Origin of the sequence: Lentisphaera araneosa HTCC2155 (genome assembly GCF_000170755.1) — a bacterium.
GTDB lineage: Bacteria > Verrucomicrobiota > Lentisphaeria > Lentisphaerales > Lentisphaeraceae > Lentisphaera > Lentisphaera araneosa.
In genome coordinates this window covers 115,343-173,013 of the sequence record NZ_ABCK01000011.1, presented here as the reverse complement: position 1 = coordinate 173,013, position 57,671 = coordinate 115,343, and the positions used below count along the sequence as shown (strand labels likewise).

The 57,671-nt window shown below is 40.4% G+C and carries 52 protein-coding genes, 6 tRNA genes and 1 pseudogene (2 of these 59 running past the window's edge); 32 read left to right on the top strand and 27 right to left on the bottom strand.

The window, feature by feature from the left end; translation table 11 throughout:
* A protein-coding gene (locus LNTAR_RS12850) for a c-type cytochrome (RefSeq protein WP_007279140.1) crosses the window boundary here: on the bottom strand, nt 1-102 show its 5' end (the start). Its footprint begins 708 nt before the window's first position; only the first 102 of its 810 coding nucleotides appear in the window; it begins with the start codon at nt 100-102; its stop codon lies off the left edge, out of view.
* Nucleotides 103-353: 251 nt separating this feature from the next.
* Here LNTAR_RS12850 and LNTAR_RS12845 point away from each other — a divergent pair, with 251 nt between their 5' ends.
* From LNTAR_RS12845 to LNTAR_RS12790, 12 genes are all read left to right on the top strand, one after another.
* Nucleotides 354-1,238, top strand: coding sequence for a PSP1 domain-containing protein (locus LNTAR_RS12845; RefSeq protein WP_007279139.1), 885 nt, complete (start codon nt 354-356; stop codon nt 1,236-1,238).
* 2 nt (nt 1,239-1,240) lie between these two features.
* A complete protein-coding gene (locus LNTAR_RS12840) occupies nt 1,241-3,418 on the top strand; it encodes an O-antigen ligase family protein (RefSeq protein ID WP_040914849.1) in 2,178 nt (725 codons plus the stop codon).
* Nucleotides 3,415-5,592 (top strand): DUF7408 domain-containing protein, encoded by a 2,178-nt coding sequence (locus LNTAR_RS12835; protein WP_157473545.1) that lies wholly within the window; start codon nt 3,415-3,417, stop codon nt 5,590-5,592. The genes LNTAR_RS12840 and LNTAR_RS12835 overlap by 4 nt, the downstream gene beginning before the upstream one ends.
* Nucleotides 5,589-6,512 (top strand): ABC transporter ATP-binding protein, encoded by a 924-nt coding sequence (locus LNTAR_RS12830; RefSeq protein ID WP_007279136.1) that lies wholly within the window; start codon nt 5,589-5,591, stop codon nt 6,510-6,512. The genes LNTAR_RS12835 and LNTAR_RS12830 overlap by 4 nt, the downstream gene beginning before the upstream one ends.
* A 6-nt stretch (nt 6,513-6,518) precedes the next feature.
* Entirely contained in the window at nt 6,519-7,157 is a 639-nt protein-coding gene (locus LNTAR_RS12825; protein WP_007279135.1) for a hypothetical protein, read from the top strand.
* Between the two features lie 185 nt (nt 7,158-7,342).
* Nucleotides 7,343-8,158, top strand: a complete 816-nt coding sequence (locus LNTAR_RS12820; RefSeq protein ID WP_007279134.1) for an ABC transporter permease — start codon at nt 7,343-7,345, stop codon at nt 8,156-8,158.
* Nucleotides 8,158-9,885, top strand: coding sequence for a hypothetical protein (locus tag LNTAR_RS12815; RefSeq protein WP_007279133.1), 1,728 nt, complete (start codon nt 8,158-8,160; stop codon nt 9,883-9,885). The genes LNTAR_RS12820 and LNTAR_RS12815 overlap by 1 nt, the downstream gene beginning before the upstream one ends.
* Nucleotides 9,886-9,994: 109 nt before the next feature.
* Entirely contained in the window at nt 9,995-10,585 is a 591-nt protein-coding gene (locus LNTAR_RS12810; protein WP_007279132.1) for an ATP-dependent Clp protease proteolytic subunit, read from the top strand.
* A gap of 108 nt (nt 10,586-10,693) precedes the next feature.
* On the top strand, nt 10,694-12,403 hold the full coding sequence (locus LNTAR_RS12805) for a histidine kinase N-terminal 7TM domain-containing protein (protein WP_007279131.1): 1,710 nt from the start codon (nt 10,694-10,696) through the stop codon (nt 12,401-12,403).
* 121 nt (nt 12,404-12,524) lie between these two features.
* Nucleotides 12,525-12,600, top strand: a tRNA-Asn gene (locus LNTAR_RS12800).
* Between the two features lie 15 nt (nt 12,601-12,615).
* Nucleotides 12,616-12,691, top strand: a tRNA-Asn gene (locus LNTAR_RS12795).
* 160 nt (nt 12,692-12,851) lie between these two features.
* Nucleotides 12,852-13,241, top strand: coding sequence for an RHS repeat-associated core domain-containing protein (locus LNTAR_RS12790; protein ID WP_274377944.1), 390 nt, complete (start codon nt 12,852-12,854; stop codon nt 13,239-13,241).
* A 203-nt stretch (nt 13,242-13,444) separates the two neighbouring features.
* On the opposite strand, the pseudogene LNTAR_RS26660 reads toward LNTAR_RS12790, so the two are convergent.
* Nucleotides 13,445-14,922 (bottom strand): annotated as a pseudogene (locus LNTAR_RS26660) (ISNCY-like element ISLar7 family transposase).
* Between the two features lie 216 nt (nt 14,923-15,138).
* On the opposite strand from LNTAR_RS26660, the gene LNTAR_RS12770 reads away from it, so the two are divergent.
* The 15 genes from LNTAR_RS12770 (at nt 15,139) to LNTAR_RS12700 (ending at nt 30,287) form a co-directional block, all read left to right on the top strand.
* On the top strand, nt 15,139-15,624 hold the full coding sequence (locus tag LNTAR_RS12770; RefSeq protein ID WP_007279127.1) for a hypothetical protein: 486 nt from the start codon (nt 15,139-15,141) through the stop codon (nt 15,622-15,624).
* 177 nt (nt 15,625-15,801) lie between these two features.
* The gene (locus LNTAR_RS12765) at nt 15,802-16,968 is read left to right on the top strand and encodes an IS256 family transposase (protein WP_007279126.1); all 1,167 of its coding nucleotides are present in this window, start codon (nt 15,802-15,804) and stop codon (nt 16,966-16,968) included.
* Between the two features lie 70 nt (nt 16,969-17,038).
* The gene (locus LNTAR_RS12760) at nt 17,039-17,218 is read left to right on the top strand and encodes a hypothetical protein (protein WP_007279125.1); all 180 of its coding nucleotides are present in this window, start codon (nt 17,039-17,041) and stop codon (nt 17,216-17,218) included.
* Nucleotides 17,219-17,220: 2 nt separating this feature from the next.
* Nucleotides 17,221-17,721 (top strand): hypothetical protein, encoded by a 501-nt coding sequence (locus LNTAR_RS12755; RefSeq protein ID WP_007279124.1) that lies wholly within the window; start codon nt 17,221-17,223, stop codon nt 17,719-17,721.
* Nucleotides 17,722-18,490: 769 nt separating this feature from the next.
* Nucleotides 18,491-19,303, top strand: coding sequence for a hypothetical protein (locus LNTAR_RS12750; protein WP_007279123.1), 813 nt, complete (start codon nt 18,491-18,493; stop codon nt 19,301-19,303).
* 868 nt (nt 19,304-20,171) lie between these two features.
* The gene (locus LNTAR_RS12745) at nt 20,172-20,648 is read left to right on the top strand and encodes a division/cell wall cluster transcriptional repressor MraZ (RefSeq protein ID WP_007279122.1); all 477 of its coding nucleotides are present in this window, start codon (nt 20,172-20,174) and stop codon (nt 20,646-20,648) included.
* Nucleotides 20,648-21,583, top strand: a complete 936-nt coding sequence (rsmH, locus tag LNTAR_RS12740) for a 16S rRNA (cytosine(1402)-N(4))-methyltransferase RsmH (protein ID WP_007279121.1) — start codon at nt 20,648-20,650, stop codon at nt 21,581-21,583. Before LNTAR_RS12745 ends, rsmH begins: the two co-directional genes overlap by 1 nt.
* A 15-nt stretch (nt 21,584-21,598) precedes the next feature.
* Nucleotides 21,599-21,967 (top strand): hypothetical protein, encoded by a 369-nt coding sequence (locus tag LNTAR_RS12735; protein WP_007279120.1) that lies wholly within the window; start codon nt 21,599-21,601, stop codon nt 21,965-21,967.
* Between the two features lie 33 nt (nt 21,968-22,000).
* Nucleotides 22,001-23,701 carry a peptidoglycan D,D-transpeptidase FtsI family protein gene (locus LNTAR_RS12730; protein WP_040914848.1) on the top strand — a complete coding sequence of 567 codons (1,701 nt, stop codon included), beginning with the start codon at nt 22,001-22,003 and terminating at the stop codon, nt 23,699-23,701.
* Complete coding sequence (locus LNTAR_RS12725) at nt 23,688-25,106, top strand: UDP-N-acetylmuramoyl-L-alanyl-D-glutamate--2,6-diaminopimelate ligase (protein WP_007279118.1); 1,419 nt, start codon at nt 23,688-23,690, stop codon at nt 25,104-25,106. The genes LNTAR_RS12730 and LNTAR_RS12725 overlap by 14 nt, the downstream gene beginning before the upstream one ends.
* The gene (locus LNTAR_RS12720; protein ID WP_007279117.1) at nt 25,100-26,467 is read left to right on the top strand and encodes a UDP-N-acetylmuramoyl-tripeptide--D-alanyl-D-alanine ligase; all 1,368 of its coding nucleotides are present in this window, start codon (nt 25,100-25,102) and stop codon (nt 26,465-26,467) included. The genes LNTAR_RS12725 and LNTAR_RS12720 overlap by 7 nt, the downstream gene beginning before the upstream one ends.
* A gap of 2 nt (nt 26,468-26,469) precedes the next feature.
* Nucleotides 26,470-27,573, top strand: coding sequence for a phospho-N-acetylmuramoyl-pentapeptide-transferase (mraY, locus tag LNTAR_RS12715; RefSeq protein ID WP_007279116.1), 1,104 nt, complete (start codon nt 26,470-26,472; stop codon nt 27,571-27,573).
* A gap of 4 nt (nt 27,574-27,577) precedes the next feature.
* Nucleotides 27,578-27,928, top strand: a complete 351-nt coding sequence (locus LNTAR_RS12710; protein ID WP_007279115.1) for a hypothetical protein — start codon at nt 27,578-27,580, stop codon at nt 27,926-27,928.
* A gap of 171 nt (nt 27,929-28,099) precedes the next feature.
* Nucleotides 28,100-29,716: a DEAD/DEAH box helicase gene (locus LNTAR_RS12705; protein ID WP_157473543.1), complete on the top strand. Its 1,617-nt coding sequence runs from the start codon at nt 28,100-28,102 to the stop codon at nt 29,714-29,716.
* A 178-nt stretch (nt 29,717-29,894) separates the two neighbouring features.
* Nucleotides 29,895-30,287 (top strand): L-rhamnose mutarotase, encoded by a 393-nt coding sequence (locus tag LNTAR_RS12700; protein ID WP_007279113.1) that lies wholly within the window; start codon nt 29,895-29,897, stop codon nt 30,285-30,287.
* A gap of 3 nt (nt 30,288-30,290) precedes the next feature.
* On the opposite strand, the gene LNTAR_RS12695 is transcribed toward LNTAR_RS12700, so the two are convergent.
* The 16 genes from LNTAR_RS12695 to LNTAR_RS12615 all read right to left on the bottom strand — a co-directional run bounded on the left by LNTAR_RS12695 (nt 30,291) and on the right by LNTAR_RS12615 (nt 44,788).
* Complete coding sequence (locus LNTAR_RS12695) at nt 30,291-30,827, bottom strand: phytanoyl-CoA dioxygenase family protein (RefSeq protein ID WP_007279112.1); 537 nt, start codon at nt 30,825-30,827, stop codon at nt 30,291-30,293.
* An 18-nt stretch (nt 30,828-30,845) separates the two neighbouring features.
* Nucleotides 30,846-33,956 carry a DNA polymerase I gene (gene polA, locus LNTAR_RS25730; RefSeq protein ID WP_007279111.1) on the bottom strand — a complete coding sequence of 1,037 codons (3,111 nt, stop codon included), beginning with the start codon at nt 33,954-33,956 and terminating at the stop codon, nt 30,846-30,848.
* 8 nt (nt 33,957-33,964) lie between these two features.
* Nucleotides 33,965-35,770 carry a fused Na/H antiporter/PTS fructose transporter subunit IIA gene (locus LNTAR_RS12680; RefSeq protein WP_007279110.1) on the bottom strand — a complete coding sequence of 602 codons (1,806 nt, stop codon included), beginning with the start codon at nt 35,768-35,770 and terminating at the stop codon, nt 33,965-33,967.
* Nucleotides 35,771-35,867: 97 nt separating this feature from the next.
* The gene (locus LNTAR_RS12675; protein WP_007279109.1) at nt 35,868-37,775 is read right to left on the bottom strand and encodes a TonB-dependent receptor plug domain-containing protein; all 1,908 of its coding nucleotides are present in this window, start codon (nt 37,773-37,775) and stop codon (nt 35,868-35,870) included.
* Nucleotides 37,776-37,914: 139 nt separating this feature from the next.
* On the bottom strand, nt 37,915-39,822 hold the full coding sequence (locus LNTAR_RS12670) for a TonB-dependent receptor plug domain-containing protein (protein ID WP_007279108.1): 1,908 nt from the start codon (nt 39,820-39,822) through the stop codon (nt 37,915-37,917).
* Nucleotides 39,823-40,006: 184 nt separating this feature from the next.
* Nucleotides 40,007-40,079, bottom strand: a tRNA-Thr gene (locus LNTAR_RS12665).
* A 146-nt stretch (nt 40,080-40,225) separates the two neighbouring features.
* Nucleotides 40,226-40,298: transfer RNA gene (locus LNTAR_RS12660), tRNA-Thr, on the bottom strand.
* A 44-nt stretch (nt 40,299-40,342) separates the two neighbouring features.
* Nucleotides 40,343-40,762, bottom strand: a complete 420-nt coding sequence (locus LNTAR_RS12655) for a Minf_1886 family protein (RefSeq protein ID WP_007279107.1) — start codon at nt 40,760-40,762, stop codon at nt 40,343-40,345.
* A complete protein-coding gene (locus tag LNTAR_RS12650) occupies nt 40,762-41,178 on the bottom strand; it encodes an HIT family protein (protein ID WP_007279106.1) in 417 nt (138 codons plus the stop codon). The genes LNTAR_RS12655 and LNTAR_RS12650 overlap by 1 nt, the downstream gene beginning before the upstream one ends.
* Nucleotides 41,179-41,257: 79 nt before the next feature.
* Nucleotides 41,258-41,590 (bottom strand): hypothetical protein, encoded by a 333-nt coding sequence (locus LNTAR_RS26655; protein WP_162026394.1) that lies wholly within the window; start codon nt 41,588-41,590, stop codon nt 41,258-41,260.
* 88 nt (nt 41,591-41,678) lie between these two features.
* Nucleotides 41,679-41,752 (bottom strand) — tRNA-Pro (locus LNTAR_RS12640).
* A 66-nt stretch (nt 41,753-41,818) separates the two neighbouring features.
* Nucleotides 41,819-41,892 (bottom strand) — tRNA-Pro (locus tag LNTAR_RS12635).
* Between the two features lie 198 nt (nt 41,893-42,090).
* A complete protein-coding gene (locus LNTAR_RS12630) occupies nt 42,091-43,131 on the bottom strand; it encodes a transporter (protein WP_007279104.1) in 1,041 nt (346 codons plus the stop codon).
* Between the two features lie 145 nt (nt 43,132-43,276).
* Nucleotides 43,277-43,768, bottom strand: a complete 492-nt coding sequence (locus LNTAR_RS12625) for a hypothetical protein (RefSeq protein ID WP_040914846.1) — start codon at nt 43,766-43,768, stop codon at nt 43,277-43,279.
* 60 nt (nt 43,769-43,828) lie between these two features.
* The gene (locus tag LNTAR_RS12620; protein ID WP_007279102.1) at nt 43,829-44,473 is read right to left on the bottom strand and encodes a nitroreductase; all 645 of its coding nucleotides are present in this window, start codon (nt 44,471-44,473) and stop codon (nt 43,829-43,831) included.
* Complete coding sequence (locus tag LNTAR_RS12615; protein ID WP_007279101.1) at nt 44,474-44,788, bottom strand: TFIIB-type zinc ribbon-containing protein; 315 nt, start codon at nt 44,786-44,788, stop codon at nt 44,474-44,476.
* 106 nt (nt 44,789-44,894) lie between these two features.
* On the opposite strand from LNTAR_RS12615, the gene LNTAR_RS25725 reads away from it, so the two are divergent.
* The gene (locus LNTAR_RS25725; protein WP_007279100.1) at nt 44,895-45,962 is read left to right on the top strand and encodes a serine/threonine-protein kinase; all 1,068 of its coding nucleotides are present in this window, start codon (nt 44,895-44,897) and stop codon (nt 45,960-45,962) included.
* On the opposite strand, the gene LNTAR_RS12605 is transcribed toward LNTAR_RS25725, so the two are convergent.
* Both LNTAR_RS12605 and larB read right to left on the bottom strand, forming a co-directional pair.
* Nucleotides 45,939-47,210 (bottom strand): bifunctional folylpolyglutamate synthase/dihydrofolate synthase, encoded by a 1,272-nt coding sequence (locus LNTAR_RS12605; protein ID WP_007279099.1) that lies wholly within the window; start codon nt 47,208-47,210, stop codon nt 45,939-45,941. The two genes, LNTAR_RS25725 and LNTAR_RS12605, sit on opposite strands and share 24 nt — an antisense overlap.
* Nucleotides 47,207-47,965, bottom strand: coding sequence for a nickel pincer cofactor biosynthesis protein LarB (larB, locus tag LNTAR_RS12600; protein WP_007279098.1), 759 nt, complete (start codon nt 47,963-47,965; stop codon nt 47,207-47,209). Before larB ends, LNTAR_RS12605 begins: the two co-directional genes overlap by 4 nt.
* A 106-nt stretch (nt 47,966-48,071) precedes the next feature.
* On the opposite strand from larB, the gene LNTAR_RS12595 reads away from it, so the two are divergent.
* Together LNTAR_RS12595 and fbaA are read left to right on the top strand one after the other, a co-directional pair.
* Complete coding sequence (locus tag LNTAR_RS12595) at nt 48,072-49,400, top strand: tetratricopeptide repeat protein (RefSeq protein WP_083800033.1); 1,329 nt, start codon at nt 48,072-48,074, stop codon at nt 49,398-49,400.
* A gap of 148 nt (nt 49,401-49,548) precedes the next feature.
* Nucleotides 49,549-50,628 (top strand): class II fructose-bisphosphate aldolase, encoded by a 1,080-nt coding sequence (gene fbaA / locus LNTAR_RS12590; RefSeq protein WP_007279096.1) that lies wholly within the window; start codon nt 49,549-49,551, stop codon nt 50,626-50,628.
* Between the two features lie 105 nt (nt 50,629-50,733).
* On the opposite strand, the gene LNTAR_RS12585 is transcribed toward fbaA, so the two are convergent.
* Nucleotides 50,734-51,249 (bottom strand): DUF1016 N-terminal domain-containing protein, encoded by a 516-nt coding sequence (locus tag LNTAR_RS12585; protein WP_007279095.1) that lies wholly within the window; start codon nt 51,247-51,249, stop codon nt 50,734-50,736.
* A gap of 154 nt (nt 51,250-51,403) precedes the next feature.
* Between LNTAR_RS12585 and LNTAR_RS12580 the strand changes: the two genes are divergently transcribed.
* Nucleotides 51,404-52,123 carry a pseudouridine synthase gene (locus LNTAR_RS12580; protein ID WP_007279094.1) on the top strand — a complete coding sequence of 240 codons (720 nt, stop codon included), beginning with the start codon at nt 51,404-51,406 and terminating at the stop codon, nt 52,121-52,123.
* 2 nt (nt 52,124-52,125) lie between these two features.
* Here the strand turns inward: LNTAR_RS12580 and LNTAR_RS12575 are convergent, their stop codons facing one another.
* The 5 genes from LNTAR_RS12575 to LNTAR_RS12555 form a co-directional block, all read right to left on the bottom strand.
* On the bottom strand, nt 52,126-52,449 hold the full coding sequence (locus tag LNTAR_RS12575) for a hypothetical protein (protein ID WP_007279093.1): 324 nt from the start codon (nt 52,447-52,449) through the stop codon (nt 52,126-52,128).
* A gap of 3 nt (nt 52,450-52,452) precedes the next feature.
* Nucleotides 52,453-52,998 (bottom strand): glutathione peroxidase, encoded by a 546-nt coding sequence (locus LNTAR_RS12570; protein ID WP_007279092.1) that lies wholly within the window; start codon nt 52,996-52,998, stop codon nt 52,453-52,455.
* Between the two features lie 100 nt (nt 52,999-53,098).
* Nucleotides 53,099-55,237, bottom strand: a complete 2,139-nt coding sequence (gene metG / locus LNTAR_RS12565) for a methionine--tRNA ligase (protein ID WP_007279091.1) — start codon at nt 55,235-55,237, stop codon at nt 53,099-53,101.
* An 81-nt stretch (nt 55,238-55,318) separates the two neighbouring features.
* Entirely contained in the window at nt 55,319-55,513 is a 195-nt protein-coding gene (gene rpsU / locus LNTAR_RS12560; protein ID WP_007279090.1) for a 30S ribosomal protein S21, read from the bottom strand.
* A 183-nt stretch (nt 55,514-55,696) separates the two neighbouring features.
* A complete protein-coding gene (locus LNTAR_RS12555; protein WP_007279089.1) occupies nt 55,697-56,056 on the bottom strand; it encodes a hypothetical protein in 360 nt (119 codons plus the stop codon).
* A gap of 144 nt (nt 56,057-56,200) precedes the next feature.
* On the opposite strand from LNTAR_RS12555, the gene LNTAR_RS12550 reads away from it, so the two are divergent.
* A complete protein-coding gene (locus LNTAR_RS12550; RefSeq protein WP_007279088.1) occupies nt 56,201-57,082 on the top strand; it encodes a universal stress protein in 882 nt (293 codons plus the stop codon).
* A 42-nt stretch (nt 57,083-57,124) separates the two neighbouring features.
* On the opposite strand, the gene LNTAR_RS12545 is transcribed toward LNTAR_RS12550, so the two are convergent.
* On the bottom strand, nt 57,125-57,671 hold the 3' portion of the coding sequence (locus tag LNTAR_RS12545) for a LamG domain-containing protein (RefSeq protein ID WP_007279087.1). 422 nt of this gene lie beyond the right edge of the window; only the last 547 of its 969 coding nucleotides appear in the window; the start codon falls outside the window, past its right edge; its stop codon occupies nt 57,125-57,127.

The window sequence follows — 57,671 nt, the reverse complement described above, 5'->3', positions numbered from 1 at the left end:
AGTTTTTGCGAGGCCTTTAAAGCCTACAAAAAGCATGACGGCTAGTACTGCGGAGAATGCGATGACTAATGGTCCACCAGTGTTTTTTGGTTTGCTAGACATGATGTGATATCCTTAGGTTTGTAATATATTGGTGTTAAAATTCTGTGGATGAAATTAAATCGGAACTTAAGCTTGTCAATAAAAAATTAAATTAAAAACTAAGCTTAAATTAAAATGAATAATTAATTATGTTCTGAAACTTTGAAAATCACAACTTATTTTACTTATTCACCTAGCTAATTGTGAGCTCAAGTATTGCTTTTCACATTAAAAGTTTTAGACTAACATTCGACGTCAAATTAGGGAATTTAATGAAGTTAGTTTATGAAGTCTGGCAAGAGTCCGGTCTGAGAACAGATTGTCTCGGTATAGATAATCAGAAGTTAAAGAAAAATGATGCCGTTATTTTGGATTTTGGAGCCTATAAAGAATATGCTCGTGTGGTGAATTGTCGCGGTGAATTACCAATTGAAGCGGATTCGGAAAGTCTCCCTCAGATTCTTCGTCGGGCCACACTTCAAGATCAAAATAAAGCTAATGAGAATCATCGTTTCAATCGAACGTCCTCGCAAAAAGCTGAAAAAATTATCGGCAAATCAAATTTAGACATTTCAATGGTGGACGCGCATATATCCTTTGATAGGCGACGTGCAGTTATTCGTTTTTTATCTCCCAAAAGAGTAGATTTTCGTCAGTTAGTTCGAGAATTGGCTTCGAGTTTAGGGATGAAAATAGAAATGCGACAAGTGGGTGTTCGCGATGTTGCAAAAATGCGTGGAGGGATTGGGACTTGTGGTCGGGTTCTCTGTTGTACGTCATGGATACATGAGTTTCAAAGTGTCAATGTTAGGATGGCAAAAGAACAGCACCTTTCATTAAATAATAATATCATCTCTGGCCAATGTGGTCGTCTCAAATGTTGTTTGGCTTTTGAGTATGAGGGCTATCAATTAATTTCTGAGGATATGCCACTTCATGGTAGTAAAATAATGGTGAGAGGGCAAGAGGCACGTGTACTAGATACAACGCTCTTGAATCGTTCTTTACTTGTAAGAGTGAAGCAAGATGGGCGTGTGATGAATGTGTCTCGAGAACAACTCGATGATTTAGTAGATTCAAAGGATAGTGCATGTGGCGATGACTGTGGGGCGGATACATCCTGCTCCACAGATGACTGTGGTAGTTGTGGGGATTAAGAGTGCTTGACCATTATCAAAAATTAAAGTTCGCCGAAAGAGGCTTAATACTTTGCATCTCAGTTTTATTATTCTTTTGTCCTTTGTATTTTGGTTTAAACTTTGGTCAAAATGCCGTTGAGCTTAGTCCTCTTGATTTATTTTCATGGATTTATACCTCTGCGTGGCCTCTTCAGGTTCTAACCATCGCATCCTTATGTTGCTTGTTATTTACCATTGTTGTCTATCCTCAGCGCTTAGCGAAAGAAGTTCAAAATATCTACATTTTTGTTCCTTGGTTTGCCCTACTTTTAGCGCTGTTTCCTGGAGGGGTGAGTACGACAGAAAAGGCATTTTTAAACCAATATGTGACTCATGTAGTTATGGTTTTTTCATTGTCACTCTCTGTGTGGATTGTGGTGAATCAGCACTCGAAAGTTCGTATACTCTTTGTAGGTGCAATTTTTTGCGGGGCCTGCAAATCTATATTTAATGGTGTGTATCAATATTTTTATGGTTTTCAACAGAATGTACAGAGCATTCAACAATCTTCCTTGGTTGATCTAGGAGATTTTAAAGGTCGAGCACAAGAAACTTTACTCTATGCCGATTTTGTCTTGTCAAATAGCTATGCGGCGCACTTGGTTTTGGTTTTTGGGATATTTCTCTATATGCTGACGCATATCCTCAAGTCATTTGTAGTGGATAATAAAAGGATTTTGATGTGGACTATTACTCTAGCTCTTCCTTTGGTCTTTTGTCTATTGATTACTCGGAGTCGGGGGGCGTTTGTAGCGTTTTTTATAGCGAGTGTGATTACTTTTTCACTTAAATTCAAAGCTTCTAAACGCTACAGCGTTTGGGGAGCTCTAGTCCTGCTCATGTTAGTTTCTTATCCGAGTTTATCAAAAATTGGTTCGGTGATTGTAAGGGGAGAGTATGCAAGGGTAAGTCTGGAGATGTTTCAAGAGAAGCCTTTGGGTGCAGGGATGGGCGAGTTTAGAAATGATTATCTCTTACATAAAATTCCAGGAGCGGAAGGAACAGTTTTACCGCATAACATGTCTATGTCAATTATTGGGCAAAATGGCATTTCGGGACTTATCGCATTTGCTCTTTTTGTAGGTATATTTATTTATTTGTCTAAGGTCTTGGCGGATGAAGAATGGGGCTTGAATCATTTTATTTACTGGGGCTTGTTGGCGTGGTTTATTCATGCACAATTAGACTTCAACTTTTTCATTCCTGGTACCTTAGCGACTTTTGCAGTGATGTTGGCTTTGATAAAGCGTCCAAATGAAATGGAGGGTGCTTTAGGTAAAAGGTGGAGTTCGGGCATTAATATTTTACTTCTTTGTTTGTCGGCCTGTGTGATTTTGTTTGTTAAAGACCTCTATTCACTGCATCGTTTTTCACTCACCCACGATAAATTTTTTGGTGCAGCAGTTATTGATTATCGCTTTGCAAAAGTAGGAAACACTTCATTAAATCATTGCGATTATTGTATTGAAGAAATCGAGCAAGATAATCTTGGTTATTGCCTTTCATGTGGCGTATTAGGTGACTCTAAGTATATGTCTGCAGAAAGTATTGTTGAAGAATGCCAAGTTCTTGATGCCTTAATGGAGCGTCCTGATATTTGGAAAATGGCCAGTAAGAAATTTTTAATCATGTATTTCAGGCAAAAGAATATTCAGTCTCAGGGTGGAATTGTCGATGAAGTCGCTATGGAGCAATATTTATTGGAGTCTGAGCGCTCGATGGAGAAGGCCGTTAGTGCTGAACCACGCTATGGAGTAAATTATATGACTCTTGCAGAATTACAGTTTCAAAGAAAAAAATCACCAGAACTTGTAATGGAGACTCTGCAGAAGGGGCTGAACTTAGCACCAGATAGCAGGAGAGGGCATAATTTGGTTCTCAGCTATGGTGACTATTATCGTCGTTTAGGCGTTGACTTTAAAAAAGAAGTTTTATCAAGTCATTTGAAGTTGGAGGAGATTTCTTTGGCGGGCCCAAGATTTAATAGACTCAGGGGTCGAGAATTGACGGTTGAGGAAATGCAAAAAATAGATATTTCAAGTAATAAAATGAAGCAAATAAACCTGCTTTTGTTACGAGAATTCAAAAATGAAAAAGAGCTGTTGATTCAGTATGAAAAAGTCGTGAAGTTGCTAGAGCAGCTCAAGGAGAGAGTGTGAAGTATTTATTATATATATTATTAATGTCGACGGTCTTGGCTCAAGACCTGAGGATGACAAATGCCTTCGTCAAGCAAAATGACTCAATGAAAGTAGCTTCGCAGTCCTCGGCGGTGATGAGTGTTAATTTTGAAAACAAGACTAATAAGCGAGAAGATGTTGAGTTAATATTCTTTAATTCTTCTTACCCTTTAAACACATGGAGCTATAAATTTTCCTTAGCACCAAAAACGCATTCTTCGAGAGAATTCCCCTTTAAATTAGATGCGAACTCTAGAGAGATGAAGTTGCAGTTTAAAAAGGGTGATCGAATAATTAATCAAATTACCTCTAAGGTTTTCACCAACAATATTGAAACGATTTTAGTTATAGATGACCTGCTAAATACAAAATATCTAAAAGCATCTTTCTTTAAATCTTCTCAGAGATTAGTGAATACTGTAGCTACAATTCCAGTCACTTGGGTGGAGTTAAAGAATGTTGATATACTCATTATTAACAAGCCACCTCAATCACAGTTAACAAATGAATCATTAAAGGTTATCTCTCAGTATGTCAATAATGGAGGTAGTTTATTAGTCACACATCCTAAAACTATGGCGCACATTTATGACTTAGGTTTTGGTGAGTTGTTACCTGCACAATTTCTATCTCTAGTGAAAAAAAGTGACTCCCGTGTCATGTTAAAGAAATCTTATACAAACTTGACGAGTTCCCAGGGTTTTGATTTTATGAAGGTGAAATTACTCGATGGTAGTCATGTCATGCTAAGAGATTCGAAAGATATCTTGGTGGCCGCGAAACCAGTGGGTTTGGGTTTGAGCTTCTTTTATGCATTGCCTCTGGCTCAAGATGCTTTGGGTAAAGAATCAAAAAACATAGCTGAATTCATGAAGTTTTTTATTAGTTACAGCCGTCGATTGGTTATGCCTTCTGATAAGGGAGATTCGAGTTTGGAGCGCTATACATCGAGTATGAGTGGGATGGTTGCTCCACGCAGTAGTGGCTTGTTTATGATCCTTTTAATTTATGGTTCATGTGTTTTTGTCATTTTCCTTTTGGCTAGAATCCTTAAAAAGGTTCAGTACTCTTGGGCTCTAGTCGCGAGTGTATCTGTTTTGTTTAGTTTTTATTTGATTTCTGGGCGAGACAAAATGATCAAAGTGCCCACAGAGTCGAAGCAGTTACAGTTATCTTTTTCTCATGATGTAAAGGATGGTTTAACAGAAAATGTATTCAGTGTATATGAGATAGGCGCGGGGAATTTAAGTTTTGATTCAGCAATGGGGAATACTAAAGTTTTAAACTTAAGTACTTTTGAAAAACCTAAAGCCGCTGGCTCTCGCGTAATGAGCGTTGTCTCATCAAATGAGGGTCAAAAAACTGAAGTGGACATTGAAGGCTTAAGTGTAAATTTCCTAAAGATCAGCTCTGATAAGCAAAATATTAGCTTAGGAGAAACTGAAGTGGAAGCTGAGACTTGGCGTAATTTTGCTCAGTGGAAAGAGGGCGGGGTGAGCCAGGCGAAAGAAGCCCTGAAACTTGGTATTAATGAACAAGGCCTAGTTTTGGATTCAAATGAAATCAAAGGAATTTTCTTAGGTAATAATGGGGTGATATCTTTGAATAAAGATGAGCTCAGTAAAGAAATTTTAGAGCCATTATGTGAGGGTTTGGGTCGCACGCAAGTGGCCTTTTGTAAGAGTGAAACAGTCGAAGCCGATTCGGCACGACTTAGCTTGCAGCCAGTTGTCTTAATCCCAAAATCTAAAAAGGTAAAAGTTCCAAGTGAATTTGTCGGACTTTTCTTTACAGATTTTCAAAATCTGTGGGATATCAATAGAAATAAGCTGACTAAGACCGCTACTGGGGGGATGAATCGCTGTGGATTTAGAGTGCAGGTGCCTGTTGAACTTTCAGGTTTAAAGGTAAAAGAGATTGAATTACATGTTAAGGTTGATTCCACTTTTCCTCACAAGTTGGTTTTAATCGATAAGAAAAAACGTCATAATTTCAAAGGCAGTAAGTTGACTTACGTGATGCCCAAAACGAGACATGTTAATGAATTGTATTTTGATTTAGAAATAGCCTTTGCAACGGGTTCTGGATTGCAGACCATAAAAGAATTTACATTAAAAGAATTTAATATTAGCCTAAAGGGAGAACTACCATGATAGAATTAAACTCATTAAGTAAATCGTTTGGTAATGGACGTGGTATTCATCAGGTTTCATTTACCGTTCCTGAGGGTTCAATAATGGGCTTTGTTGGTCACAATGGAGCAGGGAAAACCACGACATTTAAGATTTTAACGGGGCTAATGGACCCTGACTCGGGTAGTGCCACGATAGATGGGATTCCTGTAAAGCCGCGAAATCTAAAGAAGTTAAAACAGAGTGTGGGTTACATGCCAGATATTTTTGGTGTTTATGAGCGCATGACTGTATGGCAGTATTTAGACTTTTTTGGAGCGGCTTATAGAATCCCACGCAAACTAAGGAAAGAGCGTATTCTCAAAGCCTTAGATCTGACGCGCTCTGGCGATATGGTGGATTACCAAGTGGCCTCATTGTCGCGTGGTATGCGTCAACGTGTCGGATTAGCAAAGACAATTTTGCCAGACCCCAAAGTTTTGATTTTGGATGAACCTGCAGGTGGTTTAGACCCCCAAGCTCGAATAGAGATGCGTGAAGTTGTCTGCGAATTGAGAGATGTTGGTAAAACTATTATTCTCTCATCTCATATTTTGCCTGATTTGGGGAATATGTGTGATCTTGTTGGTATCATCAATAAAGGTAATATGGAAGCCTTTGGTAAATTAGATGATATCACGGAGTCATTGACAGATAAAAAAACTTACGTTATCGAAGTTCACAAAGATGATCTAGGTAATGCGCAACAGTTTTTATCGAATATGGGATCAATAAAAGATATTCAGCTTAGGGAGCAGCAGATTTCGTTTTCTTGTGACAAAGAAGAAGATCTTGGAGCTAAAGTCTTGGCGTACTTGATTGAGAATAATATTCGAGTCAACTCATTTAAATTACAAGAGCTCGAGTTGGAAGAAATGTTTATGCAGTTAGCTGCTAAGTAGGTTAGTATGTTTACAATTTTCCTACATGAATTAAAGCAATACTTGCGAGATGTACGCTTGCAGAGTTTTGTTTTCTTTGCCTTCCTAGTGATGGCAGGTTTTCTCTGTTTGCTGTGGCCAGAGAGTGACGTTTTTTCGGTGATTCGAGCTTCTGGGCGTCATATTTTCTCGATCATCTTATTGTTGAACTTAGCGATTATTTTAGCATTTGTACCGGCACTTTGTGCTTGTTCCGTTTCGGATGAAAAAGAAAAGAATCGTTTTGTGATGTTGATCACGACCATGCTGAAGCCTGGTGACATTATGTTTGGTAAACTTTTTGCCGTGATTACTATGCAGGTGCTGATGGTTTTGTTTTTTCTTCCCATTAGTTCTCTCTGCCTCTTATCTGGAGGTGTTAATGCCGGAGTCTTGCTCCAAGGTCAAATCATTATTTTGATCTCTGCAATTTGTTATGGTGGAGTTTGTTTGGCTGTTTCTGCCAGTGCGACAACCAGTAACTCTGCTTTAATTCGGGCCTACTTATTGGTGGCGCTTATGAGTGGCGCGGTATTTCTACCCGACCTACTGTTAAGTCAACAGAGCTTAAAGCCTATGTTGGAATTGATTCGTCCTTCAGCCCCTTTGATGCTCTTTATCAATTAGTTTACAGCGAACACCGAACTCTTTTAGGTGGTGGTACGGGTGATAATGCGATTAAATTTTTTGGTTTTAATGCCTTTATTTTTCTCATTTCCTGTTTTGTCTTCCGTGTGAAGTTATTGTCACGAAGTACCTCAAAAGCAAAACAGAGTCGTGTTAAAGAAGGGAAGAGTTGGTTTTATAAGCTCATGTTTATTTTTGATACATCAGCAACCAAGCGTTTGATTCCGATGTTGATTAATCCTGTTTTTATGGCCGAACTAAGAAGTAAGACGCTAGGTAATCCACGTTTTCTTTTGTGGACCTTCTCAACCTGTAATGCCATTAGTATTGTTTTGTTGATTGTTCTCTCGAGTGGTTATGCGACTCATTTGGGGCAGAATTCTGTTGAGTATGGCGCGGTTATTTATCAATTGGGCCTGACGGTGTTAATAGCGCCAGGAGTTTGTGCGAGTTCAATTTCGGAGGATGTGAATTCGGGAAACTTATTATTTATTCGTATGAGTCGTATTGGGGCTTTTCGTTATGTTATGGGTAAGCTTTACGCAGGCTTTATTTATATTTTCTTTATTATGGCCTGCAGCATTCCGGTTATTTTTAGTCTGAACTTCTTACAAGATGGACGAGGAGGCAACTTATTGCCGATGATATGGTTGCTAGCCAGTACTTCACTTTGCTTTATTTGCGCGAGTTTATTCTTTTCGTCAATTTCAAAGACGAGTGCAGGTGCCACTGCTGCTTCCTATATTTTTGCCTTTACGATCACGCTCGGAACTTTGTCTGTACTTCTTTTTGCCGACAAATTGGGTGAAGAGTTAATGAGAAATATTCTTATGATCAACCCAGTAGCGGGTGGATTACGTAATACAGACCGAATGTTCACAGATTTCTTAGAAGGTTCATTTTGGCAAATTAATGTGGTGTTTTTAATTGCTACTTCAGCTTTGTTATCAATTTTAGGTGCCATGAAAGTTGGACGGCTCATGAGTAGGAGGAAGGCATAATGATTGCGATTTTATTAGCGGGAGTTCAAATTCCAGTAGCCGATTATCAAGAGATTGTTATCGATCGTCCATTAATGGCTCAGGATTACCCCAAGCATTACACTCATTACGAGTTGCGAGACAAGTTACTAGATGTGGCCATGAAGCAATGGTCTCATTATAATGTAAATGAAAAAAAATCTCTTTTAAATGAGATGAGTAAAGTGACGGAAAGTGAGAAGCTTTCATCGGCTTTGTTGAAGTTGTTTAAATCTGAATCGAATGAGCTTATTCAGTACCAAATATTATCGACTTTAACTTATATGAAGCAAAGTGCTTCCAGTCTCAATCAGTTAAAGGAAATTGCTAAAGATGAAAAGTTTTCAATGGGTGCTTTTGCGGTTCTCGCAAGAAACCTTAAAGCAGATGAACTTAAGTCTTATTTAAAGCGTTCCGATGCATATATAGTTACGGCGTGCTTGGCTGAGAATGTTAATGATCCACAAGTTTTAATAAATGCATTATCCCAAGCGAAAGAGGATTATCAAAAATCATTGATTTTACGTCAATTAGCTAGGATTTCGCAGGATTCCGCGTATGCAAAATGTGAAACGGATTTCCATAGAAGTCAGTTCACAGCAGTAAGTCGTTCAAAGTCTTTTTTGGTCAAGCAAGCGAAAACAAAAAAATTCGCTAACCAAGCCTTGATGCGTATGAAGGAGCTTGGTTGGAACTCGGATTTTAATCAAGTCGCTAAAGATATTTTACTGAGTTCAAGTGTGGAAGTACAAGTGTCTGCTTGTGCTTTATTAGCAGAGAATAAAGTGAATATGCCATTCTTGCTTTCTAAGCTTAATACTTTACCGGAAGTGGCGGGTATCGTTGCCTTGGATGTGTTTGTAAATCATTCAGTGCCTCCCGCGCTACAGAAGCAATTCTGTCAATTAAAGAAAAATGCTGATGGAGTGAACATCAAGAAATTAGGTGTTATGGAAGATCAGGCGCTTGTGCAGGGTCAAAAAAATACCTTTCAGTTGATTCGTCAGAGTCAAAATTCTGCCTTAGTAGAAGCTGGCTTGCGTTATTTGGGTGTGATGAAAACCTCAGTGGATAAAAGCTTTATTGCTAAACAGTTAAAGCATAGAGATATGCCTCGCCGTCATGGTGCCGTTTTTTACCTTGCGTCATCCGCAAAAAGCACTCAGCTTTCGGGTTTAGTTAAATACACTCAAGGGAGTGATATGGCTATTCGAAAAGCCTTCTATGATGGGGCAGCTCATAATCCTACGGTTAATTTTAGTAAGCTTATTACGCCAGGTTTAAAAAATCGGAAAGATGCGAAGCATAATCCTCAGCCAAGTTCTGAAGTTCGATCCTACATAATTTGGGCAATGACTAACAGTAATCATGTTCACAACCAAAACTTATTTGAGTTGAAAAAACTATTGACTGAAAAGTTGGTTAAAGTTCCAATGAGTGAAAATGTCTTTGACCCTTCTTATGTTCGAGAAAATGCTTATCTCTGTCTCGCGCATTGGGCAAGCAAGGGTTCAAAAGAAGGCAAGCGCATGTTTAGTGAGGTTCAAGAGTTCGTGGAATGGCAGAAAGAAGAGGGTCTAGAGTATAGTGAGAGTTTTGATCAAGTTCTCGATATGACTGAAGCACTTCTGCAGGGAAAGAAAATTAATAAGAAATATTTTTATACAAAGGCCTTATCAATCAGGTTGATTGATAGCCCGATTAGGTAATAAGAGTGGGGCTTGAAAGCGTGTTTTCCACTTCCAAGCTAGCTTGGAACTATTGGAAAAAATGAAACTGAGCCTATTGTTGCCTATATTTAAAATTTAAGGAGTTAAAATGTATTTTCGTTTAGAAGATGAAGAAAAGAAAAAAGAGCAAGATCCTGGTGGAATGATGAAGGAAATGCTTGATACGAGAACGATTATTATTGCGGAAGAGATTTCGCCAGAATTATCACGTCGTGTTTTAAGTCAATTGATCCTGTTGAATAAGAGATCCGAGAAAGAGCCTATTTATGTTTACATCAATTCTGGTGGTGGTTGTGCGGACTCTGGTTTCACAATTTACGATATGCTTCAATTCTTTAAAGCGCCAGTTTTTACTGTTTGTAGTGGGATGTGTGCAAGTGCCGCAATTTTAATTTTCTTGGCGGCTAAAAAAGGCAAAAACTTCTCTCTTCCTAACTCACGTTTTATGCTGCATCAGCCAAGTACTGGAGTAAGAGGTACAGCTTCTGATATTGAGATTACAGCGGAAGAAATTAACAAGACTCGCGTAAGATATAATCAGATTGTTGCCGATGTTTGTAATAAACCTTTGGAAGAAGTTAGTAAAGATGCGGATCGTGACTTCTGGATGAGTCCTGCAGAAGCGAAGAAGTACGGCATGGTGTCAAAAGTTATCACTTCTTTTGCAATGCTTAAATAGCTGACTTTAATATCTATTTATAAGAGCCTTCCATTGTGAAGGCTTTTTTTTTGACTTGAATAAATGCGATCAGAAGTTCATTTTATAAGGTAGGGAGAACTGTTATCCATGTCAAATATTTATTCTTTTTTACCATTTGTAGCCTTTTTGAGTAATGCCGTTTTGTTGGGTGTTGGCCTGCACCGTGGTATGTCCAAAAGAGTTCATCGTGATTATGTCTATTTTATGGCCTGTGTTACGGCGTGGACTTTTGGCGATTTTCTGAATTGGAACTGGTCGCAGATGCCACATGAATTTACGATGACGATTTATCGCCTACAGGTTCCATCATACACTTTCTTAGCTTATTTCTTCATGCGTTTCATCTATTCTATGGTAGGCAAAGAGGAAGATTGGTTTTATAAAAATTTCTATGTCATCCCACTGACAGTTTCTCTGGTTGGGGTCTTTACTCCTTATATGGTTTATTCATATACTCCCGTATGGTGGGGGTTGAGGCATGAACCAGGAATATTGTTTATCCCTGCGGCCATCATCTGTGTTTTTGCGCCGGCTCAGTATGCCTTATGTATCTTGTTGAATTTTAAAACGGCTAAGGATAAGAATGAGCGTTCACAGCGTAAGCTGATGATTGCGGGTTGTTGTTTTGTCTTGTATGTAGGTATGTATACAGATTTGGTCGCCCCTCATTTTATGGGAGAGGGATCAACTATTCAGGCGGCAGGGTCAACAGTTGCGATTATGGCTTATTGCATGCACCGCGCTATTTCAAAATATTATATGTTACCATTCTCTTTAGGTGATCTAGTCTATGAGTTGTTTCAATCATCTGAACAAGGTGTGTTGATTGTTAATTCAAAAGAAGAAGTCACTGATATGAACCCAGTGGCTTTGAGAATGCTGTGTTTGGATAGGCCAGGTGAATATCAGAATGATGCGAGACGCTCTTTGAAAGAATTGATTCCAGAGGTAGTGGAGAGTTCCTATAGCAAGCGAGTTGAAATTATTCGTGAACGCAATGGTCAGGATATAGTGTTAAAACTTCATATTAATAAGCACTCTCGAGTGGCGGAGCAAGACTCAGGTTGGGTTATTGTGGCGACTGATGTCACAAAAGAAAGAATTCAAAGAGATCGCTTAGAAGGTGACCTAGTACTGGTGCGTGAGCGAAGTGCTGAATTAGAAGAGCAATTGATGTCCTTGTCGGAAAAAACTTCAGTACAAAATGACATAGCAGAGTTAGATCGGCGATCGCAGTTATTGGATCAGCTTTTAAGTAGTTTGAGTAGTAGGCTGGAGTCTTTCGATTTAAAGAATGATTTAGATCGCGAAGGATTTAATAAGTTGAAACTTTCTCTGTCCTACCTTTACAATGAGTACTCATATGAATCCTTTGATGTTAAAAAAATATTTTCTGAGTTTTTTAATAAGTTAAAGATAGATGATGGAAATGAAAAGATTGAGATAGAGCTTCCCCATCGGGACTTTTTAGTGCGAAGTTCTCCAGCAAACTTTATACAGCTGTTTTCGATGTTTGAGGCCTTGTGGCGATTAGAATCGGTTAAAAATAAACTTAAGCTTAGGATGTCGGTAGAGGACTTGGGGCCAGAGTGCAGATTGAATTTTTACTTTGCTTACCCTAATAGGGCGGTGAAGGCAGATGGGACGCAAGAATTTGAAAATAAAGACTTTAAATCATTAGAAGAATTATTTCTTCAGTGCTTTGCTTTGTCTCGTGTGAGTAACTTCAAAGCACAACAAAAGAACCCTTATGAAAAAGAAATTTCTTTTGATTTTCTAGTGCCTCTGGCTAAGTAGATTTTGAACTGAAATCAGTGAAAAATCGCACTTTGAAAAAAAAGCCAAAAATCACTTAAAAAAGTTCGTTTTTCGGGCTTGTAAAAAATTCCGCTTAAGTTATGGTTGTGCCCGTTACTAATCCGCGATAGCTCAGTTGGTAGAGCAGGAGACTGTTAATCTCTTTGTCATAGGTTCGAGTCCTATTCGCGGAGCCAAGTAACCCCAGATGTTCCGCGATAGCTCAGTTGGTAGAGCAGGAGACTGTTAATCTCTTTGTCATAGGTTCGAGTCCTATTCGCGGAGCCATCTGTTCCTCCCCCCCCCCATTATAGATCAAGATTGAAGTGGTAAACTCATCTCCACATTTGCGCCAGTCGCAAAAGTTTTATCTCCCTCAGTAATTCGCCTTTTCCTGTCTTGTATTTGTCGCTCGGGTTTTATATCTCCTGGTGATTTCAGCTAAGAAATAGTTTTTGGCTGGACTGGCATGTACAAAGACCCCTTTACTGGGCTGTATCATACGCATTTCCGTGACTATGACCCAATCCATAATAGATGGTTAAGTGAAGACCCTAGTGGTTACGCTGATGGATTGAACTTGTATGCTAGTTATATCGGTATGGACTTTCGTGACCCGTTAGGTCTTGAGGCATTGAGTGATGATATGCTTGAAGAGATACTGGGTAAACTTCAAAATATAGCTGATGATGTAATGTCTATGACTCATCCAAGTGACTTGAGATCAAAAGCTAACATAGGGTCATGGTACCATACACAATATCAATTAGCTGTTGAAAAGTTACCCGAAAAATATTTGAAATTTATAATGGTTGAACAAAGTATAAATAGTGCGTGACCGAAAACCCAGTGTTTATGAGTTTGTTGATGATTTTAAGTTAATATAAAAATTCAAAATATGGTTATACGTGTCGTGCAGTCATAGTATTATCATTTTTTTAAGGCCTAGGCGTCAGAACAAAGGCTTTTTTTCTATTTATTCACTAAGTCAAGGCAGGAGAAAGTACGCCGTGAATGGCGTTTTTATTATTATGAAGAGCTTTAAGCGCTTTTTCTTTTTCTACGTAGGACTTTGATTTCTCTGGCCATGATGATAGCACCAAGATGATGGATATTACTGGCACTTATCGCCATAGCGGCATAACGTTCGAAATTAGGAGTACCCTTATCAGGGCATCGGTCAAAACCATGACTTTCAAGAGCGTTAATAGCTGATTCAACTGCGGGGTGTTGTTTGCGAGCGACGACAAAGGCCTCCTTACTTTCACGCTCTTGAGCAGCTTTATTTCGGCGACCTTTTACAGGGAGGTGAGCTCTTACCTCTAATGCTTCAATGCGGGAGTGATTATTTTGACCATCCTTATCTACCTTTGAATAAAAACCCTTATCAAAACTCATCGATGTCAGCCCAGGGTACAGCTCCTTACTTTTACGAACCATTTCAACCGCCACGTCTTTATCCTGCTCGCCCTTCATGATCCTATGGTCGAGATAAAGCCAAACTGATCTTCAACTACACATACCTTCACGCCAGTTCCTGACGAATCCCAGCTTTTCCTTTGCATATCCATTCTGTGTGAGGTTCAAAAATCGAATACACCTTTTCATCGGGTGAAATAGTCTCTCCATTAAGAACTCTACGACTTATTTGCTTAATGAATAAGTCCGTGTAATCCATGTTTAACTGAAGCTTGGGACACTCTTCATCTAAAGAATTCTGGAGAGTTCTTGCTTTGAGTAAATGAGCTCGAGCCACACTAAGGTAATCCTTAATTATCTCCTCTATTTCTAAGCGACGTTTTCCTTTCGCTCTCTTTCTTCGAGTTAGAGTGACGCATCTTGCTCAGTTTATTATAAAGGCTATGGAATTTCTTTTGCTGGCTTTTTACTTCACGCCAGCCAGTGATTTTCAAAGATGAAGCCAATTTGCCTCCGATGCTCAATACTTTGCGTACAGAATCTTTTAATAGATTCAAATCAGTGGGGAAATGAACATTCGTTTCAAAAACAAAAGAATCGCAACGACTATGTAATTCTCGTTCTTCTGGGAAAAGTAATTCATGGCTGAAAGCAACTACGAGCTTACTAATTTTATTGGCAATTTCTTTTGTAAAAAGGCTAACGTTATCGTGTATTGTTTGGCGTCCTGTAACTATGTCGACATCACAAAAAAGATCAACTCCACAGATCTCCCGAATTTTGTGATGATAATCATAGCAACTTTTGAGCTTGTCATAATCCCAATTACAGCTCAAACGCAAAGTGCCTAAAACAAAAATAACCCAGAGATCCATTCCTTTACGTCCATCATTCCAGGATGTTCCTTTAGGAACTAATTCAGACAAAACATCTTGGATTTCTTTGAGTAAAACTTTGTTTCGATAAATTTCTTGTAAACCACGAAGAGTTTTGGTTATTTCATCACGGCAGTATGTGTCGAGTCTCACTTGTTCAATTGGCGTGACTCCGAGAAGTGGGTTTTCTCCTAATTCTGCTTGTGTACTTGTAAAATTACGCATGCTATATGACACCTTGGGTTCTTTTATTTTATCTGTATCCTATTGGATAAAAGTAGTTTATGATGAAGTACTATACATTTAAACAAAAGTTTTATAGGGTGCTTTAATACTGTTTTCTAGAAAAACTCACAACTTATTTTCCTTATAAATTATTATACTTAAAAGACTTAGGTTCATTTCGGTCAGGCACTAAATAAAGACGGCAAAGCTATAGGTATGCAAAAATGGACAGATAAATTTAATAAAACAGTTCAGCGTTTTGCTCCAGGCTCTCGTAGACCCGATATTATGATTCTCAAGAAAAGCAAAGATTCCTTTAAGAATAAATTTCTTTCGGGGTCAGTTGAAACAATAGTAGATTTAAAGACTGGGGCTAAAGGGTTAGAGGATGCTTGGGTAGGAGATGTTGCTCAAAGATTAAATTTACCTCCTAACAAGATTCTATATGTAAGACAAGGTGAAAATCTTAAAAAAGGGTATCGAATAGCACAAGAAGCAGTAGAACAAGTTCGTGAAGCTCAAATTAGAGGCGGTGGACTTGGAGGTAAGGCTCTCGGAAAGTCATTATTAATAGCAGGAGTATTCCTTGCTTATAATGATGCTATAGCCAACGGCATGGAGGGAGAGAAAGCTCTAGCATATGCGGCATCATCAGTAGTTGGAGGGGATATTATTTATGATACAACAGAATATTCAGGGTAGTGTCCCAAATTTTCTGTAAATTCTGCTATTGCTCTACTTTAAGAGTTATGAATAGCTTCCGAGACTTCGCGAGAATGGGAACTTTCTCGTCGGAGCGAAATTGAGGAAGTTGTTTGTAACTCGGGGTAAAGAAGATGCAGAGTGGTGTTGTACCAAAACAACCCACAAGGAATTATTATGCACCACTCTACACAAGAAAACAGTAGCGTCTTATTAGAAATGATCCAACAAGTTACAGAAAACGGCGAAAGCGGAATGCTTGAAGCGATGAGAGTTTTATTAAATGAAGCGATGAAAGTGGAGAGAAGTAATTCTCTTGAAGCTGATCCATATGAACGTAATGAAAGTCGCTTGGGTTATGCTAATGGCTATAAAAATAAAACTGTAAACACTCGACTTGGAGCAATGAAGCTTAATATCCCTCAAGTCAGAGGTGAAATTGATTTTTATCCAAGTTCTTTGGAGAAAGGCTTGCGAAGTGAACGAGCTTTAATGACAGCTATGGCAGAGAGTTATATTCAGGGGACATCGACTAGAAAGGTGACTAAACTTTTAGAGAAAATATGTGGTCTATCTGTAAGTAAATCACAGGTATCCCGTGTGGTAACTGAGCTAGATGAGAGTTTAGAAAAGTGGCGCAACCGTCCTTTAGGTAAATATTCTTATCTTTTGGTGGATGCGAGATACGAGAAGGTTAGAGTAGATAAGACTGTTCGAGATTGTGCTTTACTTATTGCCTATGGAATAGATGAATCAGGAAAACGTTCAGTCCTCGGAACAAGTGTTTCTTTAAGTGAAGCGGAAGTTCATTGGAGGAACTTTTTTCTGTCATTGAATGCTCGAGGACTCCATGGCCTCAAGATGATTACCAGTGATAGTCATTCGGGCCTAAAAGCAGCGTTAAAGACTGTATTTGGTTCTATCCCATGGCAGAGATGTCAATTTCACTTACAGCAAAATGCTGGTGCTTATGTCCCTAAGAAAGCTATGCGCTCAGAAGTAGCTCAAGATATTAGAGATATCTTTAATGCACCTTCAAAGCTTGAGGCTGAAAGGCTTTTAAAGCTTACTTGCTTAAAGTATGAAGAAAAGGCTTCACATTTATCTGAATGGATGGAATCTGCACTTCCTGAAGGCTTTTCTGTATTCGATCTCGAGCGTTCTTGTTGGACAAAACTGAGAACGACCAATATGGTTGAAAGACAGAATCGAGAAATTCTCAGGCGAACTAGAACCGTATCTATATTCCCAAATGAAGCTTCACTTCTTAGATTAGCATCCGCTATTCTTATGGAATTAGATGAAACCTGGATAGCTACAAAAAGAGTTTATCTATCTGTTTAACTAAAATTGGTCAACACCAATTTACAGAAACAACGGGACTCTATCATATTCAGCTGAGATGTTATGGTTGATGTCGAATAATTTTGCTCATAATTCACCAATGGGTAAGCATGTAAATGGTATCTACCGTGAACTAGCACGTACTAATGGCCCTGGTGTAGATGCCGGTGGAAAAAAATTGGATGCCTTATTAAATTCAAAACGACCTGTTACGGCAGGGGACTCACATTTATTAATAGATAGAGAATAGTTATGTCTGTACAAATCATAGTTTCAACTCCAACGTATTTTTTTAAGAACGATGGAAAAAATATTACATTATTTAATTCTTTAATTAAAAACATTTATTCAAATGACAATAAGTTAAATAAATGTTTTCATGTTGAAGATCTTCCGCACAAAGAGTTTTTGGTTTTATTAAGTATAAGTGCACATTATAACCCCATCTCTCATAAAGAAGGTGAAGCTGATTTATATCTTCCTGGAGATTTTAATACTTGTGAAATAGATGGTTCGATTTTTGGATATGATGGAGATCATATATTAGTAGCATCATTAAGTTCCTACATTAAAATGCTTGAAGATTTGAAAGAGAGTGTAAGAGCTTTTAGACTAAAACCTAACTCTGAATTGTTAACAAAAAATGGTTTAAGTATAGAGGAAGACTTAGCACTTGAATCAGTAATTGATATGCAATTAAGTTGTGCAAAAATAAGTAAAGTTGAAAATTGCCCAATTTTTATGTCATCGTGAAAATCCTCCTATCAAAAAAATGCTTTAAACTTTTGAGGGTAGTTATAAATTAAAACTCCACCCAAAAGCTTAGTAAAAACCCATCTTTCCCACCTCACCAAATCTCCAATAATGAGAACTTATAGGATACGGTAAAAAGCCTAATCAGAATCAATACGATTAGGCTTTTGTTTGGTGGGGGTTATAACACGATTAATACATCATTTAAGTTCAATATTAAGACAGTTTCTAAGCCTTAGTTCCGTATCCTCTCTATAGGGTAAAATAAGAGGGCAAAAGGATGTTCACACTTTTAATGTGCGTGCAGGTGGTGATTCTGTTTTTGGTTGTTAAGGATTTGGTTGGGAACCGTGGGGAGTGAGTTGTAATTCAAGAACACCTTTTGTGGTTTTAAGGTGGTTTGATGAGGTTTAAGTGATTTATAACTTATTGGTAATTAATCCTTAAACCAACTTGGATTGGTCAGAACCAATGATAGTTGGTAGTTGTGTCGCCAAGCAATCCGTTAAGAGCGGATGAGCACAGAATAGGAAGTCCTTTACATTTGATGTAGAGGGCTTTTTTATTCAAGATCAAAATCCAGCTCCATTAATCGATCAAGGGGTTCATAGAGAGTATAGAGAGTATATGCCCCAGAAAAGCTTAAAGAGTATGTTTCATTTTTTCTTTCAATGACTTATAGATAATTTATCTGGTTGATTTTTACGATAATATTTGCACAAATAAATATTAGCATGTTTATTAAAGTCAGTAAGAATGGAGACCTGAAATGAAACGTTATTTAGATGCCGAAAGCGAATTAAGTTTTTATCATGTAATCATCAAAGTGCCAGATAATACTTTTGGTAATAAAGAGTATGCTTTTAACGATGTTCATAAGAGGCGGTTGAAAGATGTTTTCTTTTGGCTGGAGGGCATCTACGAACTGAAATGTCTCTGTTATACAATAATGAGTACTCATGCTCATTTTGTGATATGCCGTGAGAAAGATGCTTTGGATCATTTGAGTTTAAAGGCAGTGGCATTACGTGAGCAAAACTACCGAGGACGAAAGTATGCTTTGGATGCAAGGACTTGTGAAATTCGAGATTTTCGGGAGCGACTTAATGATTTAAGTGACTTTATGGGGAATCTACAAAAGCGTTTCACCCGTTGGTATAATCATCAGGGTGTGAAAACTCGCAGGGGGCAATTATTTAATCATAATTTTAAGTCAGTTTTACTCAAAGATACAAAGTCACTCGTTCGCTGTATGCAGTACGTGGAAATGAATGCGGTTCGAGCCAAAATGGTGAAGATGCCCCAGGACTATGAGTTCACTTCCTGGGCCGATGTCATGAAACGGAACTCAATAGGGCATAGAATCAAGGCTTCTATCATTGCTTGTGTTCGTTGTTTCAATGGTGGTATGAAGGGGGTGAGTGATACGCAAGTATTTCGTTTATATTCAGCGAGGTTGAAATTAGTCTGCCGGGTCTTGTTAGAAATAGGTTCTTTTACAAAATTGGACAGAAGTATGGTAGATGAATTGTATCATCGGAACGGGATTTGGAGTAAAGCTAAATATATTTCCTCTGCCTAGTCTTTTTAAGTATGAAATAAAAACTAAGAGGCAGGCCTTTGCCTAGGCTTGAGAGAATAAATATCATTCCAATCACCCTAAGTATAAGGCGCATAAATCCTCTTCCATTTTATTTTTCTGAGAACTTAGCCAACTTCTCTCGAACAAAAGCCTCGGAGCCAATGACTAAGTGTTTTGGTAAGGGATCTACACTTGTGAATAAAGAGATTATTCCCCCGGAGAGCCTCCGGGGGTGTGTTAGATCATGTCCGCATATATTTCCTTGTAGTTTTTTAGTCAGCGTTCTTATAAGGGCGTAAACCAAGTGTGTAAGCATGGAAGCCCCAAGAAAGAACTCTTGGTGGCGTGTAAGGTTTATTCCGAAGTGATGATAAAAAGAAGTTTCAGCCCCTGCGGCAGTAGTGGATGGGCGTGGCGCAGTCCGTAAAAAGGAGCTCCTTGAGTATATTTTTTCCAAGTCTTTGATAAGATCCATCCAGCAACAATGACGATGCGTCACTAAATAATAAACTGCCTTATCTGAGCAAGTTTCTTTAACACGATTATTAGCCACAGCTATCTTCTTTCCGAAGTATAAAGAATGTCAAGCATCTCATATCAAAGGCAAGATGTGTGCTATGGGCATTACTTTTGTCTAGGTATCACTGCTTCATCTATCGTAGGGGAGGATAGGGGGAGATGGCTCTCTTAATGTTTTTGGTGTGTGGTTTCTGTCGAAAGCCACTGTTTTTAAGTGCTTTGTGAATTTCCCCTAAATAAAAAATCTTTGAAATTAATTCTGTTTTTCTAGGGAAGGACAGTTGATGTTTTGTGCTTAATAGGGTAGTTTAGGGGAATATAGGTTTAATTAGGTGAAAGAAGTTTCAAAATGCAATCAGACGAGATTATATTTACTGGCGAGTTCGAGCACTCTGTAGATGCTCAACGCCGTCTCGCGATCCCCCGCTCTTGGAGAGGGGGTGAAGGTGCCCGTTTGTATCTTTTACCTGGTAAAGAAAAAATGATTCAAATTATTCCTGAATACATGTTTGCTGTTTTGAGGGAACGCTTGAAAAAAGTTTCTTTCACTAATCCTAAGATGGCGCGAGCCTTAGCTGCGTTTGGCGCAAAGATTCAAGAAGTTCAGTGTGATAAGCAAGGTCGGGTACCTTTGCCCGCAAAGATGAAAGCCCATGCCGGCATTAAAGGTGATGCTGTTTTAGTCGGTGCAGTAACCACGGCTCAAATTTGGGCCAAGCAAGAATGGGAAGCGAGTCAAGATGACGAGATGGATCCTTATGCAATGCTCGATGGTTTGATGAACCAAGATGTAAGTTTAGATGATTTGTTTGGAGGGGATAGTTAATGCCTGATTTTCACCATATCCCCGTTTTGGCCGAACAAGTAATTGATGGTCTTCGACCACAAAATGGTGGCAAGTTTATTGATTGTACTCTTGGGGGCGGAGGTCATAGCTCAATGATTTTGTCGAGTGGTCCAGATGTTAAGCTTCTCGGTTTGGATTGTGACGATAACGCACTTAGGGCCGCGAGTGAGCGCTTAAGTAGTTTTGGAGACAGATTTAAAAGTAAACGTTTAAATTTTCGCGACCTGGCTAAACTGAAAGATGATGCGGAATGGAATCAAGTTGATGGTATTCTGATGGATATTGGTGTGAGTTCTCACCATTTAGATGAAGCCAGTCGAGGTTTTACCTATCGTGAGAATGGCCCTTTAGATATGCGTATGGATCGTCGTTTAAAAGTCACAGCCTCGATGATTCTAAATAAAGAGAGTTTGGAAGGTTTAACAAAAATTTTCCGAGACTATGGAGAAATGAAAGAGGCCTATCGCTTAGCGAAAGCAGTGGTGGCTGATCGTGAAAAGGAGTTGTTCACTCATACGGAGCAACTAGCCGGTTTAGCTGATCGAGTTTGCGTTAATCGCAATCGTCGTAAGCGCAATCCTGCACCAACACTCGCCTTTCAAGCATTGAGAATTGCCGTGAATGATGAGCTTGGAGCTCTTGAGTCAGGAATGAAGGCAGCGTTTGACCTTCTCAAGCCTGGTGGTCGCCTAGCTGTGATAAGTTTCCATTCTCTCGAAGATCGCATGGTGAAAGAGTTTTTCAAAGACAAAGCAACAAGCTGTACCTGTCCACCTGATTTACCTATTTGCGTATGTGGAAGCAAGGCACAGATGAAGATTATAACACGCAAGCCTTTGACCGCTGAGTCTGGTGAACTTGCCGAAAATACGAGAGCTGCGTGCGCCAAGTTGCGCGTGGCCGAAAAAATTTAATATAAGGAGAATGAAATGAAAAATAAGAAAGACGCAAAACGTGGTGGCAGCTGGATCTTGATTTTTGATGCTTTATTGGTGTTGGTTTTAGCTCTTGGCTATTTATATATGGAAACTCACGAAGATAAAATTCAGTCTGAGTTAAGTCAGCAAAAAAAGCTTTTACACGAAGCTCAAGTTCGTCGCATTAACCTCAAAGCTCAATTAGAAGAGAAGACACAAAGTAGTTATATCTTTAGAAAGGTAAGAGAGTATAATTTAAACTTACATTCGCCTAATCCTACTTACGTGACAGAACTTTATCATTTCGAGACCCCATCTGATCCTTTCGATCAGCAGCTCAGTGCGGAAGGACAGCTGGCAGTAACGACTGTTCAGCCTTAATTCATAAAGATGCGCCAAGGTTTTAGAGCTAGATTGGTCTTAGTTAGCGCTTTGGCCTTTATCTTATTTTCGACTTTATTGGCGCGTTTTTATTATGTGCAAGTTCATCGTCACGAAGAACTCCTAGGGAAAGCACAAAAGAAGTACACGGCAAAGCGCCTTTCAAAAGGTCGTCGTGGAATGATTTTCGATTCTACGCGCTCACCGGCACCCAATATCCTAGCAATGACCCGAGTGACTTACGAAGTTTTTGCTGAGCCCAAGCATATGGGATCAAGGAAATGGGAGGTTTTTGATATTCTTAAAAAAGAAACTGGCGTGAGTGATGATTTATTGAGACCTCGCTTTCTTAACGAAAAACTAGTTCAAGTGGTGGTAGCCAAAGGTATTACCATCGATAAGGTAATGAAGCTACGCGAAATGAAGCTTCCCGGCCTTCATTATAAAGAATCGCAAAGTCGTTTCTACCCCAAGTATAGTTTGGCTTCAAATGTCTTAGGCTTCATTAATCACCAAGGCAAAGGAGTGATGGGGATTGAGTCGACTTTTGATAAACAAATGACTCCTACAACAGGTGAAGTCGTTATCGAAAGATCGCGAAAAAATAGAGAGCTACAAACACTAAAAAGTGTTAATCCCAAAGATGGCTGGGATGTCTACCTCACAATTTCGGAACCCATACAATCATTTATGGAAGAAGAACTCGATCGCTTGGTGTCGAAAATCCCTTGTAAGTCAGTTTACGCTATGATGACTGATCCGAGGACAGGCGCCATAATGGCAATGGCTCAAAGACCGACATTTAATCCGAATGACCGTTCCTCGATGAAAGCAGGGAGTTATACCAACCGGATGGTTGAGCATGTTTTTGAGCCTGGTTCAATCATGAAAGCTTGTAGTATTGCAGTAGTTATGGGGCTGAGAAACTTTTCATTTAATGACCGTATTGATTGCGAAGATGGCATGTGGTATTTTGCAGGGAGACCTTTGCGAGATGCGGGACACAATTATGGGAATATCCCAATATGGCAGGTGATTCAGAAATCGAGTAATATTGGTACAGCTAAATTAGCTATTAGTGTAGGTAAACATGCCATGTACTCTGGTTTGAGACGTTTTGGTTTCGGAGAAAAAAGTGGATTGAACATGGGGACTGAATCTCGAGGAATTTTCCGTCACGTTGATAAGTGGGATGGCTTATCCATTAGTCGTATGCCCATTGGTCAAGGTATTGCTGTAACGGTCCCCCAAATGATGCAGGCTTGGGGAGCCTTGGCAAACGACGGCAATATGATGCAGTTGCGTGTCGTTGATAAAGTTAAAAAGCCCGACACGGGCGAAGTGATTGAATATCCGCCCATACTTAAACGTCGAGTTTTACCTTTGCGAGTGACGCAAGGTATGACCAATGCCTTGAAGACAGTGACGCGTGATGGCGGTACGGCTCCCAAGGCTCATGTGCCTGGTTATTATGTGGCAGGGAAAACGGGTACTTCTCAAAAATGGATTAATAATGCTTACTCTGACCGTATTCACGTGGCGTCATTTGTCGGTTATGCACCTGCAGATAATCCTGAGTTTGTACTGATGATTGTGGTCGATGAGCCCTCCTATAAATATCGTTATGGCGGTACGGCTGCAGCTCCGACTTTTCGAAGAATTGCGGAAAAAACTTTGCGCTACTTAAATGTGACACCTGATTTACCAGACGAAATTACAGATGAAGTCAAGTAATGATTTTTTAGAAATGCTAGAAGAGCTCAACCCTCGTTTAAGTGGGGTGTTGCCCGAGTTGATCTATGGCTTTAGTTCTGATTCACGAAAAATAAAAGAGGGTTTCGCTTTTTCCGTATTAAAGGGAACTCAACAAGATGGCAAGGCTTATATTACCGAAGCTTTAGCGAAAGGCGCAAGACTATTACTATGTGAAGAATTCCTCGATGTGGCCATCCCTCAGATTTGTATTGATGATATAAGAAAAGCGAATGCACTTTTGGCGGATTTATTTCATGCTCATGTAAGTGAAAATCTCAAGATTATTGCTGTGACAGGAACCAATGGTAAATCGAGTACAGCTTATATCATTCAATACTTGCTCAATCATCTTGGCAAATCGACGGCTATTATAGGGACTCTTGGTCGGGGACTTGGTGGTGAAATGAAAGCGAGTGCTTTAACAACTCCTGGAGCTGAAGAATTACATAGCTTTTTTGCGGAAGTTGCAAAAGGTGGTGCGGAATACGTGGTTTTAGAAGCTTCGAGTCATGGCCTCGATCAGCAGCGTCTATATGGCTTGGGATTTGAAGCCGTGCTCTTCACTAATTTGAGTGAGGATCACTTGCAGTACCATGGCTCTATGGAGAATTATTTTAGCGCTAAAAAGTCACTTTTTGATGATTATGATTCAAAAATTAAAATTGTGAACAGTGATGATGCCTATGGAAAACGTTTGCGAGATTCGCAAACTAAAGTGTTTTCACAGGATCCAGATAGTGATTGTCAAGTATTGCAAAACTCCGTGAAGCTAGAGGGGACGGAGTGTTTGTTGCCTCAGCTTTTAGGGGAATACAATATATATAATGCGGCTGGAGCCATGCTTTTAGTTAAAGAGATCTTGGGTCCTAGTTATGTGGGCAAGATTAAATTAGCCATGGAGAAATTTTCTGGAATTCCGGGTAGGATGGAACTATTCAAGAAAAATAATGGAGCACAGGTAATTGTTGATTTCGCCCATGCTCAAGAAGCTTTGGAAAAGGTAATTTGCGAACTTCGCAAAAATTGCCGAGAGAAACTCTCTATAGTTTTTGGTTGCGGTGGCGATCGAGATCCCGCCCGACGCTATGGCATGGGGGAAGCATCTGATTTAGCTGATGAAGTTATTTTGACGAATGATAATCCACGTAGTGAGGATCCGCAGCAAATTATTAATGATATCTTATCGTCGAAAAAGAAAGAAGCGCGAGTGATTTTTGATAGAGAACAAGCGATTCGGTTGGCATGGGAAGAATTAGAGCCGAATGACTGCTTGCTCATAGCGGGAAAAGGTCATGAAGAAAAACAAATTTTTAAAGATCACATCGAAAGTTTTAGTGATCGGAGTTTATGTAGAAAATTGATTGAGGAAGAAAGTTCATGTTAGACTTTAACGAATTATGCCAAGCCTTAAACGGAGAAGCTTTGGTAAGAGATGCAAACTATGATGATTATCGCGCATTTGAGAGTGATACGCGTAAAGATTTGACTGACACGGTGTTTTTTGCTTTTGAAGGTGATAATTTTGACGGGCATAATTATTTAGATTTGGCGGTCGAAAAAGGTGCGCGCGTCTTGGTGGTCGCTAAAGAGGTGGAGCTACTAACTTTAGACTCTGTGGCAATGATTAAAGTGGATGACACAGTTAAGGCTTGGCAGAGATTGGGTCACTTTTTATTGCAAAAGCAAAAGTCAGCCAGGCGTTTTGGGATTACGGGGAGCTCGGGTAAAACCAGTACCAATGCCATTTTAAGTCAGCTCTTAGAGTTTATTCGACCTAAGCAAGTTTTAAGTACACATGGAAATACGAATAACCATATTGGTGTAACGCAAAATATTGTGAGATTAAAAGGTGATGAGAGTTTTTTTAGTTTGGAGGTGGGGACAAATCATCCGGGCGAGATTGCGGATCTCGCAAAAATTGTCGTTCCTCATGCGGCCATTTTAACTTCAGTTGGCGCATCGCATATTGGGAATTTCTCGGGTATAGATGCTATTTTTGATGAGAAAATTGATATCTTTCGCTACATGGCGCGAGATGGTGTTGCCATAGTTCCTGCGGCCTTAGTAAAGAGAATTGAAGATGCTTTGCCTGAGCGAAAAGACATAACTTATATTTCCTTCGGGAAAGAGAAGTATGCTGATGTACGCCTCGGATCTTACGAATTAGGTTTAGAAAAAAGTACGTTTTTAGTGAAACTTAAAAGTGGTGAAAGCCTAAGTTTAGAAAGTATTTTAAGCGGTGAGCATCAGTTATTGAATATTTGTGCCTGTGTAGCCTTACTCGAAAATTATCAAGAGGAGTATTCCTTCACAATTTCAGATCTTAAATCTGCTTTATCATCCGTTGCACTCCCAGGAATGCGCATGAAGACAGAGAAAGTAGAAGATCAAACTTTTGTTCTCGACTGCTATAACGCCAACCCGCAAAGTACTTCAGCCTTTTTGGATTGGGTGAAATCAGTCTATAAGTCAGGGGTTTTGGTTCTTGGAGATATGTTGGAGTTAGGTGATATGGCGAAGAAATATCATCAGGAAATTCTCGACAAAGCAAAGGCGATGCAAGGCTTTGACTTAGTGACTGTGGGAGAGTGTTTTAAAGAAGTGAATCAAGAAGGAAAAGCTTTTTTAGATAGCTTAGAAGCAGGAGCTTTTTTAAAGGAGAATATAAAAGTAAATGAGACCTTGTTTTTTAAGGGATCGCGGGGTATACAATTGGAAAAAATTTATCACAAACTTAGGGACTAAAAATGCTTTATTGGCTCAGTCAATATGATGACTCTCCACTTAGGATCTTTAAATACTTAACCTTTCGTTCAGCGGGTGCAGCAGCTATAGCTTTTCTTATTGTGGTAATATTTGCTCCGGCAATGATTCGCTTTCTTAAAGAGTTTGCCGTGGCACCCCAGCGTTTAGCTGGTTTTGTGTCTGAAGAAGAGCTATGTGCCATCAAGGGTAAGACTCCAGCAATGGGGGGGATTCTCATTATTATTGCTGTATTCGTCTCCACGATATTGTGGGCACGCTTAGATCTTATGGTTACGCGCTTGTGTCTCATGGTGATGCTTAGCTTCGGTCTTTTAGGTTTTTGGGATGACTTCCGAAAAATTCGTCGCATGAAGGGCCCACTTGGAAACGATGGAGTTTCCGGTAAATTACGTCTCTTTGCCGAAATGATTATTGCGATTGCCGCAATTTTTATTCTTTATCGCGCTCCAGACACTCGTGATAGTGCGCCACTTTTGACGATTCCTTTTATGAAAGAAGCGCTTCTCTATATGCCCATGTGGATTGCTATGATTTACGGTGTTTTTGTACTTTGGGGAACAGGCAATGGAGTTAATATTAGCGATGGCATGGATGGCTTGGCAACAGGAGCCATGATTATTGCCATGATGAGTTATATGCTCATTGCCTATCTTTGTGGTAATGTGGCATATTCTGAATATTTAAGCACGCCTTATATCAAGGGTTGCGGTGAAGCGGCCGTGTTTGGCGCTGCAGTTGTGGGTGCTTGTATGGGCTTTTTGTGGTATAACAGTAAGCCGGCTGCGATGTTTATGGGTGATACGGGAAGTTTAGCTCTCGGTGGATCTCTAGGGATCATGGCGATTATTGTTAAGCAAGAAATGATTTTGCCAATTATTGGCGGTGTTTTTGTGATGGAAGCGGGTTCTTCCTTATTACAAACTCTTTACTACAAAGCAACGGGTGGCAAGCGCATCTTTTTAATGGCTCCCATTCATCACCATTTCCAAAAAAAGGGGTGGTCTGAAACTCAAATTGTGACTCGATTTTGGATCATTGGGGCAGTCTGTGCCGCCGTAGGTCTAGCAACTTTAAAAATAAGGTAAGTAAATGAAAAATATATTGATTCTCTTAAGTCTCTTTTTCTTGAGCTCATGTAGCTTTTTTAAGCCAGTAGAGAGCGATCCAAATTGGCGCGTAACGGCTTATGAAATTTATGATGGGGCATATAGCGTGGAGTGTTACTACAAGTTGAGTGATGGCTCCCGAGTGGAGTTTCCTGCTTCGGGTGTGAAGTTAAATAAACCATTAGAGACATCCGGTGAAGTGGATGGATGGAAGTATGATCTTGATCTCACGGCCGTTGTTCACGAAGGTGCCTTAATTGTCTATTACGAAGTCAGTATGGAGCGCGGCGGAATAGTGAAAAAAGGGGCTGGAGCGGTTTTCCCTCGTCAATGAAATTAGACCTCTTTCTAGAGTGCTATTAATTAATAAGAGTTTATGACTGTCAAACTGGCATAATAAGCTTGTGTTAAACCCACTGACTTCTGTATGGGGCTTGTAGAAAAGGCATATCCCGCCTAGATTCAGCGAATTAATTATAATTGGAGAAATATATTGTTAGGCTTTTTGAAGAAAATTTTTGGTGGTGAACCAGAGCCAACCAAAGAGCAAGAGGCTCCCAAGCCCCAAGCCCAACAAGGCTCGAATCAGAATAAGAAAAATCACGAGCAAAAGAAATCGCAGGATAATCAATCTTCTCACGGGCAAAAGCAAGGGAAGAATAATCAAAAGCACGATTCCAAGCCTAGAAACAACAATCAAAAGCATGAATCTAAGCCTAAAAATAACAATCAAAGACAACACAAAGCTCAGCACGTCAATGTAACGCCTTTAACTCCTGCCAAGACAGATAACTCTTGGGTTGCACCTACGGAGATTCCTGTAGAAGAGGGCAAGAAAGCTTTTCTTTCAATGGATTTATGTCCTGCAGTTCAGAGAGCTATTCATGAGATGGACTTTAAGTTTTGTACCCCAGTACAAGAGGGTGTTCTACCAATCTCTCTTAAGGGACAAGATGTTGCCGCTAAGGCGCAAACAGGTACGGGTAAGACCGCTGCATTTTTGATTTCTATGTACAATCACTTTGTAAATAACCCACAAACTGAAGTTAAAGCGGGGACACCTCGCGCACTCATCTTAGCGCCGACTCGTGAGTTAGCCTTACAGATTGGTGCCGATGCAGAAGGCTTAGGTAAGTATTGCGATATTCGCGTCGAAACTTTCTTTGGCGGTATGGATTTTGATAAGCAAGCACAAATTTTACGTGGACGAGTAGATATTGCCGTGGCCACGCCAGGCCGTTTGATGGATTACCATCGTCGTAAAATGATCAACCTCCGTGAAGTCGAGTTTTTATGTATTGATGAAGCTGACCGCATGCTCGATATGGGTTTTATTCCTGATGTGAGAAAAATTGTCGGCTACCTTCCTGGGCGTGATAAACGAATTACTCAGCTTTATTCAGCGACGCTCAATCAATCGGTACTCAACCTCGCGGCGAGTTGGCTCAATGAGAAGTACGAAAAAGTTGAGATCAATCCCGAGACAATCGTTTCTAAGAATGTTGACCAAAAAGTCTACACAGTAACGGCTAATCAAAAAGAAAACGTGATTCTTTGGCATCTTAAAAATGAAGAAGTGAAGCGCATGATCATTTTTGCCAACCGCAAATTTGACTGTGAACGCTTAGCAGATAAACTTTATCAGTATGGCGTCGATAAGCTCGAGCTTCTCACTGGTGATGTACCTCAGAAGAAGCGTATGCGCATTCTAGAAGAGTTTCGTTCTGGTAAAGTACAAGTTCTAGTAGCTACAGATGTAGCCGGTCGCGGTATCCACGTTGATGATGTAAGTCATGTTGTGAACTATGAGCTACCGTACGAACCTGAAGATTATGTTCACCGTGTCGGACGTACCGGTCGTGCCTCAGCATTGGGTAAAGCGATTAGTTTTGCCGATGAAAATAGTGGCTTTGAGCTTCCAGAGATTGAATGTTATATCGAAATGCAATTACCAGCTGAAGTTCCTCTAGAAGGAATGACAGACGATCATGATAAGAAGCACTCTGAGCGAAAGTTTGCTCAAAAACGTGGTGGCAATAAGCATAGCGGTAATCGCAATAAAGGTGGCTCTCGTCACCAAGAGCGCAACGGTGGTCATCATCACCGCAATAAACGTCGCTAAGAATTAATATTTTAAAGCCTCACTCATTTCGAGTGAGGCTTTTTTTGTTTTTATAGAATTTGGTGATCGAAATTTTGACAAAAGTTCATTAAGTCTTTTTAGCTAGAGATGCCACTTGTAAAATACTAAGAAAAATGAGACATTAGTTTTTATAAACAACCCACAATAAGGACTTAATATGAGCGAAGCAATTTACGGTAGTACCAACCCCAAAGAAAGCCTTGATAAAGACAGTGTTCAAAGATTTGGTTCAATGGTTGAATTGGACTTAGAAAAAGAAGCTTATTATCGCGAGCTACACGCTAATGTCTGGGAAGGTGTACAAGCTAAGATTCACGAATGCAATATTCGTAACTACAATATCTTTGTCGCACCCATCAATGGTAAAAAGTACTTATTTAGCTTTTTTGAGTATGTGGGAACTGACCTAGAAGCTGATATGGGTAAATTCCCTCAGGATGAAGAAACGCTGCGTTGGTGGAAAGAGACCGATCCTTGCCAAAAGCGTGTGGAAGGAACTCCAGATGGTGAACAATGGCTTGGGCTCGAAAGAGTCTTCTACCAAGCTTAAAACTTATTTTAATTGACACAAAACTTGGAAGACGCGCCTTCTATGATTAACAGTCATCTTATTTGAGCCATGAAATAGCAATGGTTTAAACAAGATGACTTCTCCGGCGGAGTTATCTAAAAAAATAGGCTTGATTTTATTTGGGTTTTTGTGGCTCTGGGGGATGACTTTTAAAGCTCCCGTAAATCGATCGCTTGAGTCTAAGTTGATTCTAAACCAAAATCCTGTTTCGCGAATATTTTTCGACGTTTCTTCTAAGTATGAAGGAAAATTGAGGTCTTGGTGAAGAGCTAAGGGCCAGTTTTGTTTAGCGTTTTTTTCTAAATAGAAACAGTAATTACTTGTACAGTAATTTGGAGCGACTTGTTTGAGCTTTTGTTCAATTAAATCACGTAGTTTAGGCTCTTGAGCAAAAACGTTCTTTCTATCTTCAAGTTCAAGGTCCTTGACTTTTTCTACAGTTTGTTCAAAGAATTTGAGTTCTTCATCAGTAAATGGGTGGAGGTTTTTAGCATACCCATTTGTTTCTAAGTCTTTCACTTGAATTAAGCTTATTTATTAATCGCACTGATCCCATGATTTTGCGGCTGCACAGTCGACTTTTAGAGGAACTTTGATTTGTGGGATATCGGTCATGATTTGTGGAATGAGTTCTTTCATGATTTCTAGCTCATCATCAGGGACTTCAAAGAGTAATTCATCGTGGATCTGAAGTAGCATTTTTGATTTCAGCTGACGTTTTTCTAATTCGTCAGCAACTTTGATCATGGCGATCTTAATAATATCTGCTGCCGTTCCTTGGATCGGTGAGTTGACTGAGATGCGTTCAGCTCCTGAGCGAATGCGGCCATTTGACGAGAGCATTTCGGGTAAGTAGCGACGACGACCAAAAGAAGTTTCGGAGTAGCCTTTATCACGTGCATCCTCAACACATTTTGCCATGAATTTTTGGACGTCAGGATAACGCTTAAAGTAATTTGAAATGAATTGCTTGGCTTCATCGGCACTTACGCCAATTTCTTTAGCCAAGCCGTAGGGGCCTTGACCGAACATAATGCCAAAGTTAACTGCTTTTGCTGCGTAGCGTTGTTGCTTGGTGACTTCACTTAATTCAGTTTCAAAAACGAGAGAAGCCGTGTGAGTGTGTACGTCAAAATCATTATTAAAGGCTTCGAGTAAGCCTGGGTCTTGGCTGAGTTCTGCCATGATACGCAATTCAATTTGTGAGTAGTCACAAGAAATGAAGTGGTGTCCCTCTGGAGCTTGGAAAGCGGAACGAATGCTTTTGCCTTCAGCTGTACGAGTAGGGATGTTCTGCAAGTTGGGCTGAGTAGAAGCAAGACGACCCGTGGCAGCAGTCGTTTGCGAAAAGCGCGTGTGAATGCGTTGGTCGAGTTCACTCACTTCTTTTGGGAGGGCGTCAGCATAAGTTGAAATTAATTTACTAAGTGTACGATGACGCAGGATAGCGCGAACAATTTCAGATTCTGCTGCAAGGTTTTCTAAGACCTCAGCACTCGTTGAGTAGCCTGTGGCTGTTTTTTTACCAGCTTTCAGTCCCATTTCTTCAAAGAGTACAACGCCCACTTGTTTTGGTGAGTTGATGTTAAACTCATGGCCAGCGAGAGCGTGAATTTGCTCTTCGCACTTTTTGAGTTCAGCACTGAAGTCAGAAGAGATTTTCTCTAGAGTTCCGAGGTTGATAGAAATACCATTATTTTCCATTTTACTAAGAACGGGAATAAGTGGGATATCCATTTCGTCAAATAAATTGCGTAGGTCGCGACGGTGGAGTTCAGCTTCGAGTTCATTTCTCAGGCGTAAGGTGATGTCTACATCTTCACAGCAGTAGGTAGCGACTCTTTCAACGGGTAAGTCGGCCATGGAAATTTGCTTCTTGCCTTTGCCAATGAGTGACTCCGTAGAAATTTTACGGTAGTTTAAGTAGTGGAGGGAGAGTGAATCTAGGTCGTGAAATTGACGCGAGGGGTTGCAGATGAAGGAGGCCACTAAAGTGTCGAAATCGATGTTTTTGACTTCAATGCCAGCATAGTGTAACATTTGCAGGTCAAATTTTGCGTTTTGCGCAAAAAACTTAAGGCTACTATCAGCAAAGAAAGGTTTAATTTCTTTGAGGATCTCTTCTTTGTCTAGGTCGCTATTGAAAGGGATGTACCAGGCGTGGTGATCGCGAATGGCTAAGCCGAGGCCGACAATAGTTGCACTACGTACATCGAGACCAGTTGTTTCGGTATCAAAAGAAACGGGGAGTTTTGCTTTAGTGATTTCATCTAAAACGGCTTTGAGTTCAGGAATAGATTTAACGATATTGTAGTCGTGTCTCTGCGAGTTGTACTCAACTGTTGCTGTCGCTAGAAGCTCTGCGAACTTCGCATTTAAAAAGAGGTGTTCTTGGATTAGAGGTAGGTGATTAGAGGCGATTTGTTCAAGGCCTAGCTCAATGTCATGGAGCCATGTGGCTGCAAGCCATTCCCAAGTTAATGTGCATTTTCTTTTGCTCTCGAGGTCTTCAGGAATGACGGTGTGGTTTTCGCTGGCGAGAGTCAGGTCACATTTATTGAAGGCATTTTTTAAGGCGATGAAAATTTCTTCTGAGTTTTTGCCAAGGTGGCTCATTTCTGCTAAGACATCAAACTCTAAGCGGCTTTCAAACTCAGCATTGAGCTTGAGGATTTCGTGTTGGAAAGGACGTGGTGCAAAAGTTTCGACTCGTAATGTAACAGGCCCGCCAGAACTGAGGGATTGTTTAAGTGTCGGTTTGCTATTGCCTTCGTAACTTGCTTTGATGTTGGGGAGGTCGCGGAGGAAGCGGGCAAAGCCCATGCGTTCATAGAAATCAGCAAGGCCATCAAAGTCTGGTTGTGAAGGAACGAGTTCCTCATAGCTTTTGTCGAGAGTCATTTCATCTTGGAGAATGACGAGTGATTTGGAAAGGGTGGCTAAGTCAGCTTTTTCACGAATCGTTTCAGATTGCTTTTTACCTTTGATTTTGTCATGGCTCGCAAGAATCGTTTCGAGGTTGTCGAATTCAGCGAGAAGTTTAGCCGCGCCCTTTGGGCCAATTCCTGGAAGGCCTGGGATATTATCTGCACTATCACCGCAGATGGAGAGGTAGTCGACGATCTGGTCGGGACGAACTCCCATGATTTCCACCACTTTTTCAGCGTCAATCATCAAGTTATTTTTATGAGTGTGGCAGATCAAGGTATCATCATTAACGAGTTGCATTAAGTCTTTGTCGCCAGAGCAAATAACCGTTTTGATATGTGATCCAGTGGCTTGTTTTGCGACGGTCGCAATAATATCATCGGCCTCGAAACCTTTTTGGATCAGTAAGGGGATACCGCGAAGGGCAATGTATTCTTTCACTAAATCGAACTGAGGTTTGAGTTCTTCAGGACACTCTTTGCGGTTAGCTTTATATTCGGAGTACATCTCGTTACGAAAAGTTTCTGAACCCGCATCAAATACGGCAACCACATGACTAGGATTAAAGTCGCGAATAATATTTTCGAAGGAGTTAATAAATCCAAATAAAGCATTTGTGGGTAGACCATCTTTTGAATGCATATTGGCGCGAATGCCGTAGAAAGCACGGAAAATATAGGCCATGGAATCGATGACGAAAATAGAGGATTGGTCGGACATAAAATACCTTATTTTAGGAAGTAGTTGAAAGTTTCGGCTTCTTCAGAGTGAATGATTTCGTAAATAGAAGCGGCGCAGTTAGCTTTGAGGATTTGTTCGCGGATCGTAGCGTCACTAAGCATGCGTCCTAAGACCGAGAGGATTTCTAGGTGAGCTTCACGTTGTGACTCAGGTGTGGCGAGCATGACAATAATTTCGACGGGCTCATCATCCATAGATTCAAATTCTACCCCAGGAGTACAAACGGCAAGCATGCCGCGTATTTTACCGTCATGACTCTCTTCGTCAGTTACCGTGCAGTGGGGTATCGCAATGCTTTGGCCAAAGCCCGTGGAGAATTCTTTTTCTCGTTCTTCCATGCGTTTTAATAGTTCTTCGGGATCAATCTCAATGTCATTAGTTTTGACGAGAAAGTAGGACATTTCGCGGAGAGCTTCCCACTTATTTTTTGCATTAAGACCCGTGATAATGTGTTCTTCATCGAGAAAGTCGATAAGACGAGTCCGTTTTTTACCTGTTTCTTTGACGCGGTCAAGAGTTTTTGAGATGAGGATCGTTCCCACTAATTCAGTAAAAACGACGACCAAGAGAATCATGGCAGTGATTTTAGCGTGGAGTGGAGAGAAATCTTTTTCTGAATAAATGACAACGAGTAGGGCGATGGTCATCCCTGCTTGCACTAGTAGCATTGAACCAATATTGAGCGTTGTTCGCGGAGTACAGCGTCCCGCCATGGCACCGAAAGTTGCGCCAATCATTTTACCTCCCGCCATCGCTACTAGATAGATGAGGGCCGAGGTAATAGTTTGCTGATTGATAGTCCTTAAATCAAGGTGCATGCCAGCTAAAGTGAAGAAGACGGTAAAGATGAACTGCTCTAGGACTTCAAATTGCTCCAACATTTCATTTTTGAAGATGGCAAAGTTTGTAAGGCAGAGGCCTAGGACTAAGTTAGCCATGATCGGTAAAGGAGTGAGTTTTTGGGGGAGTTCTGCAGTCACCATCGCCATGTAATCGCAAAGGCCATTAGTGATCATAATTGAAGCAACTAAGAGGGTAAAAACAAGTGTGTGTGAGTTACGGCGAAAATGGGATGGCCCTTGCCTTTTTTCGAGAAATTTTAAGCAGTATTCAAAGCACTTGGCTACGATAAAGCCGACAATGATCGAACTGAAAAAGCTGATAAGGCCTGGTAAAGCAGTGGTGAGAAGGCTGGCTCCGGAAAGTTTTTGGCGAGCTACGGCCCGTACACTTTCAAAGACGAGTAGGCAGATGATATTGTCGAGGGCGACAACGATGAGTAAAGTTCGAACCAAATTGCCTTTGGCATTTTTCTCTTTGATGACATGAAGAACAGTCGCTGGAGATGTGCTACAGGCGAGGGAAGAGATGAGTAAGTGAGCGGCAAGCCTTGTTTGTTCAGAAAAGTCCATGGGGTTGAAGTATTCCAAAGCAAAAAATACAGCAATAAAGGCACAGCTTGATTCACCGACAGCAATGAGTAAATTTCGATTAAAGGAGTTATGAAGCTTTTGGAAATTTAAATGGCTGCCTACAGTTAAGGCGATTAGCCCAATGGCAAAACTAGTCACTGCGGTAAGATTTTTTTCCTCCGTGTGGCCTATGAGATTCAGCATATAGGGGCCAACTAAAATGCCCGCAATGATTTGTCCGGTTAAGACAGGAAGCTTGAGTTTTTTAGCAGTCACACCTGCGAGCATGCCGATGATTAAAATCACAGAGACGAGAAGTTCGCCCGAAGCGCCATGGAGGATGGCAGGTTTGTCAGCTGCCAAAAGAAAGTTGTTTAACATAGATTATTGATTCCCAAATTCACAACTTAAAGATAGAGAATTTGAGGGTAAAATCAAGGGGAGCCGTAGGGGGAAAAGAGTATATGTCAGAGGAATCTTAGAATTTGTAATTCAGACCTACATAGAAAGTGCGTGGTGTCTCGGCATAGTAAAGTGTTTCACGCGTTGAATGATCCCAGAGATTTTGTCCAATGATGTAAACTTCGAGGTCTTCGCGAGGTGACCAAGAGAGGCGAGAATCAAGTTTGATAAAGGACGGTGTACCATCCTGAGGATCATAGTTGTAGCTGGGGTTTTTTGAGTCTTGATAGTAAACCATGACATCCCATTTTATATCTTCAGTAACACTATAGAATGAGTAGAATGAGGCTTTGTTTTTAGCCGCCGCTTTTTCGACAGGTAAGGTGTCAGCAGTGCCGTCTTTATAATCAAAATCAGCATCGAAGTAAGTGTAGGAGAGTTTGAGTTGCCAATCATGAGTCACGAAATAGTTTGATGAAATTTCTATGCCGTAACTTTCAGCATTTAGATCGTTGACGATGATGTCAGGTCCAGGGTTTGTTTCAGTTATGACGAGGTCGCTGTAGTCATTATAAAAAATTGTCGTATCGAATGAGAGTTTTTCATTGACTAAGATACGGTGACCCAATTCGTAAGTTGTGACATTTTCTGAATCGACGTCGTTGTTGCCGACTGCGGCGCCAAAAAAGATGTCTGAGCCGTGTTCATAACGCGAAGGAGTTCTTACCGCACGACTCACTGCAGCCCAATAAGTGTTTTTCCGATCTGGAGTAAAAGCGACACGAGCAGAAGGTTGATATTCATAATCAGTGTAATCATTTTTTTCAAATTTGGAGCCCAAGGTTAAGGTCCAGCGATCGGGCTGTAGTGCTATTTTGTCTTGAACGAATAGGGTGTAGTTGGCGATGGTTTCATCTGAAGGTTGAAAATCTAATTGGCTGGTGCCATCTTTGAGTTTTGACCTGTAGGTACGAACTCCTGCACCAATTGTGACTTCATGCCGATCCCAAGGGGAAAAGTGATAATCCGATTCTAAGTTAAAACTATGAACTGTAGAATCAAGGGTTACATCCTGTTCGATATTTTGATAATCATAATAAAAAAGTGTACTCCAGTGCTCTTTGGAGTTGAATTGGCGTTTATGATTGAGTGTAAAATTATAACCTTTTGTATCGCCATCTTCATAGAAGTTATTTATGACCAGAGCATTGTATTGTTTGAAATCGGATTGATAGATATCTGAACTCAATGTTAAGGTGTCTTTTGCAGTGACGTCATAATCTAAGCGAAACCCGCCTTGTAAGTAATCCCAGCGATCATCTTCGTGTGTATTTTTAAGATTGACTCCGGGTTCGAGTTCGTTGTTCTGTTGGAATTGACCATAGATGCGCAGATGAAGTTTGTCATCTTTGTCGAGTGTTTCTCCGTAGCGTAGGTAGTAGGATTCGTTATATTCACCATAGTCGAGCTTAGCTAAGCCACCCTTAGTGTCTTTAGCGGATTTTGTTGTGATGCTAATGACGCCATTTACTGCATTGGACCCCCAGACAGTTGCGCCTGGTCCACGGATAACTTCGATTTGTGCAATGTCAGCTACTGGGTAGTTGGTGTACTCCCAATAGGTGCCAGAGAAAACAGGTGAGTATACACTTCGGCCATCAATGACGACGAGGAGCTTATTTGAGTAAAGGTTGTCGAAGCCTCTAACGCTGACTTCCCAAGTGTTGTTAGTTCGTCTTGAAACTTGAACACCAGGAGTGCCCCTTAGTGCTTCAGCTAGATTGAGTGCACCTTTTCGTGCGATTTCTTCTTCGGTGATGACGTAGATGGCTGACGCTGCAGTAAAAGAGCTTTCTTCAGATTTAGAAACAGAAGTCACTTCAATATTCATCAGAGCTTCGAGGTCAAAGTCCTCGACATCATCTTGAGCTGAAATACTTAGGCTTGTGCTTGCAATGAGAAGTAATGTATATAGCGAACGCACTTAGTTGACCCTGGTTACAATTGTTTCCCTTAAGTATATTCTACTTAAGAGTTCTTTTTATTGGAATAGGTAAGGGCGTGAAAAATAGGCTTATGGCTGCGTTTTAATCTATATTTAATATTTAAAGGTTAAATCTTACTTAAAAGCGGTAGTTTAAACCCATTAAAAAAGTACGTGGGTTTTCTAAGTAATATACTGTTTCTGATGTAGAACTATCCCAGAGGTTTTGACCCATAAGGTAGACCTCGAGTTTTGGGCTACAGGTCCAGGTTACTTTACTGTCTAGTTTAATGAACGGTGAGTTGCTTGGGGTGTTGGTTGAGTTTAAGCTAGGGTTTTTTGAGTCTTGGTAATAGGCAGTTACATCCCATTGAAGGGCATTTGTGAGTTTGTAAAATGAGTAGGCAGACGCTTGGTGTTGAGCAGTGACATTTTCCGAGGCGAGGAAATCGGAGGTGCCATCCTGTTGATCAAGGTCAAAATCAAAATAACTATAGGAAAGCTTGAGTTGCCAGTCAGTGGTAACTAAATAATTAGAAGAGACTTCAAATCCGTAGCTTTCAGCTGTCGAAGCATTTATGATAGGGTCATTGCCTGCTTCGACTTTGCTAGTGATTAAGTCTGAGTAATCGTTATAAAATACGGTAAAATCAAAAGAGAGTTTTTCTGTGGCAAGAACTCTGTAGCCTGCTTCGTAGGTTTCTACTGTTTCCGAATCTACGTCATGGTTGCCTATTGCGGAGCCAAAGAAAAGATTGGAGTTGTGCTCATAACGGTTAGGCGTTCGAACCGCTCTCGAAGCGGCGAGCCACAAAGTGTTTTTACGGTTTGGAGTAAAGGCAAGGCGCGCGGTAGGTTGGTATTCAAAGCCGCTGTAATCGTGTTCTTCAAATTTTGAGCCTAAGGTGAGTGTCCAACGGTCGGGTTGAAGAGTGATTTTATCTTGAATGAAAAAACTATAGTTTTGAGTTGTTTCATTCTCTGGGTACATACGAAGTTGGCCACTGGGATCCTTGACTTGAGATCGGTAGATTCGCGTGCCAGCACCGACAGTTATGTTATGATTTTTGATTGGACTGAAGTGATAATCAAATTCAAAATTCCAGCTTTGTACATAGGTGTTGGTTGTGAGGTCTTGGTTGAAATCGTAAAAGTCGTAATAGATTAGTGAGTGGAACTTCTCATCGGAGGTAATCTGCTTGGTGTAATCTAAGCTGAGGTTATAGCCTGTAGCATCACTGTCTTCATAAAAGCCATTATTGTTTATGGCATTATATGTTACTTGATCAACGGAATAGGCGTCGGCAGAAACCCGTAGGGCATCTTTACTTGTGATATCGTAGTCTAAGCGGAAGCCGCCTTGTAGGTGATCCCAGTCATCGTTTTGTTGTGAGTTTTTTGTCTGTTGACCAGGATTCAAGGTATCATACTTCTGGAGTTGAGCGTAGGCACGTAGGTTCAGTGTTTTTTCTTCGTTTAAACTCTCGCCTATTCTCAAGTAAGCTTGTTGAAAATCCTCGCCGTATTCTAGTTTACTAAAGCCGCCTATCGTATCTTTAGTGTGCTTGCTAGTGATGTTGATGACGCCGTTGACGGCGTTTGAACCCCAGATTGAGGCGCCTGGGCCTCTAATAACTTCGATTCGCTCAATGTCAGAGACAGGGTAATTGGTGAAGTTCCAGTAAGTACCTGAAAAAATAGGTGTATAGACTGTTCGGCCATCAATGAGTATAAGGAGTTTGTTGGAGTAGAGGTTGTCAAAACCTCGAATACTCACTTCCCAGGAATTATTAGTTCTTCGGGAAACTTGAACGCCGGGAACACCTCTTAAGGCTTCAGCTAAATTTTGGGCGCCTTTATTTTTGATTTCTTCTTCGGTAATGACGTAGATGGCAGATGCTGCGGTAAAGGAGCTTTCTTCGTTTTTGGAAATACTGGTGACTTCGATATTCATTAAGTCTTCTAGGCTAAGTTCAGAATCTAATGCATAAGCATTAAGCCAGGTACTTAGAGCTAGTAAGCTTAATATGATTCTAAAGCTCTTCAAAAGTTTTGGACTCCTATGTCTTCAATATTTATAAACTAGTCCCTTGGAGTCCTAATTCTCTAGCGATTTTGGGTGTTTTTCCATGTCTTCATTTAAAATTAACACAAGATCAAGATAATAGTAATTCACGGGGTGTTTTTATGGGAAATAAAAAAGCACTTACGTTTCCGTAAGTGCTTTAGAGAGCCAGCAGTCGGACTCAAACCGACGACCTGCTGATTACAAGTCAGCTGCTCTATCAACTGAGCTATGCTGGCGATGGGTAGATAATAAACCGGAAACATTTTTCTGCCAGTCAGAATAGCCAAAAAATGACGTCATTTAAAATTTATTTAGAATCAACTTAATGGGGGTGTTTTATGGGAAATAAAAAAGCACTTACGTTTCCGTAAGTGCTTTAGAGAGCCAGCAGTCGGACTCAAACCGACGACCTGCTGATTACAAGTCAGCTGCTCTATCAACTGAGCTATGCTGGCGACGGGTAGATAATAAACCGAAAACATTTTTCTGCCAGTTAGATTTAGCGAAAAAATTGAAAATTATCTACTTTTTTTGTTTTTGGCCATAAATGGGGCTCAGGGAGCGATTTTTCAGGGAATTTTGTACATAAACTTTGATTGAGGGTTCTGTTTTCTAGTTCAAAGCGCTCGATGCCGGTGATGATTTTTCTTTCGATGAGTAGGTTGATGACTTGGATTAAATCTGAAATTTTGTGAAAATTCAATCCATTTAGGGTATGAAGGGCTAGGGGACCGTATTCATTTAAGGCATGGAGGCACAGAGAGTGGATTAAGTCTTGGGCTGATGAATCGGTAGTTTGCTGTGGAGCGGCGCTGTTAAAGAAATCTACCCCTCTACAAATGAAGGCCAGAGCCTCGATAGACCATTCGGGATGGTCGTGATTTAAGGTGTTTAAAAAAAGTGAATAATCAGGATCCATTAAGAGATTTTATTTTTAATAAATTCAATAAGTTCTTTTCTGTTTTCTTCACTAGCAGGCTTTTGCATTCTCCAATTTAAATGAAAGCCGTCAGTTCCAACACGAGGGATAATGTGTAGGGCTGCGTGGAGTGAATCCTGTCCTGCGCACTCTCCATGATTGTACTGGATGTTAAAGCCGTCATAGTTTTTAGTCTTTAAAATGGCTACAGCAATTTTGCGTGCTAGGCAGTGTAGTTTAGAGTAGGTTTCATCCTCTAGGAGAGTTAGACTAGTGCAGTGTGCTGATGCAGTGAGGATGATGTGTCCATGATTGATGGGGGTGGGGTGTAAAAAAGCGCAGAAAGTGTCGTCTTGATAGACGATGTCGGCGTGTTCTCGATGTTCTGATATTTTACAGTAAATGCAGTTGTCCATAAAAGGTGGTCCTTAATTTTTAAAGACTATAAATGGAGATAAGAATTTGTCAGTATTGTATGGAGAATAATTTACTGAATTAGAGCAAGATTGCGTCGTGAATTTTTTCTGTTAACTCAGAAAAATTAAAGTTTACCTTTCTAGATATGTGGAAGGTTTTTGAGACGACTGAGGGCTCGAGATCTTCGTCACCAGAAGTGATGAGGATGATAGGGGCTTTTTTGATGTTGTGTGAGCGGAAGGCATATTCGTATGTTTTAAAGAACTCATCATAGTCTTGCAGCTCGTTAATTATACAGGCATGTATTATGCCTATTTCGTCTTCATTTAAAGAGGAAAACTCGTCTTCGCTCGAAATAGTTAAAACTTCATAGCCACAGTTGCTGATCATTCTACTGAAAAACTCGCTCATTTGCGGGTCGCTCTCTATGAGTAAAATTGCAGGAAATGTGGATTTGTATAAGCTCATATAATTTCGTTTAAAGTTAAAACTAAAAGAGTCGGAGCGGCGGGATTCGAACTCGCGACTTCTTGGACCCAAACCAAGCGCGCTACCAGACTGCGCTACGCTCCGATGTAAAAAATTTAGTTCCTGGAAAACTAAACATAAAGCTTATTTCGTGTTAAAGAAATAAAAATGTCGGAGCGGCGGGATTCGAACTCGCGACTTCTTGGACCCAAACCAAGCGCGCTACCAGACTGCGCTACGCTCCGAAACGACGCCAAAGTAATTCTGTACTTGTTTTCTGCAAGTTGATTCTTAATAAAAAATGAAAAAAAGAATGACTCAATTTTAATATAGAAAAAAATGGAAAAATTGAGGCCTTCTAAGGTTCTTTTACATCCTATTTATTACGATAGTTTTGTGCACTTTCACTCGCTAGGTTTAACTGAGTGAAAGTGCGTGTTGAGTTAGAAACTATAAAGGAAATTAATATTCACTGTATAGTCTGTTTCGAGGTTGGGGCCATCAATTTCTTGATAGAAAGGCATTCCAGCTTCAAACTGAACTTTACTTTTGGCGCAAGTTTTCCAAGTAAAGCCACCGAATAGTGATGAGTTTTTGCCGCCGCGTAAATCTGCATCGGCCACTGGATTCATTCCACCCATGGGTTCGAGTTTGTCATCTGTCCCGTGGTAGTCTTCCCATGCATTGAATTCAATACGTGAATTGAGGGCAAAGACGGGGTTTAAGGCATGTGAAGCCCAGATGTTGTAAGTTAGTTTATCGCCTCGACGGTAACCTTCACTATTTTTATCTGTATGGATAGTAGCTTCCAGTTTTGTTCCCCAAGACCAATTTTTGTGAAATTGATTATATACAATAGAGGGGGTGAAATCCCAAGTACCTGAACCAATCTGCATGGGATAGCCTAAACGCATGTCATCGCGCATGGGCGTATTAGACTCTTCGTCAAAGTTAGCAGTAGGAAGGTTGAGTGTTAATCCTAAGAGGACTTGCTCATTGCCGTCGTCATAAGCTCTGTAGATACTTCCAACTTTAATATCACCCAAACCTTCATTGCGAGTCTTGAATTTAGTGTCTGTAGTTGTTCCCATCATAGTCATACGGCGATTGAGATTCATGCTGTAGCGAACCCATGGAACCATGAGAGTTAAAGTCCAGTCGTCATTGAGGCCATACATGACGTCGAGCATATGCATTTGCATTTTCATGTCTCTTGGGAGGACCATGTAGTCCTTGTGTGCTTTACTATTAGAGACTCGATTAGTGCCGTCCCGTAAGCCGTCCATTTCCATGAACATTGAGCGAGTGCCGACCATCCATTCACCTTCTTTGTGGACATGAGCGCCCATGATACCTGCTGGTGCAAAGTGAGCAATGCTGTGTGAGTCATTGCAGGAGCATGATGTATCGTGTGTAGAGTGTTCTGTGTTTTGTGCGAAGAGGCTCAATGAGCCAAGCGTAAGTGTAGCTAATGTTTTTTTCATTATAAATCTTTTTTTATACGTATAGATACAAGCTCACCAAATTCCTTGGAAAGCTCTTGAATATATTTGAAGGTAATTGTCGCGATTAATTATTTCGGGCGACAGGTCTTTTATGGAGTTTTTGATGAAAAACTCCTCTTGTATCTTACGCTATGGGGACCTTGCCTAAACGTATTAGGTTGGGTTTTGATTTTGCTAGTAATTTTGCGGGGCTTTTATGGTAAGCGATCTCTTTATAGAAAGTGTGAATTCTAATGTCAAAATTTAGATGACGGTCAAGTATTTCGTAGAGGCCATTTGTCGCTCCTCCACAGCCTACTTTGTCCAAATTATTTTTTTCTTGTTCGGAGTCGGAGTCGGGCTTTTCTTTTTTACTTGAGCAACAAGATTCTTCTTCGCTGGGGCCACAGGAGCTTGAGTCGCTTGTTGCATCGGTATCATCAATGCCAAAGCAGGCGCAGCCAGGAAGTTCCTGTCCTGCTAGGTCGCAGGCGCAGCCGTGGCCACTACATTTGTAAGGGAGGAAAGGGATTATTAAAGATGAAACGATGGAACTCCTTGCCCCACTCATGTTGAGTAGGTAGAGCAGCATCATAGAGATGCAAAGGACTTTAATAAAAAGTTGCGGGAATCTCATTGTAAATTTTTTTGTTAGTATTTAGGGAGGATAATGCCCTTGGATACAAAATCTACAAGCTTAACTAAACCAATTGGTGATTTCCTTAGGAGCTAATTTTTCCGTGCAGAATTGGTTGACGTGTGCGTCTTTGTCTTCATATCCTAAAGAAAGTCCAAAAAGAGGACTGAGTTCTTGTGGCATTTTAATGTGTTTGTTGACAATGTCAGGGAAAGAAGAGAGCGAAGCTTGGGGACAAGATGCGAGGCCTTGTTGTTCTAAGCTATGCATGAGTCGCTCTAGGAAAATGCCCATGTCAATCAAACAGTGCTGGGGGAGTGAGAGGTCGTAGTAAAAAAAGATCACTGTTGAGGCACCAAAAAAACGGTAGTTTTCGCACCAGTGTTCCATGCGAGCGACCTTGTCGTGGCGTTCAATTCCTTTGTGTTGGAATAGGGAGTAACCACATTGACGAGCGCGATCCATATAGAGGTCAGGGATGGGGTTTTCTTTGCTTTCACCTAATTCGGCAGCAGGTTTTTGCCCGGAATAAACTGCCTCGATGAGTTCTTTTGAGAGAGTTTGTAGTATAGATCCTTGGCAAATGGCGATTCGCCAAGGTTGCATGTTTTTTGAAGATGCTGCATGCCGCGCATAGTCAATGGCTTTCTCTATTTGCTCTTTGGAGACAAGTCGATCAGTGAATGCGCGGACAGAGTGTCTCATTTAGAATTTGAGGAAACCAGCAATTTTATCAAACATGTCATGGGATTCGAGTGACTTGGCCGCAATTTCGAATTCACCTTTGTCGAAGTACATTCCACCACATGAGTTGCAGATGTCAATTTTGACTGTTTCCATTTCTTGTTCTTCCATTTGGCTGCCACATTTTGGGCAACGCATCCAGTGAATTTCTTTTTCATGTTCATGTTGTTGAGCAGCTCTTTGTTGATCTCTTTCAGAGCGACGTTCTGCTTCTTTTTTCTGGATGTAGGCATCCTCGTTGCTGTAGCCTTGTTTGGAGAGAAAGTTATCAGACATTTGTTAAATCCTTTATGTTAGTATTGAAGTTGTCTTACACCCTGTTAAAATATACACTATTAAATAGATTTAAAGTAATAGATTTTAATAAAGTAAGCATAAATATATGGACGAAAGTAACTCCCGATCTCATACAGAAGAAATCCCTGAATTTGTAGGGCCATACAAGATAGAAGGGCCTTTAGGGGTTGGAGGAATGGGTCGAGTCTATTCAGCCAGGCATAAAGTACTTAATATTCCTGTCGCTATTAAAGTTTTTTTTCGCGATGTCAATGAAAAACCTGCATCTGCGAAGCGTTTTATCCAAGAGGCGCGTTTGGCGGCCTCAATTGAGCATATTAACCTAGTTCGAGTTATGGAGTGTGGCAACGACCAAGATGATCACCCCTATTACGTTATGGAAAAAATGAGCTCGAGTATATTGCTTGAGATGAAAAAAAATGGGAATTATTCTGAACGAGAAGCCATTGATATTGGTGAGTCAGTTGCTCGAGGTATGAGTGTCGCTCATCATCACAGTATTATTCATAGAGACCTTAAGCCAGATAATATTATGGTTTCAGTAGATGGCCTTTATAAGGTAGGTGACTTGGGCTTAGCGAAATTACAAGATATTGAGAATACTTCACCTGGGCTCACAATGACAAAAACGGGCTTGGGAACACCGCACTTCATGTCTCCGGAGCAAGCTTTGGACGCAGCTCATGCAGATGCTCGAGCGGATATTTTTTCTTTGGGCGCCAGTTTATATTTCATGGTGACAGGTAAGAAACCCTTTGAAGATGAAGGGGTTCAAGCCATTATCAACGAAAATTATGAAAAGGGTGGGCCCGATCCTGGTGGTCTTAATTCAGATTTGAGCGCAGGCTTTTGTCAATTAGTGAAGAAATGCATGGCTTATAAACCTGAAGAGCGTTATCAGACAATGGAAAATGTTCATCAGGAGCTTATTGATTTGCGACACCGTTTTCACGATTCAGTTAAGCCTATTCATTTTGATACCTGCTTTGATTTAGCAGGGACAAAAAAAGAAGAGATCGAGCGCTTAATGGAGCAACACGCTAAAGCTGCTTCTGACAAACCTAAAAAAGAGCCAGTCAATAAGCTTTATATCGTTATTATTGTGGCCTTATTAATTCTTTTATTATTTTTACTCAAGTATATCGCACTTTAGAGCGCTGTCAGGCGCGAGCTTACTAAGAACTTCACCAGACAAATAAAGTGATCCTGTGATTAATACGGGGCCAGATATTTGCTTTAGGGTTTCCTCCCAACTTGAAGATGACTCACATGAGCAAGATAAAACTGTATTTGCGCTTATCGCTAAGTCTTGGGCTTTGATAGCGCGCGGGATTTTTATTGGGACCGCAATGAACTTGGTGCAGATTGGTACGAGTTTTTCAAGAGTAGGTATAATTTCTTTATCTTCCATCATGCCACAAATGACAGTGAATTTTTTATTTGGAAAACACGAGCTGAGTTTCTCCATGGCAGCTGGATTATGAGCGCCATCAACGTAGATGTCGTTGGGGAGCTTTTGGATGCGGCCTGGCCAGTGAGCGTATTGTAGCCCGCGAGCGGCAATTTGAGCGGATTCAAGTAAACCTTGATCTTCTAAGACTTCGAGAGCTTTGATTGCGAGAGATGAGTTGGAGACTTGATGTTCTCCGAGAAGGCGAAGCTTGTAATTGATTTCCTGTTTTCCTTGATACAAGATGTCGTCATCCACTTGTGCGCTGGTGAAGTCACTATCAATGAAATATTGAGTTGAGTTATTTGCGCTTTCTGCAAAAAGTTTTCTGAGTTCAGGTTTGCGTTCTCCGCAAATCAAAGGGACTTGATCTTTGATAATGCCGGCTTTTTCTTTGGCGACTTCTTCTAGAGTGTCTCCTAAGTAAGATCCGTGATCCATGGCGATGTTAGTAATGATTGTCAGTAGAGGGTTGGCAATATTGGTGGCGTCGAGTCTACCGCCCATACCTGTCTCCCAAATGACAACTTCACACTTTTCTTCTTTAAAAATAAGCAGTGCGGCGGCAGTGAGGACTTCAAAGTAAGTCGGTTTTACTCCAGTGCGTTCCACGAGTTCGTCTTCAATGGCAATAATTTTTTGCATGGCATCGAGGTAAATTGACTCATTGATCGGTGAGCCATTAATTCTCCATCGTTCTAGAAAGTTGACGAGAAATGGGGAAGAATAGAAGCCCGTTTTTAAGCCAGCATATTTACAGGCCGTTGCGATCATCGCACAAGTGGAGCCTTTGCCATTGGTTCCCGCGACATGAACGAACTTAAGTGAAGAGGCTGGATCCCCTAGAAGTTGGTTAAGTTGGATCATATTTTCTAAGCCTAGTTTAATACCAAAGACGAGAAGTGAGTCGAGGTATTTTTCGGCGTCAGAAAATGTTATTTTTGTACTCATTTACTCTCAAAGGTTTTGATCATTCGCAATGCAGCGTAGGCCGCGCCAAATCCATTGTCAATATTGACGACGCTGAGGCCTGAAGCACAGGAGCTCAGCATAGCCATCATGGTTGTGACTCCTTCCATATTAGCGCCATAGCCAACGCTTGTGGGGATGGCAATAATTGGTGCAGTGGTAAGTCCGCCTATGACACTGGGCAGTGCACCTTCCATTCCGGCGGCAATAATGATGCAGTCAGCTTGGGAGATTTCTTCTCTGTAAGTTAGGAGACGGTGTAGGCCGGCGACGCCTAAGTCTTGTATAAGATTGGTATTGAGACCAAAAGCTTTGGCGCAGTAATGAGCTTCCTTAACGACTGATTCATCGCTTGTTCCAGCACTGATGATGAGAAGTTTAGAGTTGAATTTTTGCTCAAATTCTCCAATGAAAGTCACTTGGGAAATAGGGCAGTAAAAGGCATCGGGGTAATGCTTCAGTAGCAGTTTTGATTTCTCTGAGTCAACACGACTAATGAGGACAGAGGGCTTGATTTTGAGGATTTCTTGTGCTGCATAAAGAATTCTTTGGCCGCTTTTGTGAAGGCCATAGATGACCTCTTGGTAGCCACATCTTTCTTCTCGGTGATGATCGATGAAGGTGGCGGGATCAGCATTGATAAAGGAGCGTTCTAGCTCGAGAAGGATCTTATCTTCGCTAATCCCTTTGTCTTTGAGCTGATTCAGTAAGCTTTCGAGTGACTTTTTCTGATTCATGCGTTTTAACCTATGGTTTAGAATTTTATTTTATCGCAAAAAGTAATTCCTAGAGTATTATATGCGAAGTTAAAATGACTAAATCTATGAAATTAAGAGGTCCTAAATGTTTACAAGTTTAAGAATCGTATTGATGATTCTCTTTTTAAGTAATTTAGCAGTTTATGCGCAAACTCAAAGGGATTTGGATCTCAATCCAATTGATGGTGGCAAAGCTGCTGACCCAATTCTCGATGAAGAGTTGAAAAAAGATGAACGTGAAAAAGTTCAGAAACAGCGTTTGGAAAAGTTAGAAAATGCAGCTCAAGCAGGGAGTAAATCCGCTATTCTTGAGTTGGGTAATAATTACTTTTACGGTCGCTTAGGCCTTGAGAAAGATACATCTATGGCGGCTCAGTGGTGGCGTCGTGGTGCAGATAAGAATCATCGTCAATGTATGTATAACTTGGCCAACCTTTATATAAGGGGTGACGGCGTTGAAAAAAGTGAAGACGAAGCGTTGAAATATTATACGAAGGCTGCGGACTTTGGTTTATCACAAGCAAATATTAATGCGGCCTTACTTCTAGACAGACGAGAAGAATACGAAAAAGCTATTCGTTACTTTCAAGAGGCCTCATTAATTAAAGATTACCGTGCGATCAGCCGTCTAGCTGAATACTATGAAAGAGGTTTAGGCGGACCAAAGCGCGTACTAGATGCTATCAACCTCTACCGTGAAAGCGCTCAAAAAGGCAATGCAGAAGCTCAGTTGAAGATGGCTGAATTTTCTAATAATCGCGAATATCCATCAGTTTATGATCCTAAAGAAGCTTTGAAATGGTTGATGTTGTCAGCAGATAATGGCAATCCTGTATCAGAAGCGCGTGTTGCGTATTGCTATCAAAATGGTATTGGCGTGCGTAAGGATAACGAAATCGCCGTGAACTGGTTCCTGCGCGCTGCCAATAAAAATTATCCGCCAGCACAAGTAGCACTTGGGAATTGTTATTCAGTGGGTTCAGGTGTGTCTTCTGATTTAGAGATAGCTTATTCTTGGTATGAGAAAGCGGCTCGATTGGGTAATCCAAGTGGCTTGTATAATGCAGGTGTTTGCCATTTAAGAGGTATCGGTACCAAAGTCAATGTTGAGCGTGGTCTCGATTATTACCAGAGATCAGCTGAACAAGGCTACGCCCAAGCACTTTACGTATTGGGGTACATGTACGAGGTCGGCGAAGATGTCAAACAAGATATTAGTAAAGCAATTATTAATTATCAGAAAGCTGCGGTGCAAAACCACTCAGGTGCACTTTATGAACTCGGACGTATTTACCTCGATGGGAAGTTTATGAAAGTGAATCGTGACCAAGCGGAACTCATGTTGAAGAAATCTGCAGAGATGGGCAATCGAGAAGCTTTTGTGCTTTATCAGAAAAACTTTATGAAAAAATAGAGATCCCTTTTAATCCCATAAACATAAGTTTAAGTGTGTGACACACTTGGTGGATCATCAAGCTTGTCAATTCTTGATTAGTTGATAGTTTACGGGGATTTTTAACATTCTCAAGAAATACATAATAAACAAATAAGGTAAACAAAAAATGGCTAAAGTCTTTGATTTCGTAAAACCTGGTGTTGCTACTGGTGACGACTTAAATAAAATTTTCGAAGTATGTAAAGAGCAAAAAGCAGCTCTTCCTGCAGTAAACTGCGTTGGTACTGAGTCTGTAAATGGTGTACTCGAAGCAGCTGCAAAAGTTGGTTCCCCTGTAATCATTCAGTTCTCTAACGGTGGCGGTACTTTCTACGCTGGTAAAGGTCTTAAACTCGAAGGTCAACAAGCTCAAGTTATCGGTACTGTTGCTGGTGCTAAGCACGTTCACGAAGTAGCAGAAGCTTACGGCGTACCTGTTATTCTTCACACTGACCACGCAGCAAAGAAACTTCTTCCTTGGATCGACGGTCTCCTCGACGCATCTGAAAAGCATTTTGCTGAAACTGGTAAGCCTCTCTTTTCTTCGCACATGATTGACCTTTCTGAAGAGTCTCTTGAAGAAAACCTTTCAATCTGTGAAAAATACCACGCACGTATGTCTAAAATGGGTATGACTCTCGAGATCGAACTCGGTTGTACTGGTGGTGAAGAAGATGGTGTTGATAACACTGATATGGATGAGTCTAAGCTTTATACTCAGCCTTCAGAAGTAGCAGAAGCTTACGAGCGTCTCATGAAAATCAGCCCTAACTTCACAATCGCTGCATCTTTCGGTAACGTACACGGTGTTTATAAGCCAGGTAACGTAAAGCTTACTCCTACAATCCTCCGCGATTCACAGGCTTACATTAAAGAAAAATTCAATACTGAATCTGATAACCCAGTTAACTTCGTATTCCACGGTGGTTCAGGTTCTAGCCCTGAAGAAATTTCAGAGTCAATCTCTTACGGTGTTATCAAAATGAACATCGATACAGATACTCAGTGGGCAACTTGGGAAGGCGTAATGAACTTCTACAAAGAAAAAGAAGCCTACCTCCAAGGTCAAATCGGTAACCCTGATGGTGACGACAAGCCTAACAAAAAGTTCTACGATCCTCGCGTATGGTTACGTAAAGGTCAAGAAACTTTCGTAGCTCGTGTAGAGCAGGCTTTCGGTGACCTTAACGGTAAAGGCCTTAACTAATTTAGTTAAGCGCTTTTAAGCCCCACGCTCATTGAGTGTGGGGCTTTTTTGTTTCAATTAAAGTTAAGTTCGCTATTATTTAGTTTGGAGCCTAATGAATAAGATTTATTTATATTCGCTTTCAAAGAGTTGGTCTTTTATCGCCTTAGTGAGTTCCTCGCAAGTCCATTGATCAGTAAAACATTTTTCGCTGTAAAAAACTCTGTGTAGGTCGTCGTCTAAAGCACTGATGAGCAAGAAGTGTTCAAGCTTAAGTTGTTCGCTTAAGCGAGAAACGATTTGGATGTCGGGGAAAGTTTCAGCAAAACGAACATAATCCAAAGTGTTGTCAGGTGTCACTTTTCCCTTAGTGATTTCTTCTAGGTGCTTCATTAATTCCTTGAAGGCTTCTGGTGCTTTAGGTGAACCTTGGATAAAGCCAAGGACTTTGCGAACTTTTTCACCAGTGAACCAAGCCACTTCGACTGATTGGCTATCTGTTTCTTCGTTGTTTACCATAGAGCTGATATCTTCGTAAAGTTGCTCAAGTAATTCAGCCATAGATATTTCACTATTTTCAGATTTCGATTCTTCGCTTTGTGGTTCTTCGAGTCCGCTGAGATTGAAAAGATCTGGGTCCATAATGTGTCCTTGTTATTTTGGGCTGAAAATATGGCAATTTTTTTGACTTACAAGTTCGATATAAAGGGTGGTCAAAGCTTTTATTATTTAAGTCAGAGCTTGCGGAAATCGCAAAAAGGTTTTAAGTGGTGGTGAATTATATAAGGTAGAAATAATGGCAAAAATTAAAGCAAAAATCCGCTTAGATAAAATGATTGCAAAATGCACGGATCTAACGCGATCCGAGGCCACGAGAGCACTGAAGAACGGATTCGTAAAAGTTAACGATATCCCTCAGAAAGTAGGTAAAAGTACAATTGATTTAGCGAATGATGTGGTGACTTTTGATGGCGAAGTTTTAGAATATCGTGAAACGATCTATTTTATGCTAAACAAGCCCAAAGGTTATGTATGTGCGGCTAAAGATGAACGCTTAAAAACAGTATTAGATTTGTTACCCCCTGCCTTAGCGAGTCGCGAACCATTTTCTTGTGGTCGCTTAGATATAGATACAACTGGCTTAGTAATTTTAACGGATGATGGGACTTGGGCTCATGGAATTACGTCCCCAAAAAGAAAATGTGAAAAATCCTATTTAGTTGGTAGTGTTTCTGAATTAAGTGATGAGGATATGAGAAATCTAGAGCAGGGTGTCTACCTAGATGGTGATGATAAAATCACGGCGCCAGCAAAAATTGAAAAAATTGACGAGAAAACCTATAGGCTCAAAATTACTGAAGGACGCTATCATCAGGTGAAGCGGATGTTTGAAGCTGTCGATAATATGGTAAAAAGTCTTCACCGTGAGCAGATAGGTGGGCTATCGTTGGACGATGATTTAGATGAGGGTAATTGGCGCGATTTGACTGCAGAGGAAGTGAAGTTATTTAACTAATCTTATTTTGCGGGGATATCAATATCGACTTCTTCCTCTTCGGTCTGAAATGGTCGTGCTTGCTGTGAGGAAAAGTTCTTAAAAGTTTGAGTCGATTGTTGTGAGGTGGTAAAGCGTGCTTTACTGGTTCGCATCACATTGATGAACTTCCTCTTGGTGATTAAGAGGTAGATGATCAGTGGAACAATGATAATTAAAAATGCGACGGCTCCAAGAATAAGAGCGACAATGGCCAGTAAACTTAGAGCAATAAAGCGCCAAAGGCGCATTAAAAATAAAATGAGACTGGCGAAAAAACCTTGGCCAGATCCAGAGATTTGTTGCATTCCTTAGAAAGTATCCGTAATCGCTTTAGTTAATTTATTGTCTAGGGGTTTAGTTCTAGGGCTAAATCTTTGTATTATTTTACCCTCTTTATTAACTAAGAACTTATCAAAATTCCATTTGATTTTGCCGCCATGTTTGGGGTCAGAAACTAAAAATTTATATATGGGTGCAATGTCATCGCCTTTGACGGAGATCTTCGCCATCATAGGAAAATCAACATTATATTTTGTTGAGCAGAAAGTTTTGATGTCTTCGTTAGTTCCCGGTTCTTGGCCCATGAAGTTGTTAGCGGGGAAGCCAATAATGACAAAGTCTTTGTCTTTATAATTTTCGTAGAGTTTCTGTAGGTCAGTGTATTGCTTCGTTAAACCACATTTACTTGCGACATTGACGACTAGGACTGTTTTGCCTTTAAGTGTTTCAAGTTTGAACTCTTTACCATCAATGTCTTTAACAATAAATTCGTGAAGTGATTTTTCTTTCACGTCATACTGAGGATTAGAGCAAGCGGTAAAAATCATTGTAAACAAGCTAAGTATCTTTTTCATCACATTTCCTTTTTTATTGATTCAGCATAAGATATGCCGTTTTTTCAAGAGCGCAATTTTAGGTAGAAAAACTAATGCTTTCTACCTAATTAAACCAAGTTTATGCGAGCTTGCCATTGAGGGTTTTAGTGGTGCGAAGTTCATTTCCTTCTGCATAGAGAGCTTCGCCATCAGTAACGGCGAGACCATCTTTTACTCTTAGGCTCACTTCTTTGAATTCATCAATAGTGATCTCTGCTTTATCTTGCAATTGATCATCTTTGCGAATAACGCAAGTGCCAGGTGCAATATTGCCAGCATCGAGAACTTCAAGTTTTTTCTTTTTAGCCACAGATAAAACCATTCCTTCAGATGCCACTCCACGCAATTCAGCAGGTGCTAAATTACTTACCACGACAACATGCTTATCAATGAGGCTGTCTTTCTCAATTTGCTTTGCTAAGCCAGAACATATAGTTCGGGGCTTATCTTCACCAAGATCAACTTGAAGTACATAGAGATGGTCGGCTTCAGGGTGGATTTCGAGTGATGTGATTTTGCCGACGCGCAAATCAAGTTTTTCAAAAGCATCAGTTTCACCAGAAAATTTACTGCGTAATTTTTCGACTCGACTCGTGTCCAATTTAGGAAAAAGAATACTTGGCTTTGTGACTTCTTGGTCTACTAAACTGGAGAAGTCACCCAATTGATTCCATTTTAAATCTTTTAGACCAATGAAACTTTGAATTTTATTGGCGGTGTTAGGCATAGCTGGAGAAAGAAGTATAGAAATATCTCGAACTAAATGAACGAGGATATTGATGGCACTGCGAACTTCTTCGTCTTTGCCTTCTTTAATTTTTACCCAAGGTTCTTCATCTTGGAAGAACTTGTTCCCTAGTTTACCAAGAATGAGAGTAAGACGAATAGCTTCGCGGAAAGAACAGGCTTCGTATGCTTGAGTAATTTCTTTGATTAGTTCTTGAGCTTTGTTCTTGAACTCTGTTTGCGTTTCTGTAGCTTCGCAGAGCTCAATGGGACCAGAGAAGTTTTTGTTAGCATAAACGAGTGAACGGTTGACTAAGTTGCCGATGTTATCTAGGAATTCATTATTGACTTTATCGAAAAACTCTTGCCAAGTAAAAGCTGAGTCTTGTTTTTCAGGACGAATGGCGAGTAGGTAGAAGCGCCAGAGGTCAACGTCAATCCCAGATTCAATAACATCGGAGCCAAATACACCAATGTTTCTCGACTTAGAAAATTTAGTATCTTCGTAATTGAGGTACTCTGTTGAGGCTAGGTGATGGCACATGGTCCATTTGTCGCCCGACGCAATTTGAGTCGCAGGGAAAATAACGGAGTGAAAAGGGATGTTATCCTTTGCCATGAATTGAAAGAGTTGAGTGTTGTCGGGGTCATGCCACCAGTATTTCCAAGTATCAGGGAAAGCACCTCGTGTAATTGAAACGTAGCCAATTGGAGCATCGAACCAGACGTAGAAAACTTTGTCAGTAAACCCTTCGTAAGGAACTGGAACACCCCATTTTAAGTCGCGAGTAATTGCACGTGATTCAAGCCCGCGCTTCATCCATGAACGTGTGGTGGTGTCTGCGTTGTTGGGCCAATGACCCGCTTCTATAGAATGGTTTTGCCAAGCTTCCAAATCAGAGCTTAATTCAGGGAGTTTGAGGTGAAGGTGTTTTGTCTTCCTTAGAACGGGGGTGCTTTTGTCAACACTGCACTTAGGGTCAATGAGTTCGGTAGGGGTCAGTAATGCCCCACAACCATCGCATTGGTCACCCCTGGCATCGTCGTAACCGCACTTGGGGCATGTACCGTTGATAAGGCGATCTGCGAGAAACTTATTCATACTCTCGCTGTAGAACTGTTCGTTCTCAACTACCTTAAAATGATCTTCCTTGGCAACTTGTTCGAAGATTTCTTGTACAGTCTGTGTGTGGATATCAGTCGAAGTACGACCAAAAGCATCAAAGCATATATTGAAATGGTCATAGATTTTCTTATGAATGACGTGGTACTTATCACAAATTTCTCTGGGGCTTAAGCCTTCTTGAGCAGCTTTAGTCTCTGTGGCAGTGCCGTATTCATCGGTTCCACATATATATAAAGTTTCGTAATCACATGAACGGGAGAAGCGTGCAAAGCAGTCGGCAGAGAGGACGCAGCCGATGAGGTTGCCGAGATGAGGTTCGTTATTGACGTAGGGGAGGGCTGAGGTAATTAAGCGTTTTTTACTCATGGTTTGGTTCTTTTTGAGTCAACATAAACAAAGAAAGCTGGTCATAAAGACCAGCTTGAAAGGGGTAAATCAACGTTTCGCTTAGCGAATGCGATTTTCTTTTCTGATGCGCTTAGCGAGGCTTTTGCCTTCACGTCTTTTGATTTCGCTGGGTTTTTCGTAGCAGCGACGGTTACGCAATTCACGAAGTACGCCTTCGCGGTCCAATTTCTTTTTAAGACGTCTAAGAGCCTTGTCGATTGGCTCGCCTTTTTTTGCACTAACTTCTGATGGCATGTATTTTCCTTAAAGTTTATGTATTTATTACTTAATATTAAAATGTTTATATAAAAAATTGTAGCTTTACTGGCTTTTAAAGGTCGGTACTATAACCTTGTGTATGCTAGCGTCAAGTAGATCCAGTGATAATTAATACTTAAGTCTATTAATTAGCAATAAGTAAGGATGGATAATGTAGGACTATTTGATGGCGCTGCGGTATTTGTTGTCAACGTAGACTTTGCCTTTGTCTATTTTGATAATTCTCGAGCCTTCAATACTACCGAATCTAATTTTGTTAATGCTTAACTCATCCTGATCGATAATGATTTCATTGTCACCAATGCGCCAAATAAATTTATTATCATTGTCTTCAACGCGGTAGCTATTATAAATGGTCTTTGGTTTAAAAGTTAAAACGACGAAGTAGCTTCCCATTTTTCGAGTGCTGTAATCAGGATTGTTTTCATATTCAGTATAGAAAAGGTCTTTGTTGCTAGGCTGAAATAGAGCACAACTTGCGAGGAAGAAAATTGAGAGTATTAAGAGTATGGATCTCATTGAAAGTTAGCCTTGGTTTAGATTAATTAGTTAATCCACTATAGGCTGTGATTTTGAGCAGATCAAGATTTATATTTAGTGGAAATTTCCATTGGAATGAGAAATGTTGTATATTGTATCAAAACTTAATATTGGAGTTTAGTTATGATGCATATAGATAACATAATCACAGGCGTATTCTCTGAACATCATTTTAGTATGGCAGTGAGAGAGTCGCAAAAGTTAGCCAATGTATTTAAAGCCAAAGTTCGTCCAGTACATGTTATTGAAACTTTGGGTTTGAATCCTTTTTACCCTCGAGAAACAGAAGAATCTCGTCTTGAAGCACTGAATAAATTTAAAGCTGATGTTGATCACCTTTATAATAAACATGGAGCCAATCACATTGAGGAGCCTGTTGTTCAGATCGGACGAATCCATAATGAGTTGGTGAATGTTGCCAATGATTATGATAATCCACTTATTGTCGTGGGGAGACATACTGAAGGTGTGATGCATAAGTTTTTGACAACTGAAGCAGAACGAATCATTGCCCATTCTAATACGCCTGTATGGGTTCACCCACATAGAAGTATTAGCCGCTTACCTCAAACAATTGTTTGTGCATTGGATTTTTCAGATAACTGTAAAAGAGCTGCTGAAGTGGCGGTGATGGTCGCACGAACTTGTGCAGCACAGCTTTATTTTGTGCATGTTATACCAGAAAGTGCGGGTTATGTGGAACTTGAGGGACAATTAAATGTCTATTATCCGCAAGAAGATGTGGAACGAGATGAAGTGAAACTGAAAGTGACTAAAGTTATGTCAGAAATGGTCGCATCTTTAGATCTAGAAGGCTTGTGCTACGCTGAGAAGATTTTGTCTGGTGGCGCAGCTGATGGTGTTAAACGCATGTGTGATGAAGTTGATGCCGAACTTTTGGTTATGGGAAGTTCCTCTCATTCTAATATAGAACGTATTTTTATGGGGAGTACTATGCGTTGGCTTTTAAACTCAGTGAGAGAAGATATTTTAGTAGTGCCTTGATGCTAATAAAAAGCCGACGTTTTCTAGCGGCGGCTTTTTTGGTTATTGCATTTTTATGGCAGTGTGAGTTTCTATTGGAAAGGAAAAATTAAATTCACTTTCATTCACGATTTTACCGCCACTAGCTTTAATCATTAGTTCTAAGTTGCTGACTTGGCTTAGATCTGTACCAGCATTAAGGATGAGTTCTGCTCCAACTAGTTTGAATTTGTTTGAGTCTTTACCTAATAATTCGAATTTGGTATCAAAGTTGAAGTTAAGGGCACTGATATTAAGCTCTGCAACTTTAAGGTCTTCTTCAACGATTCCCGCAGGGATACTAGAGCTATTTGAATTGAGCCCTAAAAGAGGAGCGTTCCAATATTCAACATTATCAATTAAACCTTTAAAGTTGGCGGTGCCAACTATGCTTGCCCCAATACTAAGTTTTGATTTTGCCGGTTTATAGCTTGTGTAAGTATCGACTTTTATTTCGCCGTTTTGCCAAATTTGTAAGTGACCATTACCTGGGTTTTGTGGATCTTGAGATTGGGCATTATAGGATACGAGAAATTGTTCCCATTGATTTTCGACAACTTCTGTAATTTGG

Coding starts and splice junctions, on each gene's coding strand:
- LNTAR_RS12845 (WP_007279139.1), top strand. CDS start 354: ATGAAGTTAGTTTATGAAGTCTGGCAAGAGTCCGGTCTGAGAACAGAT.
- LNTAR_RS12830 (WP_007279136.1), top strand. CDS start 5,589: ATGATAGAATTAAACTCATTAAGTAAATCGTTTGGTAATGGACGTGGT.
- LNTAR_RS12825 (WP_007279135.1), top strand. CDS start 6,519: ATGTTTACAATTTTCCTACATGAATTAAAGCAATACTTGCGAGATGTA.
- LNTAR_RS12820 (WP_007279134.1), top strand. CDS start 7,343: ATGTTTATTTTTGATACATCAGCAACCAAGCGTTTGATTCCGATGTTG.
- LNTAR_RS12815 (WP_007279133.1), top strand. CDS start 8,158: ATGATTGCGATTTTATTAGCGGGAGTTCAAATTCCAGTAGCCGATTAT.
- LNTAR_RS12810 (WP_007279132.1), top strand. CDS start 9,995: ATGTATTTTCGTTTAGAAGATGAAGAAAAGAAAAAAGAGCAAGATCCT.
- LNTAR_RS12805 (WP_007279131.1), top strand. CDS start 10,694: ATGTCAAATATTTATTCTTTTTTACCATTTGTAGCCTTTTTGAGTAAT.
- LNTAR_RS12770 (WP_007279127.1), top strand. CDS start 15,139: ATGCAAAAATGGACAGATAAATTTAATAAAACAGTTCAGCGTTTTGCT.
- LNTAR_RS12765 (WP_007279126.1), top strand. CDS start 15,802: ATGCACCACTCTACACAAGAAAACAGTAGCGTCTTATTAGAAATGATC.
- LNTAR_RS12760 (WP_007279125.1), top strand. CDS start 17,039: ATGTCGAATAATTTTGCTCATAATTCACCAATGGGTAAGCATGTAAAT.
- LNTAR_RS12755 (WP_007279124.1), top strand. CDS start 17,221: ATGTCTGTACAAATCATAGTTTCAACTCCAACGTATTTTTTTAAGAAC.
- LNTAR_RS12750 (WP_007279123.1), top strand. CDS start 18,491: ATGAAACGTTATTTAGATGCCGAAAGCGAATTAAGTTTTTATCATGTA.
- LNTAR_RS12745 (WP_007279122.1), top strand. CDS start 20,172: ATGCAATCAGACGAGATTATATTTACTGGCGAGTTCGAGCACTCTGTA.
- rsmH (WP_007279121.1), top strand. CDS start 20,648: ATGCCTGATTTTCACCATATCCCCGTTTTGGCCGAACAAGTAATTGAT.
- LNTAR_RS12735 (WP_007279120.1), top strand. CDS start 21,599: ATGAAAAATAAGAAAGACGCAAAACGTGGTGGCAGCTGGATCTTGATT.
- LNTAR_RS12725 (WP_007279118.1), top strand. CDS start 23,688: ATGAAGTCAAGTAATGATTTTTTAGAAATGCTAGAAGAGCTCAACCCT.
- LNTAR_RS12720 (WP_007279117.1), top strand. CDS start 25,100: ATGTTAGACTTTAACGAATTATGCCAAGCCTTAAACGGAGAAGCTTTG.
- mraY (WP_007279116.1), top strand. CDS start 26,470: ATGCTTTATTGGCTCAGTCAATATGATGACTCTCCACTTAGGATCTTT.
- LNTAR_RS12710 (WP_007279115.1), top strand. CDS start 27,578: ATGAAAAATATATTGATTCTCTTAAGTCTCTTTTTCTTGAGCTCATGT.
- LNTAR_RS12700 (WP_007279113.1), top strand. CDS start 29,895: ATGAGCGAAGCAATTTACGGTAGTACCAACCCCAAAGAAAGCCTTGAT.
- polA (WP_007279111.1), bottom strand. CDS start 33,956: ATGTCCGACCAATCCTCTATTTTCGTCATCGATTCCATGGCCTATATT.
- LNTAR_RS12680 (WP_007279110.1), bottom strand. CDS start 35,770: ATGTTAAACAACTTTCTTTTGGCAGCTGACAAACCTGCCATCCTCCAT.
- LNTAR_RS12655 (WP_007279107.1), bottom strand. CDS start 40,762: ATGGATCCTGATTATTCACTTTTTTTAAACACCTTAAATCACGACCAT.
- LNTAR_RS12650 (WP_007279106.1), bottom strand. CDS start 41,178: ATGGACAACTGCATTTACTGTAAAATATCAGAACATCGAGAACACGCC.
- LNTAR_RS26655 (WP_162026394.1), bottom strand. CDS start 41,590: ATGAGCGAGTTTTTCAGTAGAATGATCAGCAACTGTGGCTATGAAGTT.
- LNTAR_RS12630 (WP_007279104.1), bottom strand. CDS start 43,131: ATGAAAAAAACATTAGCTACACTTACGCTTGGCTCATTGAGCCTCTTC.
- LNTAR_RS12625 (WP_040914846.1), bottom strand. CDS start 43,768: ATGAGATTCCCGCAACTTTTTATTAAAGTCCTTTGCATCTCTATGATG.
- LNTAR_RS12620 (WP_007279102.1), bottom strand. CDS start 44,473: ATGAGACACTCTGTCCGCGCATTCACTGATCGACTTGTCTCCAAAGAG.
- LNTAR_RS12615 (WP_007279101.1), bottom strand. CDS start 44,788: ATGTCTGATAACTTTCTCTCCAAACAAGGCTACAGCAACGAGGATGCC.
- LNTAR_RS25725 (WP_007279100.1), top strand. CDS start 44,895: ATGGACGAAAGTAACTCCCGATCTCATACAGAAGAAATCCCTGAATTT.
- LNTAR_RS12605 (WP_007279099.1), bottom strand. CDS start 47,210: ATGAGTACAAAAATAACATTTTCTGACGCCGAAAAATACCTCGACTCA.
- larB (WP_007279098.1), bottom strand. CDS start 47,965: ATGAATCAGAAAAAGTCACTCGAAAGCTTACTGAATCAGCTCAAAGAC.
- LNTAR_RS12595 (WP_083800033.1), top strand. CDS start 48,072: ATGTTTACAAGTTTAAGAATCGTATTGATGATTCTCTTTTTAAGTAAT.
- fbaA (WP_007279096.1), top strand. CDS start 49,549: ATGGCTAAAGTCTTTGATTTCGTAAAACCTGGTGTTGCTACTGGTGAC.
- LNTAR_RS12585 (WP_007279095.1), bottom strand. CDS start 51,249: ATGGACCCAGATCTTTTCAATCTCAGCGGACTCGAAGAACCACAAAGC.
- LNTAR_RS12580 (WP_007279094.1), top strand. CDS start 51,404: ATGGCAAAAATTAAAGCAAAAATCCGCTTAGATAAAATGATTGCAAAA.
- LNTAR_RS12575 (WP_007279093.1), bottom strand. CDS start 52,449: ATGCAACAAATCTCTGGATCTGGCCAAGGTTTTTTCGCCAGTCTCATT.
- LNTAR_RS12570 (WP_007279092.1), bottom strand. CDS start 52,998: ATGAAAAAGATACTTAGCTTGTTTACAATGATTTTTACCGCTTGCTCT.
- metG (WP_007279091.1), bottom strand. CDS start 55,237: ATGAGTAAAAAACGCTTAATTACCTCAGCCCTCCCCTACGTCAATAAC.
- rpsU (WP_007279090.1), bottom strand. CDS start 55,513: ATGCCATCAGAAGTTAGTGCAAAAAAAGGCGAGCCAATCGACAAGGCT.
- LNTAR_RS12555 (WP_007279089.1), bottom strand. CDS start 56,056: ATGAGATCCATACTCTTAATACTCTCAATTTTCTTCCTCGCAAGTTGT.
- LNTAR_RS12550 (WP_007279088.1), top strand. CDS start 56,201: ATGATGCATATAGATAACATAATCACAGGCGTATTCTCTGAACATCAT.